General features: G+C 36.8%; 48 protein-coding genes and 1 tRNA gene (2 of these 49 only partly in view). 25 read left to right on the forward strand and 24 right to left on the reverse strand.

Annotation, left to right across the window (positions count from 1 at the left end; genetic code table 11):
- Positions 1-21 (reverse strand) — tRNA-Lys (locus tag RTX21_RS02865); it reaches 152 nt to the left of the window's first position.
- Positions 22-128: 107 nt separating this feature from the next.
- On the opposite strand from RTX21_RS02865, the gene RTX21_RS02870 reads away from it, so the two are divergent.
- Positions 129-644, forward strand: coding sequence for a shikimate kinase (locus tag RTX21_RS02870; RefSeq protein ID WP_312765196.1), 516 nt, complete (start codon positions 129-131; stop codon positions 642-644).
- On the opposite strand, the gene RTX21_RS02875 is transcribed toward RTX21_RS02870, so the two are convergent.
- Positions 641-1072 carry an RNA-binding S4 domain-containing protein gene (locus tag RTX21_RS02875; RefSeq protein ID WP_312765197.1) on the reverse strand — a complete coding sequence of 144 codons (432 nt, stop codon included), beginning with the start codon at positions 1070-1072 and terminating at the stop codon, positions 641-643. The genes RTX21_RS02870 and RTX21_RS02875 overlap by 4 nt on opposite strands.
- A 57-nt stretch (positions 1073-1129) precedes the next feature.
- Between RTX21_RS02875 and RTX21_RS02880 the strand changes: the two genes are divergently transcribed.
- A complete protein-coding gene (locus RTX21_RS02880) occupies positions 1130-1870 on the forward strand; it encodes a hypothetical protein (protein ID WP_312765198.1) in 741 nt (246 codons plus the stop codon).
- A gap of 83 nt (positions 1871-1953) precedes the next feature.
- Here RTX21_RS02880 and mtaB read toward each other — a convergent pair whose 3' ends face one another.
- The 4 genes from mtaB to RTX21_RS02900 all read right to left on the reverse strand — a co-directional run bounded on the left by mtaB (position 1954) and on the right by RTX21_RS02900 (position 4464).
- Complete coding sequence (gene mtaB, locus RTX21_RS02885; RefSeq protein WP_312765199.1) at positions 1954-3312, reverse strand: tRNA (N(6)-L-threonylcarbamoyladenosine(37)-C(2))-methylthiotransferase MtaB; 1359 nt, start codon at positions 3310-3312, stop codon at positions 1954-1956.
- Positions 3313-3416: 104 nt separating this feature from the next.
- A complete protein-coding gene (locus RTX21_RS02890) occupies positions 3417-3605 on the reverse strand; it encodes a DUF6496 domain-containing protein (protein ID WP_312765200.1) in 189 nt (62 codons plus the stop codon).
- 2 nt (positions 3606-3607) lie between these two features.
- Entirely contained in the window at positions 3608-4087 is a 480-nt protein-coding gene (locus tag RTX21_RS02895; RefSeq protein ID WP_312765201.1) for a hypothetical protein, read from the reverse strand.
- 53 nt (positions 4088-4140) lie between these two features.
- Positions 4141-4464, reverse strand: a complete 324-nt coding sequence (locus RTX21_RS02900; protein WP_312765202.1) for a hypothetical protein — start codon at positions 4462-4464, stop codon at positions 4141-4143.
- A 376-nt stretch (positions 4465-4840) separates the two neighbouring features.
- Here RTX21_RS02900 and RTX21_RS02905 point away from each other — a divergent pair, with 376 nt between their 5' ends.
- On the forward strand, positions 4841-6364 hold the full coding sequence (locus RTX21_RS02905) for a trypsin-like peptidase domain-containing protein (RefSeq protein ID WP_312765203.1): 1524 nt from the start codon (positions 4841-4843) through the stop codon (positions 6362-6364).
- Between the two features lie 92 nt (positions 6365-6456).
- Complete coding sequence (locus RTX21_RS02910) at positions 6457-7161, forward strand: LytTR family DNA-binding domain-containing protein (RefSeq protein ID WP_312765204.1); 705 nt, start codon at positions 6457-6459, stop codon at positions 7159-7161.
- On the opposite strand, the gene RTX21_RS02915 is transcribed toward RTX21_RS02910, so the two are convergent.
- Entirely contained in the window at positions 7141-9246 is a 2106-nt protein-coding gene (locus RTX21_RS02915) for an ATP-binding protein (RefSeq protein WP_312765205.1), read from the reverse strand. The genes RTX21_RS02910 and RTX21_RS02915 overlap by 21 nt on opposite strands.
- Before the next feature lie 119 nt (positions 9247-9365).
- Here RTX21_RS02915 and RTX21_RS02920 point away from each other — a divergent pair, with 119 nt between their 5' ends.
- From RTX21_RS02920 to RTX21_RS02970, 11 genes are all read left to right on the forward strand, one after another.
- On the forward strand, positions 9366-9845 hold the full coding sequence (locus tag RTX21_RS02920) for a T9SS type A sorting domain-containing protein (protein WP_312765206.1): 480 nt from the start codon (positions 9366-9368) through the stop codon (positions 9843-9845).
- Positions 9846-9850: 5 nt separating this feature from the next.
- Positions 9851-12400 carry a collagen-like protein gene (locus RTX21_RS02925; protein ID WP_312765207.1) on the forward strand — a complete coding sequence of 850 codons (2550 nt, stop codon included), beginning with the start codon at positions 9851-9853 and terminating at the stop codon, positions 12398-12400.
- Between the two features lie 17 nt (positions 12401-12417).
- Positions 12418-12807 (forward strand): hypothetical protein, encoded by a 390-nt coding sequence (locus tag RTX21_RS02930; protein ID WP_312765208.1) that lies wholly within the window; start codon positions 12418-12420, stop codon positions 12805-12807.
- Between the two features lie 170 nt (positions 12808-12977).
- Positions 12978-14135 (forward strand): MFS transporter, encoded by a 1158-nt coding sequence (locus RTX21_RS02935; protein WP_312765449.1) that lies wholly within the window; start codon positions 12978-12980, stop codon positions 14133-14135.
- A 327-nt stretch (positions 14136-14462) separates the two neighbouring features.
- Positions 14463-16043, forward strand: coding sequence for a sodium:solute symporter (locus RTX21_RS02940; RefSeq protein WP_312765209.1), 1581 nt, complete (start codon positions 14463-14465; stop codon positions 16041-16043).
- A gap of 517 nt (positions 16044-16560) precedes the next feature.
- Positions 16561-17007 carry a DUF6157 family protein gene (locus tag RTX21_RS02945; RefSeq protein ID WP_312765210.1) on the forward strand — a complete coding sequence of 149 codons (447 nt, stop codon included), beginning with the start codon at positions 16561-16563 and terminating at the stop codon, positions 17005-17007.
- Positions 17008-17319: 312 nt separating this feature from the next.
- Positions 17320-18372, forward strand: a complete 1053-nt coding sequence (locus RTX21_RS02950) for an aldo/keto reductase (protein WP_312765211.1) — start codon at positions 17320-17322, stop codon at positions 18370-18372.
- A 112-nt stretch (positions 18373-18484) separates the two neighbouring features.
- Positions 18485-18871 (forward strand): DoxX family membrane protein, encoded by a 387-nt coding sequence (locus tag RTX21_RS02955; protein ID WP_312765212.1) that lies wholly within the window; start codon positions 18485-18487, stop codon positions 18869-18871.
- A gap of 16 nt (positions 18872-18887) precedes the next feature.
- Positions 18888-19880: an alpha/beta hydrolase gene (locus RTX21_RS02960; protein WP_312765213.1), complete on the forward strand. Its 993-nt coding sequence runs from the start codon at positions 18888-18890 to the stop codon at positions 19878-19880.
- Positions 19880-21073, forward strand: a complete 1194-nt coding sequence (locus RTX21_RS02965) for an MFS transporter (RefSeq protein WP_312765214.1) — start codon at positions 19880-19882, stop codon at positions 21071-21073. The genes RTX21_RS02960 and RTX21_RS02965 overlap by 1 nt, the downstream gene beginning before the upstream one ends.
- Positions 21074-21087: 14 nt before the next feature.
- Positions 21088-21831 (forward strand): dienelactone hydrolase family protein, encoded by a 744-nt coding sequence (locus RTX21_RS02970; RefSeq protein WP_312765215.1) that lies wholly within the window; start codon positions 21088-21090, stop codon positions 21829-21831.
- Positions 21832-21873: 42 nt separating this feature from the next.
- Here RTX21_RS02970 and RTX21_RS02975 read toward each other — a convergent pair whose 3' ends face one another.
- The gene (locus RTX21_RS02975; RefSeq protein ID WP_312765216.1) at positions 21874-23124 is read right to left on the reverse strand and encodes a CinA family nicotinamide mononucleotide deamidase-related protein; all 1251 of its coding nucleotides are present in this window, start codon (positions 23122-23124) and stop codon (positions 21874-21876) included.
- Positions 23125-23313: 189 nt separating this feature from the next.
- Here RTX21_RS02975 and RTX21_RS02980 point away from each other — a divergent pair, with 189 nt between their 5' ends.
- On the forward strand, positions 23314-24528 hold the full coding sequence (locus RTX21_RS02980; RefSeq protein WP_312765217.1) for a dicarboxylate/amino acid:cation symporter: 1215 nt from the start codon (positions 23314-23316) through the stop codon (positions 24526-24528).
- Between the two features lie 226 nt (positions 24529-24754).
- On the opposite strand, the gene RTX21_RS02985 is transcribed toward RTX21_RS02980, so the two are convergent.
- From RTX21_RS02985 to RTX21_RS02995, 3 genes are all read right to left on the reverse strand, one after another.
- Complete coding sequence (locus RTX21_RS02985; protein WP_027381943.1) at positions 24755-25144, reverse strand: DUF779 domain-containing protein; 390 nt, start codon at positions 25142-25144, stop codon at positions 24755-24757.
- Between the two features lie 270 nt (positions 25145-25414).
- On the reverse strand, positions 25415-26449 hold the full coding sequence (adhP, locus tag RTX21_RS02990) for an alcohol dehydrogenase AdhP (protein WP_312765218.1): 1035 nt from the start codon (positions 26447-26449) through the stop codon (positions 25415-25417).
- 228 nt (positions 26450-26677) lie between these two features.
- Positions 26678-28204, reverse strand: a complete 1527-nt coding sequence (locus RTX21_RS02995) for an aldehyde dehydrogenase family protein (protein WP_312765219.1) — start codon at positions 28202-28204, stop codon at positions 26678-26680.
- Positions 28205-28415: 211 nt separating this feature from the next.
- Here RTX21_RS02995 and RTX21_RS03000 point away from each other — a divergent pair, with 211 nt between their 5' ends.
- Positions 28416-29333, forward strand: coding sequence for a helix-turn-helix domain-containing protein (locus tag RTX21_RS03000; protein WP_312765220.1), 918 nt, complete (start codon positions 28416-28418; stop codon positions 29331-29333).
- Positions 29334-29423: 90 nt separating this feature from the next.
- Here the strand turns inward: RTX21_RS03000 and RTX21_RS03005 are convergent, their stop codons facing one another.
- A complete protein-coding gene (locus RTX21_RS03005; RefSeq protein ID WP_312765221.1) occupies positions 29424-30755 on the reverse strand; it encodes a hydroxymethylglutaryl-CoA synthase in 1332 nt (443 codons plus the stop codon).
- A 170-nt stretch (positions 30756-30925) separates the two neighbouring features.
- Positions 30926-32269 carry an ammonium transporter gene (locus RTX21_RS03010; protein WP_312765222.1) on the reverse strand — a complete coding sequence of 448 codons (1344 nt, stop codon included), beginning with the start codon at positions 32267-32269 and terminating at the stop codon, positions 30926-30928.
- 258 nt (positions 32270-32527) lie between these two features.
- On the opposite strand from RTX21_RS03010, the gene RTX21_RS03015 reads away from it, so the two are divergent.
- The gene (locus RTX21_RS03015) at positions 32528-32716 is read left to right on the forward strand and encodes a hypothetical protein (protein WP_312765223.1); all 189 of its coding nucleotides are present in this window, start codon (positions 32528-32530) and stop codon (positions 32714-32716) included.
- Positions 32717-32750: 34 nt separating this feature from the next.
- Here the strand turns inward: RTX21_RS03015 and lipA are convergent, their stop codons facing one another.
- Both lipA and RTX21_RS03025 read right to left on the reverse strand, forming a co-directional pair.
- Positions 32751-33605, reverse strand: coding sequence for a lipoyl synthase (gene lipA / locus RTX21_RS03020; protein ID WP_312765224.1), 855 nt, complete (start codon positions 33603-33605; stop codon positions 32751-32753).
- Between the two features lie 39 nt (positions 33606-33644).
- Positions 33645-34202 (reverse strand): sigma-70 family RNA polymerase sigma factor, encoded by a 558-nt coding sequence (locus tag RTX21_RS03025; RefSeq protein ID WP_312765225.1) that lies wholly within the window; start codon positions 34200-34202, stop codon positions 33645-33647.
- Positions 34203-34415: 213 nt separating this feature from the next.
- On the opposite strand from RTX21_RS03025, the gene dapF reads away from it, so the two are divergent.
- From dapF to RTX21_RS03040, 3 genes are all read left to right on the forward strand, one after another.
- Complete coding sequence (gene dapF / locus RTX21_RS03030; RefSeq protein WP_312765226.1) at positions 34416-35180, forward strand: diaminopimelate epimerase; 765 nt, start codon at positions 34416-34418, stop codon at positions 35178-35180.
- Positions 35181-35253: 73 nt separating this feature from the next.
- Positions 35254-36279, forward strand: coding sequence for an endolytic transglycosylase MltG (mltG, locus tag RTX21_RS03035; RefSeq protein WP_312765227.1), 1026 nt, complete (start codon positions 35254-35256; stop codon positions 36277-36279).
- Between the two features lie 28 nt (positions 36280-36307).
- Positions 36308-38854 (forward strand): TonB-dependent receptor domain-containing protein, encoded by a 2547-nt coding sequence (locus RTX21_RS03040; RefSeq protein WP_312765228.1) that lies wholly within the window; start codon positions 36308-36310, stop codon positions 38852-38854.
- Positions 38855-39164: 310 nt separating this feature from the next.
- On the opposite strand, the gene RTX21_RS03045 is transcribed toward RTX21_RS03040, so the two are convergent.
- The 4 genes from RTX21_RS03045 to RTX21_RS03060 all read right to left on the reverse strand — a co-directional run bounded on the left by RTX21_RS03045 (position 39165) and on the right by RTX21_RS03060 (position 43788).
- On the reverse strand, positions 39165-40361 hold the full coding sequence (locus tag RTX21_RS03045) for an efflux RND transporter periplasmic adaptor subunit (RefSeq protein ID WP_312765229.1): 1197 nt from the start codon (positions 40359-40361) through the stop codon (positions 39165-39167).
- 52 nt (positions 40362-40413) lie between these two features.
- Positions 40414-41682 (reverse strand): ABC transporter permease, encoded by a 1269-nt coding sequence (locus RTX21_RS03050; RefSeq protein WP_312765230.1) that lies wholly within the window; start codon positions 41680-41682, stop codon positions 40414-40416.
- 95 nt (positions 41683-41777) lie between these two features.
- A complete protein-coding gene (locus RTX21_RS03055; protein WP_312765231.1) occupies positions 41778-43007 on the reverse strand; it encodes an ABC transporter permease in 1230 nt (409 codons plus the stop codon).
- Between the two features lie 91 nt (positions 43008-43098).
- Positions 43099-43788, reverse strand: a complete 690-nt coding sequence (locus RTX21_RS03060; RefSeq protein ID WP_312765450.1) for an ABC transporter ATP-binding protein — start codon at positions 43786-43788, stop codon at positions 43099-43101.
- Positions 43789-44141: 353 nt separating this feature from the next.
- Between RTX21_RS03060 and RTX21_RS03065 the strand changes: the two genes are divergently transcribed.
- The 3 genes from RTX21_RS03065 (at position 44142) to RTX21_RS03075 (ending at position 47137) form a co-directional block, all read left to right on the forward strand.
- Positions 44142-45494 (forward strand): TolC family protein, encoded by a 1353-nt coding sequence (locus tag RTX21_RS03065; RefSeq protein WP_312765232.1) that lies wholly within the window; start codon positions 44142-44144, stop codon positions 45492-45494.
- Positions 45495-45611: 117 nt separating this feature from the next.
- Entirely contained in the window at positions 45612-46241 is a 630-nt protein-coding gene (locus tag RTX21_RS03070) for a CoA pyrophosphatase (RefSeq protein ID WP_312765233.1), read from the forward strand.
- Between the two features lie 95 nt (positions 46242-46336).
- On the forward strand, positions 46337-47137 hold the full coding sequence (locus tag RTX21_RS03075; RefSeq protein WP_312765234.1) for a lysophospholipid acyltransferase family protein: 801 nt from the start codon (positions 46337-46339) through the stop codon (positions 47135-47137).
- 53 nt (positions 47138-47190) lie between these two features.
- Here RTX21_RS03075 and fabV read toward each other — a convergent pair whose 3' ends face one another.
- Positions 47191-48393: an enoyl-ACP reductase FabV gene (fabV, locus tag RTX21_RS03080; protein ID WP_312765235.1), complete on the reverse strand. Its 1203-nt coding sequence runs from the start codon at positions 48391-48393 to the stop codon at positions 47191-47193.
- A gap of 441 nt (positions 48394-48834) precedes the next feature.
- On the opposite strand from fabV, the gene RTX21_RS03085 reads away from it, so the two are divergent.
- Positions 48835-50322, forward strand: a complete 1488-nt coding sequence (locus tag RTX21_RS03085) for a glycoside hydrolase family 28 protein (RefSeq protein WP_312765236.1) — start codon at positions 48835-48837, stop codon at positions 50320-50322.
- A gap of 111 nt (positions 50323-50433) precedes the next feature.
- Here RTX21_RS03085 and RTX21_RS03090 read toward each other — a convergent pair whose 3' ends face one another.
- From RTX21_RS03090 to RTX21_RS03105, 4 genes are all read right to left on the reverse strand, one after another.
- Positions 50434-52533: a DNA topoisomerase 3 gene (locus RTX21_RS03090; protein ID WP_312765237.1), complete on the reverse strand. Its 2100-nt coding sequence runs from the start codon at positions 52531-52533 to the stop codon at positions 50434-50436.
- Between the two features lie 518 nt (positions 52534-53051).
- Positions 53052-54341: a TolC family protein gene (locus tag RTX21_RS03095; protein WP_312765238.1), complete on the reverse strand. Its 1290-nt coding sequence runs from the start codon at positions 54339-54341 to the stop codon at positions 53052-53054.
- A 77-nt stretch (positions 54342-54418) separates the two neighbouring features.
- On the reverse strand, positions 54419-56836 hold the full coding sequence (locus RTX21_RS03100; protein WP_312765239.1) for an FtsX-like permease family protein: 2418 nt from the start codon (positions 56834-56836) through the stop codon (positions 54419-54421).
- Between the two features lie 87 nt (positions 56837-56923).
- Positions 56924-57671, reverse strand: partial view of an ABC transporter permease gene (locus tag RTX21_RS03105; RefSeq protein WP_312765240.1) — the 3' portion only. It continues 1667 nt past the right edge of the window; only the last 748 of its 2415 coding nucleotides appear in the window; the start codon falls outside the window, past its right edge; it ends in the stop codon at positions 56924-56926.

Genomic DNA, 57671 nt, shown 5'->3' on the forward strand with positions numbered 1-57671 from the left:
TACCAGCTGAGCTACCAGGTCGGCCACATTTAGAACTTCAATATTACTATTTCGTTTTAAAGTGGTGCAAAGATAAGGCTTTTTTTAAAATCTCAAAATTTTTTAAGAACTTTGTTTAAAATAAAAATATGATAATTTCTCTGTTGGGATACATGGGTAGTGGTAAATCTCACATTTCCAAAAACTTGAACAAAAAAATAAATTTTCAATTAATTGACCTCGACCAAAAAATTTCCGAAGAACATCAGCAGACCATTCCTGAGATCTTCAAAAACAAAGGAGAAATCTTCTTTCGCAAAGAGGAAAAAAGGATTTTAGAGAATATTCTGAACTCAAAAGAAAACATCATATTAAGTCTTGGCGGAGGAACTCCTGTATATTATGACAATATGGACCTCATCAATAGAAAATCAAAAAGTATTTTCCTCAGAGCCTCTGTGAGAACGCTCACAGAACGTGTACTTTTACAAAAACATAGCAGACCTTTGATTTCAAAATTAGAAGATTCTGATATTCCTGAGTTCATTGCAAAGCATCTTTTTGAAAGAAATCCTTTTTATTCTCAAGCTCATTTTACGATAGACACCGATTCTAAAGAGCCTAATCAAATTTCTGATGAGATCATAGAAGCTTTAAAAATCTAATCTTCATTTTCATCGTCTTTGAAAAAAACATCCCAGTCATCATTATCCATATTTGCTGAAGAATCATCGGAAGAGTATTCATCCATATCTCTTCGGTCTTTTTTGGTTGGTCGCCCTATACCTTTTTGCCTGTAATAATCCTGGGAAGACTTTCTCATCTTAAGGATTTCATATTGTTCTTTCTCGGTCATGTCGACTACATATAATGCAACAAGCTTGGCTCCTACTCTGCTTTTGGGAATATCGATGACTTTGATCTTATAATCGATCTGGTTCTTTCTGATTTTTATAATATCGCCAGCTTTCACTTCTTTAGAAGATTTCACAGCATTCTCTCCAATGCTTACTCTATTTTTTTTGATCTCTTCTGCGGCAATGGTTCTTGTCTTATAAAATCTTACACTCCACAAAAATTTATCTATTCTCATAATTTTTTATACTTTTGTCACGTTAAAATTAATTGCAATTTAACATTAAATAAAAAAATGAAGAAAATACTTTTAGGAATTGCTATTTCTGTGGTTGCACTACAAAGCTGCAAAAAGGATCGAGATGAGGAAGAAGTTGTTGTTATTCCTATAGCTGATCAAAATGCTTATGATGATGCTGCAGCAATAAAGTTTATGGAATCCAATTATTTCAATGAGAAAGGTGTTATCACAGCATTTGATGATACTATAACCACTGATGATAATTACCCTAAATTGTCTTCTTATCCTCATGAGACATTACCGTCTGGTGTTATTTACATAAAGAGAGCAGAATCTTTCCAACCAAATCCAGGAAAGGAAATCGCAGCATCGGATGTCATTAGTATAATGCAGGTGACGAAAACATACATAGCAACAAAAACCGATGACAAGATAGCATATGCCAGCGAGTCGACTTTCATCAATAATGTTACAACATCTGGTGTTCCTAGTACAGACCCTGCGTATTTCTATGTTAGACAATCTGTTTTGGATGCATATAACAAAGCTAATAACACTACTGTAGGAAGAGATTTTTATGAACTTGAGGGGCTTCAGGAAGGTCTGAAATATTTCAAATCATTCGACAATCTAGACCCATCAACAGATTATAATATGCAAGGAGTAATTATTGTTCCATCCAGAGCTGCTTATGCTAGAGACAATACCATTTATGGAACAATCTATTCTAACAGGAGTTTTGTTTTCAACTTCCAGCTATACAATACAAGAACCAGATTGGACAGTGAAAAATAATTCAGTTTTTTCATCTGAACAAAATAAAAAGGGAGAAATTTCACGATTGAAATTTCTCCCTTTTTATTTGCTACAATTTCGCTTTAAATCTTAGCTAAAAAATCTTCAAACTGCATTTCCTTAATAGAAACATTACCTTCCTCAGTTATCTTATCTAAAACGATTGTTTCAATTTGATTAATTGATTTTACATCAAAGGACTTTGAAACTCTTACATAATTTTCTGTAAACCCGTACATCACGCCGTTTTTGTTCTCGTGTTCCCAAAGAACTGGCAATGTTTTTCCGAGTTGACTTCTATAAAATTCCATTTTCTTTTTTTCGGAAAGGATTCTCAACATTTTGTTTCGTCGTTTTCTTTCGGGAATCGGAACCGCACCTTGCATTTCTGCAGCCTCGGTATTTTCTCTTTCAGAATAAGTGAAAACGTGAAGATAACTGATTGGTAAATCATTCAGAAAATTATAGGTTTCCATAAACAATTCTTCTGTTTCTCCAGGAAATCCCACAATCACATCTACGCCAATCGCTGCGTCCGGCATTACTTCCCTGATTTTACTAACTCGGTTGAAATATAATTTTGTTAAATAACGACGCTTCATCTTCTTCAGCAATTCATCACTTCCGGATTGAAGCGGAATATGAAAATGCGGCACAAAACTTCTGCTTCTAGAAACCAAATCGATGCTTTCGTCTTTCAAAAGATTGGGTTCGATGGAAGAAATTCTGATCCTTTCGATGCCTTCTACTTTATCTAATTCACAAATCAAATCCAGAAAAGTATGTTCGTGTTTTTTATTCCCGAATTCTCCCTTTCCGTAATCACCGATATTAACTCCCGTAAGAACAATTTCTTTAATATCTCTCGCCGCAATTTCTTTCGCATTCGCAACTACATTATCAATGGTATCAGAACGTGAAATTCCTCTGGCCAAAGGAATCGTACAATATGTACATTTGTAATCACAACCATCCTGAACTTTCAAAAAAGCTCTGGTTCTGTCACCAATAGAATAAGAACCAACGAAAAAATCTGCTTCATCTATTTCGCAAGAATGAATCTGAGCATAACTTTCAGACTTTTCCAAATCATCCAGATAACTCAGAATATTGAATTTTTCCTTAGCACCTAAAACCAAATCTACGCCGGTAATAGACGAAATTTCTTCCGGTTTTAACTGTGCATAACAACCAATAATTGCGACCAAACCATCCGGATTAGCTTTCGCAGCACGCTTGACGTGAAGTTTACATTCCTTATCTGCATTTTCCGTTACAGAACAAGTATTGATAATATAAACTTTTGCAGGTTCATCAAAATTAACCTTCTGATAGCCAGCATCCGTCAATTGCCTTGCAATAGTAGAGGTTTCTGCAAAGTTCAGTTTGCAGCCAAGTGTGTGAAAAGCAACGGTTTTCGGTTGTGAATTAACATTTGACATAAGTCTGCAAAGTTATTAATAAAATCCAAATCATTCCAAATGAAGGATTTTTCTAAAACTTAACTCTCAAACATCAAAAAATCCGACCTGAGCCGGATTTATATTTATTTAGATTTTTTCTGTTTCGGGACTTTCAATCCCTCTTCTTTTGCTTCGGATATTCCGATTGCAATGGCTTGTTTTCTGCTTGTGACTTTGTCACCTGAACCGGACTTTAGTTTTCCTTCTTTGAATTCCTTCATTACTTTTCCAACTTTGTCCTGAGCTTTGTCTGAATATTTTTTATTTGCCATAATTATTCTGGTGTTTTTGGAACTTCAACTGCCAACTCATAAACTTTGGTATGCATCAGATATTTGGAACGTTCACGAGAAGTTACTTCCTGAAATTCATCCTTAAAAAGAACAATTACTGCATCCTCTTCAATCTGCCAATCTGCATCCGAAAAATATTTCTCGTCCGGACTTTTCTCCTTCAACTCGTTTTTTCGTTCTTTCAAACGCTCTGCAACTTCCTGGAAACCTTCATCGGAAGAATGTAGAATTCTATAATCTGGCCCTGCAAAAGCTTTGTAGTATTTATTTTGAGCCAAAAGATTTTGAGAAGAATCTTCCACCGGATTGTCATTTCCATCCAAAAATCCAACCTCAACTAATCTTCCATTTCTTTCTTCAGCAAATTTTTTGGCTTCTACAACAGATTTAAAGCCCGTGTAAAGATTACTGTTATCAAACCCATATTTGGTAAGCCTTTCTACTATATTTTCTGATTCCATAATTTATTTTTTTGATTAAATACTATTTTAAACTTTCTGACAAATTAGAAAAATCAATGATGTCTTACGCCTTTTTGATGATAATTGGTATTTCTCGGAATAGATTGATTATTTCTCGAAAAATTATCATTTCCATAATTGGAATTTAAAGATCGATTAGCTTCCGCAAGAAGTTCGGGGGTTTCAAAATGCAATTGTTTTCCGTTTTGGAAAATTTCTCCGTGAGCATTTCTATACATTTGATTTTCTTTGTAAGAATTACCATCAGGTGCGGTAAAAACTTTCTTTTTCTTCTTTTTTGATTTCAGTAATTGAGTTGCTAAAACCAAACTTCCGCCTGCGATAATTCCTAAAGCTATTTTTACATTGTTGTTCATATTCTTTCATTTTCGATATAGAAAACAAAAGTTTTGCCAAAGAGTTTTATTCAAATTTTAAGAAATGATTTCGAAAGAGATTAAATTGGAAATAGTGACAAGCTGAATGTGACAAAAAGTCATTATGAATTTTGACAGGAAGTTTAATCAAAGAAAAACTTAAAATAAATTGATTATCAACACAATAAAACAAATACTTTGTAATAATTATCAGTAATTTAACCTATTTGACTACATTGATCGAATCAAGGATTTTATTAATAATTTTTTAAATATGGTTAAACTTCGTTAAAAGTGTAACACTAAGTTTTTAGTTCATACTAATTTAGCACTAAATTTGTCTAACAATAATCTCAAAAAAGAAATGAATATTAAGATGAAGAATACATTAAAAAAACTAATGCCTTTTGCATTGACCGGAGTTATATCTGGTGCAACGGTTTTCGGAGCTAGTCAATATTTCAGCCACGAAAATAATGGAGAAGATTTCTCATATTTCACTACAGCTTCCAAAAAATCATCTTTTGCAGGACTTAATTCAGCAGTAGGCGATGATTTTGTAAAAGCTTCTAAAACTACGGTTCCTGCAGTTGTAACGATTAAAAACTATCAGGATAGAGCCACTCAAAGAATGCCTGATAATGATATGTTCGACTTCTTTTTCGGACCTGGTAACAGTCCTTTTGGAGGTGGTCAGCAAAGACAACAACAGCAGACACCTAAAAATATGCCTTCCGGATTAGGTTCTGGAGTTATTATTTCTCCAGATGGTTATATTATTTCCAACAATCATGTTGTTGCTGGCGCTAATAAACTTGAAGTTGTATTGAGCAACAAAAAATCTTATATCGCGACTCTGATTGGAACAGACCCGAATACAGATATTTCCCTTCTTAAAATTGAAGAAAAAGGTTTGCCTTACCTCAACTTTGCAAACTCTGATATGGTAGAAGTTGGGCAATGGGTTTTAGCAGTTGGTAATCCACTTGGACTTAATTCTACGGTAACTGCAGGTATTGTTTCTGCAAAAGGACGAAGTATCGATATCTTGAGTCAGCAATCCAGAACACCAATCGAAAGCTTTATCCAAACGGATGCGGCAATCAACCCTGGAAACAGTGGTGGTGCGTTGGTGAATGTGAACGGAGATCTGATTGGAATCAACACAGCAATCCAATCAAAAACTGGTTATTATGAAGGTTATGGATTTGCTGTTCCTTCTAACCTGGCAAGAAAAATCGTTGAAGATATCAAGAAATTCGGATTGGTACAAAGAGGTTTCCTTGGAATCGGAAGTCTTGATCTATCCAATGATATGCAGGTTGCAGCCTACAACCAGAAAAACAAAGCCAACCTGAAAGTTGGAGATGGTGTCTATGTAACTGAAGTGACCGACAAAAGTGGTGCTGAAGATGCAGGAATAAGATCGGGTGATATCGTAACAAAAATCGATAATACCGATATTGGTAGCTTTGCCGACCTTTCTTTTGCCATCGGAAGCAGAAGACCTGGTGATAAAGTATCTGTAACTTACACTAGAAATGGCAAGCCAAATACAGTAACCGTCACCTTGAAAGACCAAAAAGGCGGAACATCTTCCAGAAGTAAAGATGATCTGACAGTGACAGAAAAGATCGGTTCAGAATTCGAGCCGCTTAGCGAAAGAGTAAAAACCGACTACGGTCTGGAAAGCGGTGTAATTGCAAAAAATGTGGTCGAAGGAAGCGAGATGGACAAAATAGGTGTGGTTGACAATTACATCGTAATGGAGATCAATGGAAAACCTGTCAATTCCCAAAAAGATGTTGAAAAGATTCTAAACAATTATAAAGGAAATGTCCAGGTGAAATATGTAGATGCTTACGGAAGAATCACGACCAGAGGATTTAAAATGCAATAAATTATTTTCAAAATATTAAATATCAAACCCAACCATCAACCGGTTGGGTTTTTTATGGATTATTTTCTAACTTTGGTTTAACATCAGATTGTATGAAAAAAATCAAATGTATCGTAATAGAAGATCAGGAAGTTGACAGGTTGATGCTCCAACATCTGATCAAACAACAGAATATTCTGGAGCTTGTTGCTACGGTTGATTCTGCTGAAAATGCAAAGCATTTTATTGATGATTCGATAGACCTTCTCTTTCTTGATATCGATCTGCCTGAAATGTCCGGAATAGACATTCGAAAGACCTATCAAAAAATCCCTGCCTGCATTTTCGTAAGCTCACATCCGGAATATGCCATTGAAACATTTGAACTAGATACTTTTGATTTCATTTCAAAACCTATCAAAAAAGAACGTTTCGAATATTCTGTTCATAAGCTGATCGATTTTTTCAGTATGAAAGAAAAATCTGAGTACTTTGATATGCTAAGTGGATCTCAGTTTTTAAAAATAAAAGAAGGTCATAATGTTGTTCAGATAAAAATTTCTGATATCATCTATCTTGAGGCACTGAAAGATTATACAAGATTGGTCACTGCACAAAAAAAACATTGTGTCTTATCTTCAATTGGGCAGATCCTGAAGGAACAACACTTTTCAAATTTTATCAGAATCCATAAAAGTTATGCCGTTCCAAAACATCTCATCACCATCAAAAAGAGTTATGAAGTGGTTATTAATAATAATATAAATTTACCAATTGGCAGAGCTTACAAAGAAAACTTAAGCTTTTTTGATTCTTAAAATGATCTGGGTCTCACCAATCATCTGGTTGCTTTTAACCTCGATATTACAATGGATGGATTTGCAAAGGTCGCGGATCACGTGCAATCCCAATCCTTTTTTGATTCCGATGCTCGTCTGGTCATCGTACAAAGCTTTGAATTTTTCAATATCAGTTCCTCCACCGTTATCAGAAACTTCTATACAACTATCATTGTTTTCTTCCCAGGCTTTGCAAATAATGTGAGCGTCTGATTTTCCCTGCAATACTTTTATACTGTTGTTGATGAGATTTCTAAGAATCGTTTTCATATATTCTTTATCAGTGAAAACCAACATATTTTCTGAATAATTGAAAGAAATTTGAATATCATGGACCCAAACAAACTCTTTTTTAACGTCCAAAAATATTTCTTCGATTTTATAATTTTTGAAAGACGGAACAAAATTCTCCATTTGTCCCTTGCTCCAAAGCAGAAGGTCTTCCATCTGTTCCAATAGTTGTTCCGTTGCCTTTGTTGTTTGAGACTCGAGACGATTTTTGGTTTCCTCATCCATCATTTCCGGTGCTTCTTTGTTAAGATGAAGGAAATTGATCAACGAAACGACCGGACTTTTGAAGTCATGATTCAGAATACCAAAAAACTGCATTTTGGTTTTGTTGGCTTTATCTAATTCTGAATTAAGTATCATTAATTTTTGATTGATTCTTTTTCGATTTCGACTCTGATTATAGATCAAACCACCAATAATAGCTATGGCAAACAAACCGGAAATAAGATAAATCCGTTGTTTTTTGGAATTTTTAATAGTTAGCTCGTGGATTGTATTTTCATTAATTAGCGATTTGATTTCCTGTTGTTTACTTTTATTCTGAAATTTCGCTTCTGCATTTGCAAGACTCTGTTTTCCTGATTCTACCGAAAGCGAATCATTGGTCTGGCTGTAAGCTTTATAATATTGATAAGCCTTGTCCCATTGTTTTTGGGCAGCATAACTTTCGGACAGTTTTTTATTGATTTCTGCAAAAAAACGTTTGTCGTAGATGTAAGCAAAATTCAGAGCTTTTTTAAGGATCTTAATGGCTTCAGAATATTTCCTTTGACCAACCAATACTTTCCCTTTTATAGTATTAGCCTCCATCAGAATTTCTTCATCGTTCGATTTTTCTGCGAAAAGTAAAGCTTTATCAGCATAATCATCTGCCAGTTCCAGTCTGTTTTTTTCCAGATAAAACTCGGACATATTTCGGTTGGCATAACTGACGTTCAGAAAGAGCATTTGGTTATTTCTTCCAATTTCGTACAGCTCCAGATAATATTTTTTCGCCAAATCAATATTTCCCAAATTGGTATAAGCCTCTATATAGGTATTATACAAAAAAGCGATTCCGTCTGACCTTTTGAGATATGGAACAGCATAGTTGGTATATTCCACAGCTTTTTCAAATTGTTTCATATCGTTATAAGCATCTGCAATCTGAAGATATGATATGCCAATATTATTTCTGGTTTCCTTTTTACTTTTATCCAATAGCAAATAATCGATAGCTTTTAGTTTATAATTAATAAAATTTTCAAACTCAGACCTATCCAAATAATATTCGCCAATGCTTCCTAATAATGTCGCTTTAAGATTTTTGATTTTAACTGTATCAACAATTTTTTTGACATAATTGATCAGTTCTTCTCCTTTCTTATATTCCTTTATGGAGTAATACATATAATTGAGTCTCATCAATGCCAAAACTTCTTGCTCTTGATATTTACCCTTAGCAAGTTGTAATGATTTTTCAAAATAAACTGTTGCATTTTCATATTGATTATTGGTGTATTCGTAACCATAACCTTTATGGAAATAGAATTTTGACAGGTATTTGTTATTATTCTTTGCGAGCGCAATTCCAATATCAGATTCTTTGATTAATAGAGGAAAATTTTCAGATTCAGATAATCTATCACAATACAAGTCCCAAGCTTTGATCTTTTCATCAGTTGTTTTGTATTGTAAAAGGTCTGGCCGTTTCTGGGAAAATAGAAACAATACAGAATGAAGCATTATGAAAACCCATATTTTACTCATTACCAAAGCCTTATAGAATACCATACTAAAGCTACAATATTTTTTTCATAAATGTCATTGGTCTATTAAAAATGTCGTTTATCTATTTCAGCTTTTCATGAGCAAGACCTAATTCTACCTTTGGAGTAGAAAAAATTCAACCTATGAAAAGTAAATTATTAATTCGCTTTCTAATTATATCCATTGCTCCGATGGGATTATTAAAAGCACAAAAAGCAATCGCATCGACGGGAACCACAGCAAACGGAAGTGGAGGCAGTTCAACTTACACTGTCGGGCAGATAGATTATCAGCAAAAAGGAGCCAATTCTCAGGTAATGGAAGGTGTACAGCATTCTTATGAGATTCTGACTCTTGCTGTAGAAGATTTGGATAACAAAGAACGCAATATACTCTTGTATCCCAATCCTGTAAAAGATTTCTTATTTGTTGATTTCAATAAGGAAAGTTATCAGAATTCCAATTACGCTCTTTTTGATGCGCAGGGAAAGCTGATCAAAAAAGGTAACCTGACACAGCAGAAAAGCGAACTTGATTTTTCTCTTTTACCATCATCGGTTTATATCATCCAGATTTTCCAGAAGAATCAAATCATCAAAACATTTAAAATCATTAAAAAATAATTATTATGAAAAAAATTGTATTAATTGCAGCCTTTGCATTAGGAACTTATATGGTTTCTGCTCAGGCTCCGGAAAAAATGAGCTACCAAGCTATCGTCAGAAATGGTTCCGGACAACTTTTAACCAATCAGAACGTAGCCGTGAGAGTTAGTGTTTTGCAAGGTTCAGCAGCAGGAACTTCCGTTTACTCAGAAAGAATCACAGGAACAACAAATGTGAATGGATTAGTAAGCTTGGAAATAGGGTCTGGAACAGTCTTAAGCGGAACATTCAATACCATTAATTGGGGAGGAAATTCTTATTATCTAAAAACCGAAACAGACCCAGCTGGAGGAACTAATTACACGATTACCGGCACAAGTCAATTGTTAAGCGTACCTTATGCTTTATATGCAAAATCTTCCGGAGGCGGTGGAGGCGGAAGTCTTACACTACCTTATACCACCGTGGAAAATAATGCTGCAACACTTTTCTCTATTACAAATGACGGAGACGGAACTTCCGTTGAAGGTATTAATAATACAACAACAAGCAGTATTGCACCAGTCCGAGGGATTGTTAATAGCACTGCTCCGGGTGGATTTTCTTCAGCTGTTCGTGGTATTAATAATGGAACAGGCGGTTTAGGAATTGGAGTTTGGGGTTCACAGGCTGGTTCTGGCTGGGGAGTTTATGGTACTACACCAAACGGACTGGGAGTTTATGGTAATTCATCAGCTAATGGAACTGGAGTTTATGCCAATAGCAATTCTGGTACAGGTCTTACTGCGACAAGTAATAGTGGTGTTGCCGCAAATATTTCAATTTCTAATAATGCCAACAACAACGTTGTTTTAAACGCCAATTCTGTTGGAAATGGAACCGTTGTGAATGTCAGCACGACAGGAAATGGTACCGGAGTTTTAAGCTCTGCAGGAGCAGGTTTTGGTGTCCACGGGATTACAAGTCAGCAAACCTCAGCAGGTATTGTAGGTGATAACAATGGTGCAGGCGAGGCTATTGTTGGTAGAACAACGAGTGACATTGCAGGAGCTGTTGTCGGACGTAATGATGGCGGAGGTTACGGGGTTCGTGGCTTTGTTGCCACTAACACATCCGGTACAGGAATTGGGGTTTTTGGTCAAGTCGGAATCAATGGAAGTGAAGGTCGCGCAGGAAGATTTGAAAATCTAAATGCAGACAATGACAGAAATACTTTTGAAGTAGAAACTAATGGTAATGGAAATATTCCCAATAATACTTTAGGAAATGCATCTTCTTTTTTAGTTAATAATACCAACAGTGTTGCCGCCGGAGTAAGAGGTGAAGTGAAAACGATTTTTGGAAACTTCGGTGCAGCAGGTATCTTCGGTGTTTCTTCGGGAACTGGAGGTTTTGCAGGTCTTTTTCACTCATCAAATACTGCCGGAAACGGAAATGCGCTAGTTGCTATTACAGATGGAAACGGAAATGCTATCACTGCTAATGCTGGTAAAAATGGTAATGCAGTAGAAGCTAACATAGATGGAGCCGGAACTGCTGTCTATGGCTGGGTACCAACATTCGCAACAGGAAAAGCCGCTAGATTTGAAAATTTCAACGAAGATAATGACAATAATGTGATGTCTGTAAAAACCGTTGGTAATGGTACTGCTGCCAGTTTTATGGTCGATAGAACTACCGGAACTTCTGCAGCTGTAAAAGGAGAAGTAAATTCTCAATTTGCCAATTTCGGAACTGCAGGTATTTATGGGATTTCCTCAGGAACAGGAGGTTATGCAGGTTTATTTCATGCAAGCAATACTTCCGGAAACGGTCCTGCAGTAATTGCCATTGCTGATGGAAACGGGAATGCCATTACAGCGAACGCCACAAATACGGGAGATGGTGTAGAAGCTACAGTTGACGGAAGCGGAAGTGCAATCTACGGCTGGATACCTAATTTTGGGACCGGTAGGGCTGGAAGATTTGCAAATTTGAATTCTGCCAATGGACAAAATACAGTACAGATCAACTCCAATGGAACAGGAAATACTTTATTAATCAATCATACCGGCGCTTCCGGAAACCTAATGACTCTTCAAAGTGGCAGTTTTAACGTTACAAGGATTAATAAGGCAGGAAAAGGCTTCTTCAATGGTGGGACTCAAAGTAGTGGAGCCGACGTTGCAGAAGCATTTGATGTAGAAGGGCATATTTCACAATACGAAACCGGAGACATCCTGGTGATTTCAACAGATTCTGACAGAACTGTCGAAAAATCTTCAGAGCCTTATTCTAATCTCGTAGCTGGAGTTTATGCCACAAAACCCGGAGTTCTTTTGACTGAAGAACATATTGAGACTGATATTTCTGATAAAGTTCCAATGGGTGTTATTGGTGTCATCCCAACCAAGGTTTGTTTGGAAGGCGGCGAAATTAAACGCGGTGATCTATTAGTTACTTCTTCACTTTCTGGTGTAGCTATGAAAGCAGATATCAATAAAGTGAAAGTTGGACAAGTTCTAGGAAAAGCACTTCAGGCCTATAATGAAAAAGAAATTGGAAAAATCAATGTTTTAGTAAGTATCAAATAACTTTAAAATTAATTAAAATGAAAAAATTATATATCTGCCTTTTATTAATTTCAGGAACTGGATCAATATTCGCACAAGAAACCTCAACCGAAGAAAAGCAGGAGCTTCCAAAAGAAGCTGTAGCCGCAAATGCAAAACTCTACGAAAACAAAACTGCTGAAAAACAGGAAAAAAGAACAACGATCGTGTCTGAGGAAGGCTTGAATTCCAAAGCAACAGCCAAGAAATCTGCAACAGCACCATCAGGAAATACAATTCCAGGAAATTCTGACATCTACGCCATCAAAGCATCGATACCAGGAAGACAAACTATAGCTCAAAAACAGCCGGCTCAGAAGAAGCCAATCAATGGTTTACCCAACACTGCAACTTTGGCCGAGATCAAGAAAACAATACCTAAGGATTAATCACTATTAAATTATGAAGAAAGGCTTGTCAATTGATGAGCCTTTTTTATTTAATCTGAAATTCATTCCGAATGTAGAAAACAAATCAATAATTTTGCAGTTTAAAAATTCCTGTGAAACTTTTCAATTCTTACATCAACACTTTCAAAGGACTATCCAGAGAAGCCTGGATGTTGTCCATTGTAATGCTCATCAATCGTTCCGGCTCGATGGTTTTGCCTTTTTTGGGTGTTTATATGACAGACCATTTGAAGTTTTCTTTGGAAAATGCCGGAATTGTTCTAAGCTTTTATGGCATTGGTTCTGTTGTCGGTTCCTGGCTTGGCGGTTATTTGACGGATAAGTTCGGGGAATATTATATCCAAAGCTGGAGTTTGTTTCTAAGTGCGCCAATATTCTTAATCATTCCATTTTTTCCGAGCGTAGAAATGATGGCTGTTCTGATATTTCTTCAAAGCACAATCAGTGATACATTCCGACCAGCGAATTCTGTTGCCATTACCAAATATGCAAGACCTGAGAATCTGACCAAAGCTTTTTCTCTGAATCGAATGGCCATCAATCTTGGTTTTTCCATTGGGCCAGCTTTGGGTGGAATCTTATCGGGAATTTCTTATAATTTTCTTTTCGTTGTAAATTTCTGCGGAGCTATGATTGCAGGAATTATCTATGTCATCTTTTTCCGAAAAAGAAATAAAATCTTCCGTGAGAGAAAGAAAGCAGAAACGGCTGAAGTTGTGAAGAAAGCAGGAAAATCGCCTTACAAAGATTATCCGTTTTTGCTTTACAGCTTTCTATGTACCGTGTTCGCCATTTGTTTTTTCCAGTTTTTCAATACGATCCCGTTGTTTTACAAAGACGTTGCAAAATTGAGCCAGAGTACGATTGGTTTTATTCTGGGTTACAGTGGATTTATCATCGTACTATTGGAAATGCCTTTGGTAAGTATAGCCGAAAGGACTTTGAAGATTCCTCAGATTTTATTTGGTGGTGTTTTATTGGCCGGATTATCATACTTGATGCTGATATTTGGAAGTAATATTCCTTGGTTGATTTTATCAATGACGATTCTTTGTATTGCCGAGATTTGGGCTCTTCCATTTATGTCAACGGTGACAGCATTACGTTCAGAAAACGGAAACAAAGGCGCTTATATGGGCGTGAATGGAATTGCATTTTCCTTCTCATTTATCATCACACCGTTTTTGGGAACTTATGTTGTGAGTCACTTTGGTTTTGATTGTCTTTGGGTTGGTTCGTTTGCCATTCTGGCGTTGTCAGCGATTTTTATTTATGTGGTTGTTAAAAGAATGATTTCAAATCGTTGATTATTGATTAAGAAGTCTTCGACTCCGCTCAGACTGACATTACTTAAAGCCACTTAATATTCGAGATGTCACACTGAGCGGAGTCGAAGTGTTTGCGATTCTTACAATTTCCAGAATTATTAACCATCGAATTGGACGCAACCCAACTTGAACGGAAATCCTTTTTTGCTTGTACAAAAGTTCTATTTAATCTGAAATGGTCTGCAAAAAAGATTGGGAGCCCTTCGACAAACTCAGGATAAACTACAGGTGGAAATAGCTGCCTAAATAATTAATTCCCCCACAAATCAATAAAAAAACTATTTTTGTCCAACTCAAATTTGAACAATGAACTCGGGAACTGTTTTACTTTTATTTGTTTTTGCCTATTTCATCGGGCTTTTGGTCATCTCATATTTTACAAGTCGTAACTCGGACAACCAGTCTTTTTTCATCGGAAACAAAAAAAGTAAGTGGTGGCTGGTGGCGTTTGGAATGATTGGGACGTCGCTTTCAGGTGTGACTTTTATCTCCGTTCCAGGAACAGTTGGGAAATTATTAGATGGCGAAAATCCATTTGGTGGCTTCGAATATTATATGATGGTGATCGGGTTTTTCATCGGTTACTTCATTGTTGCCGGGATTCTGCTCCCACTCTATTACCGGATGAATCTGACCTCGATCTATACTTATCTGGGGAAACGTTTCAATGTGGAGGCGCATAAAATTGGGTCTGTATTTTTCATTATTTCGAGAGCGATTGGAGCGACGGCGCGATTGTATCTGGTTGTGAATATTCTTCAGATTTTCTTGTTGGAAGCGCTGGGTGTTCCTTTTTGGGTGACGGCTTTTGTGTTGCTGATGATGATTTTGCTTTATACGTTTGAAGGTGGTGTGAAGACAATTGTGATTACCGATACGCTGCAAACGTCATTTATGATTATCAGTCTGATTGCGTGCATTGTTTATATTTTATCGAACCTCAATCTGTCTTTTGGGGAAGCTTTCACGATTCTGGAGCAGAAGCAGTACACGCATTTTATCAATACGGATGTGAATTCTAAAACATTTTTCCTGAAAACCATTTTGGGCGGGATGTTCATCACGATTGCGATGACGGGTCTTGACCAGGAAATGATGCAGAAAAATATCTCTGTGGACAACCTGAAAAACTCGAAAAAGAATATGCTGACATTTGCAGGAACTTTACTTTTTGTGAATCTGGCGTTCTTATTTTTAGGAGGCTTGCTTTATCTTTTTGCGATACAGCACGGCGCAGATTACGGACAAGTGTCGACGATGGTGGATGGAAAAGAAGTGATTACGAATACTTTTGGATTCAAGGATTCTGCGGGTCAAATCAAAAATATAATGGGCGACGACCTGTTCCCTGCTCTATCGCTGCAAGGACATTTCCCGATGGCGCTTTCTGTGATTTTCATCATCGGTTTGATTTCGGCTCTGTTTCCTTCTGCTGATGGTGCTTTGACTGCGGTGACAAGTTCTTATTGTGTGGATTTGTTAAATCTAAACGAAGATCGGCAAAAAACCGAGAAACAAAAGAAACATCTGAGAATGAAAGTTCACTTGGCTTTCACTGTGATTTTCTTTGCCTTGATAATGGTTTTCAAAGCCATCAATGACAAGTCGATTGTTTATCTGATAATGGAAATCGCAGGTTATACTTATGGGCCGTTGTTGGGATTATTTGCTTTCGGGATTTTGACGAAATATCAAATCACGAAGAAATATTCCATCTTGGCAGTGACGATTTTGGCACCTGTTGTGACTTATTTGATTAATTATCTTGTAACTAATAATACAGATTACAGAATTGGTGTAGAACTGATTATTCTGAATGGGTTTTTGACTTTTGTTGGGTTGTGGTTGGTGAAGGCGAAGAAAGGTTTGCAATTAGATGATTTATAAAAGCAATAAACTTTACAACGCAGTTCTACCATTATTCTTCTTTGAATGATGGTACATTATTTTAGCTTTAATATTCGTTGTCGCTATTGAAACTTTTGTAATAAGCAAATGTTTAAAAATAGATTACAAACTAGCGTGGAAAACAATTTTAAATGCAAATATAATTTCGACTATTGGAGGATTTCTTTTACAAGGAATTATTAGAGTTGCAATTGGTATGTCTTTATTTTATAATTATGACGATTATTCAAAATTTCCAATTTTAGATATTATATTTTCAAATATATCTTATCCAAATAATGCTGTTATAACTACTGAAATTATTTTGGATTTATCTATCAGTATATTTATCGCTTTAATTATTTCAATTATAATGGAATACAAATCTTTTAAATTATTATTCGTTGATAATAAAATAAGTCAAAAATCTATTTTAAGGAGTATAGTTTTAGCTAACATAATATCATATTCTTTGTTATCAGTTTGGATTTTATTTCGAATTAAATATTTGTAATCAATGAAAACCCACACCACCAACTACACCAACACTTTGATAGAAATCGCAGAAGATTCTCCGGTTTCTGCATCGGTGATTCCGGTTGTGAAAAATGATAAAAAGACGATTGCCAATTATCAATACGAGAAACTTACTAAACATCCTCTGAAATATACTTCCGACGAATTGCTGTTCGAAATCTTTGCGGAACGAAATGATATTTCGCCTTCGGAATTGGAGGAAGAGAAGCAGAATTATTTTTCTAAAGGTCAAGCTTGCCTGCGGACTTCGCCTTTGGCAAAGAAATATGGGTTCGGGATTTTTCATAATCAGGATTCGAAAGCCAAATTAATTCCTGCGGAGTCCGAGGAATATGAGAAATTATTGAAAGATGATGCTGTGAAGAAGGTTAAGGCGATGAAATCTAAAAAATTATTGATGGGCTTCCCTTCGTCAAGCTCAAGATAAACTTCGCCTCAGCCTGACATTGCGTATTTTATTAGTTATTCATGACAGGCTCGACCTTATATTGTATAAAGTCTTCGACTCCGCTCAGACTGACATCGATTAACTTTTAGTATTAGAAATGTCACACTGAGCGGAGTCGAAGTGTTTGGAATTTATAAAGTGTTCGCTAGTTGTGCATCCAAGCTTTGAGTTAGATTCCATCAACAAAAACTTATTTTTATAATCGTCATCATAGTCTAAATCTTGATTTCTGTTGCCCGTAAAATCAATGTAAAGCGATAACTTGCAGTAACAAAAAAATAAGAACGTAAAATGGAATATAGATTTTTAGGAAAATCGGGACTCAAAGTTCCTGTTTTAAGTTTTGGAACAGCCACTTTTGGTGGTGAAGGCGATTTCTTCAAAGCTTGGGGAAACACACAGGTAGACGACGCCAAGAAATTGATTAACATCTGTATTGATGCTGGTGTTAATTTATTTGATACAGCCGATATTTATTCTGATGGAAAATCGGAAGAAATTTTAGGAAAAGCGATTGAAGGAATTTCGCGCGATAAATTAATCTTATCCACAAAATCCACATTTATTTTTGGCGAAGGAACCAATAACCAAGGCTCTTCCCGACTTCACATTTTAAAACAGATTGAAGGCAGTCTGAAACGCCTTAACACAGATTATATTGACATCTACCATATGCACGGCTTCGACGGTAACACGCCTGTTGATGAGACTTTGAAGGTTTTGGACGAGTTGGTGACCAGCGGAAAAGTGCGTTACCTCGCCTGCTCCAATTTCTCTGGCTGGCATCTGATGAAGTCGCTCGGTATTTCTGAAAAATACGGCTGGAGCAAATATGTCGCGCATCAGGTTTATTATTCCTTAGCCAACCGCGATTACGAATGGGAACTGATGCCACTCGGATTGGACCAAAATGTCGGTTCGATTATCTGGTCGCCATTGGCTTCAGGAAGATTGAGCGGAAAACACGGCAGAAACAAACCAATTCCGCAAGACGGCAGAATTGCGCAAGGCGGAAGTCCGGTTCCGGAAGCGGTGGTTCAGGAAGAGGTTTTTTACAACACGATTGACGCTTTGGAAGAAGTGGCCGGCGAAGTTGGAAAAACGGTTGCTCAGGTTGCATTGAACTGGCTTTTGCAACGTCCAACTGTTTCCAGCATTATTATTGGTGCAAGAAATGAGGAACAATTAAAGCAAAATCTAGAAGCTGTCGGCTGGAATCTCACCCGTGAACAAGTTGAAAAACTCGACAAAGCAAGCGAAGTTCCGCCAACCTACCCTTATTGGCATCAATGGAAAAACAAGAGTTTGAATCCGACGCCGGATTTTTATAGTCATTTGAAATAAATGTGAATTAATCACGCAGATTTTGCAGATGGCGCAGATTTTACACTAAAAAAAATCTGCAAAATGCTGAATCTGCGGGAAACTATTTTTAATCCCAATAAAAATAAAATCTATGAAAGAATTCAAAACGAATTATTTCTTCTTAAGATTGCCCATTGCGATTTCATTATTAGGACACGGTTTGGTGAGACTTCCGAAGTTGGGAACATTCAGTAACTGGATGGTTACGACAATGGAGAAATCCGCCATTCCGAGTTTTCTTATTGTTCCTTTCGCTTATGTCTTGCCGATTGCAGAATTTTTGATTGGATTGATTTTGTTAATTGGTTTCAAAAGTCGATACACCATTTATTCAGGTTTAATTTTGATGAGCTTTTTGATTTTGGGAAGTGCTTCCATCGAAAACTGGAGTGCGATAGAAGCACAATTGTTGCATTCTGTTTATTTGTGTGGACTGCTTTGGTTTTATGAAAAGTACAAACCGCTTCCGAACAATTAATTTCTAAAATCAGACTATGAAATTTTTAAAAATATTAGCATTTTTAATATTATCAATTCAATATTTGTCGGCTCAAAACCGTCCTGTTTTGGATATTATGCTGACGAATTATGATTATCCTTATGACGTTCATTTTCTGAATTTCAAAAATCAGAATCAGGATTTGAAAATGGCGTATATGGACATCCAACCAGAAAAACCGAACGGAAAAACAGTCGTTCTGCTCCATGGCAAAAATTTCAATGGTGCTTATTGGAAAACGACGATTGAGGCTTTGACGAAAGAAGGATTTCGGGTCCTTGTTCCTGACCAGATTGGATTTGGAAAATCATCAAAACCGACGGAATATCAATTTACTTTTCAACAATTGGCGCAGAATACAAAAGCTGTTTTGGATGAATTGAAGTTGGATAAAATATATCTACTTGGACATTCGATGGGCGGAATGCTGGCGACAAGATTTTCATTGATGTATCCTGAAATGGTTGAGAAATTAATCTTAGAAAATCCTATTGGACTGGAAGACTGGAAGCTGGTTGCTCCTTACACTTCTATTGATAAAAATTACGAAACCGAACTGAAAGCAGATTATGAATCCACCAAAAAATATCAAAATAATTTCTATTACGACAACCAATGGAAACCTGAATATGACGAATGGGTTTATCTCTTAACAGGCTGGACAAAAGCTCCGGATTATTCGAAAGTCGCTCTCGTGAATGCTAAAACCTCAGATATGATTTTTACGCAACCTGTGGTTTATGAATTTCAAAACCTGAATGTTCCCACGCTTTTAATCATCGGGACAAGAGACAGAACAGCAATTGGAAAAGCCAATGTGAAAGATAAAAAAGTGGCTGAATCAATGGGACGTTACGACTTGCTCGGCAAAGCCACGCAACAAAAAATAATAGGCTCAAAATTGGTAGAAATCAACAATGTAGGACACTTGCCTCACATCGAAGTTTTTGAGCAATTCATCAAACCTGTCAAAGAATTTTTAAAATAATGAGCGACATTTCTTTAAGCCTAGAATCTCAACTTTCCAAATCTCAGGTTCTCGGAATGGCTGTCGTAGCAGGGATCTGTGTTTCCAATATCTACTACGCACAACCGATTTTGCATCAGATTGCAGAAACTTTCAAAGTCACAGAAAGTAAAATGGGAATTATGGTCGGTTTGGGACAAGTCGGTTACGGTGCAGGATTATTGACTTTAGTTCCACTCGGCGACAAGGTCAATCGTAAAAAACTGATTCTGATTTTACTGGCTATATTATTATGTATTCTTGCAGGAATCGGGCTTGTTTCCAATTACTATTTCATCTTTTTATTCAGCTTATTGCTTGGTTTGACTGCCGTTGCAGCGCAGGTGATTTTACCAATGGCAGCTGAATTATCTGGCAACGAAAAAGGAAAAAATGTTGGAATCATCTTTACCGGAATTCTAGTTGGAATTCTGATGGCAAGAGTTTTCAGCGGTTATATTTCCGAATGGAGCAACTGGAAAATGGTGTATTACATTTCGGCCGGATTTACGATTTTCTCCTTGGCTTTTGTTTATCTTAAGTTGCCGAGCGTCAAACCAACCTTCAGTGATTCTTATCTTAAATTGATTTCGTCATCATTTTATCAGTTAAAAAGATTTCCACAACTCAGATTATACGCTTTGATGGGCGGAATTGCATTCTCGATTTTTTGTTCATTTTGGACAACACTCACATTTCTGCTTGTAGAAAAACCTTACAATTACAGTTCCGACACAATCGGACTTTTCGGATTGCTGGGAATTGCGGGTGCTTTAGTAGCACCAATGATTGGAAAAGCGTCTGACAAAGGCGGTTCTGGCAAAACACAGTTGATTGCAAGTGTCATTTTGTTAGCTGGCTCGGTTATTATCTTTCTGTTTCCAAGCTATTTATTATCAATTATTTTAGCGGTTATTTTTATCGATGTTGGTGTTCAATCCATTCAGGTGACAAACGTTGCTCTGATTTACAGATTAGACCAAAAAGCGAACAGCAGAATCAACACCATTTATATGACTTCCTATTTTGCCGGCGGAGCCATCGGAACTTTTATCGGATTGAAATGTTGGGAATCTGGCGGTTGGCATTATGTCGGTTTACAGCTTGTTGTTTTCAGTATTTTTGTATTTTTGATGAACTTATTCAAAACTTTAAAATCCAATACAAATCAATAATAGAAACATCCTTTATGAAAATTTCAATCACGTTATTAAGTCTCTTTTTGGGAATTCAGATAGCATTTTCTCAAAAATTAAAGACTGTCTCTTACAAAGATGGCGAGCAAAAACTGTTAGGAATGGTAACTTCCAATGCAGGAAAAAAACTTCCAGGAGTTTTAATTTTACCGGCTTGGAAAGGCATCGATGAAGAAGCAAAAAATGCAGCTTTTGAATTAGAGAAACAAGGTTACATTGCTTTTATCGCTGATATTTATGGAGAAGGCAATCTTCCGGCAGGCAACGAAAATGCGGCTAGACTTGCAAATACTTACAAAAAAGATTTCAATCTTTACCAAAAGAGAATTTCTCTGGCTTTGGAAGAACTGAAAAAAGCTGGTGCCAACGTGGACAAAATCGCAGTAATCGGTTACTGTTTTGGTGGAACGGGTGCTTTGGAAGCGGCAAGAGGAAATCTTCCGGTTGTTGGCGTAATTTCGATTCATGGTGGTCTGTATAAGGATCCTGAAAGACCAAATAATCCCATCACGACCAAGGTTTTGGTAGAACATCCTGCTAATGACAGAAGTGTCCCTCAAGTACATTATGATGCTTTTGTAAAAGAATTAAATGAGAGCAAAGCAGATTGGCAAATTATTACCTATGCTAATACGACGCATACATTTACCAATCCGGATGCGCCAGATTATAACGAAGTAATGGCAAAACGTGCGTGGAATCACACATTATTATTCCTGAAAGAAATTCTAAAATAAAAATTAGATATTAGACTAAAGACAGCCTTTTGAGCCGTCTTTTTATTTTTTGATGAGTAATGAAACAATATCCTGCAGAACTTTTTGCGAAACGAAATGCATAAAATCGATTCTTTCCAAGTGCGGAAGAAATAATTTGGAGGTCACTTCTTCATTACCAATTCTGATGGTATAAAAAACCGTTCCTACATCTTTTCCGTCTTCGCCTTTTGATGGGCCAGCAACACCAGTTGTAGAAACTGCAATATCAGTCTTGAATAAATTCTGACAACCAGTCGCCATTTCCGAAGCGACTTGTTCGCTAACGACTGTGAATTCTTCAACAGTTTTTGCATTGACTTTCAAAAGGTCGACTTTCTTTTGTGTGGCATAAGTTACAACGCTTCCCAAGAAATAACCGGAACTTCCGGAAACTGACGTTATCAAATGAGCCAATTCTCCGCCTGTGCAACTTTCCGCAACTGAGATTGTCAGCTTTTTGTCCGTTAATAATTCGCCAAGAATTTTCTCGATTTTATCTTCCTGGGTCGCGATGATATTTTCTCCAATCAACGGAAATAACTTTGTGATTTCGTTTTCCAGTTCTGCATTCAGCAATTCCTGAGAAGTTCCGGAAGCTATTAATCTCAATTTCACTCTTGTTCCAACTGGCAGGTAAGATAAACTGATGTGTTTTGGTAAAGCCAATTCCCATTCTTCAATCGTTTCTGACAAAATACTTTCTGGAATATCAACCACAGAAACAATTCTGGTTACGATATGGTCGAGTAATAATTTTTCCTTCAAGAAAGGAATAATCTGATCTTTGACCAAAGGTTTCACTTCGTACGGAACACCCGGCAAACTGAAACAATAAGTTCCTTTTTTCTCTAAAATCATACAAGGCGCAGTTCCAAAATAATTGAGAAAAATTTTTGCCTTGGACAAAACCATCGCCTGGTCTTTGTTATGTTCCAGAATCCAAAGTCGGTTTCTTTTCTCGAGGTAAGTTCTGAGATGTTCATAGATTTCGTCGGAGAAAATCATTTCATCTTCGAAGAAGTCAGCATAAGCCTTTTTGGTAATATCATCTTTTGTCGGTCCCAATCCGCCAGTTGTGAAAACCACATCTGCCATATCGAAAGCTTTTCCTAAAGTGGAAACAATTGCTTGTTCCTCATCTGGAATTGTAAAAATAGAAAGCACTTTTATCCCAATGTCTTTGAGCTGGGTTGCAATAAAATTGGAATTGGTATCTATGGTATTGCCCGAGAGAATCTCATCGCCGATGGTGATTAAAACAGCTGTTTTCATAGAGACAAATCTCGGAAATTAAATTCAACATTAAGGAGTTAAGAACTGAATTTTCTTAATAAAATTGCCTCGTCAATTCTTAAACTTCAATATAAAATCAGATTCTTCAATTCTTAATTGTTTGTTTGATTAAGGAATAAACAAGTTTATTTGCATTAAGAATTAATTATCTTTGATTAAAACTTGGGAATGAAATCGTCTTTCTGGAAAAACTACAGCAACATCATCCTGCTTCTCATCGGGATTTTCATCGGAAGTCTTGTTGGGATTTTCGCACCGGATTTTGTGACTTATCTGAAACCAATTGGTGATATTTTCCTGAATCTGTTGTTTGTAACAGTTATTCCATTGGTATTTTTCGCAATTGTTTCCGCCATTTCGGGCATCGAACAACAGAATCAATTGGGCAAGATCATCGGAACAATGGCATTGACTTTCTTAAGTTTCATATTGATTTCGGCTACGTTTTGTATCATAATGGTTTATTTTTTTCCAACCGAAACTCCGAACAACGTCAGCGAAACCATATCAGAAAATCTTCAGAATAATTCTAGCATTAATGACCAAATCGTAGGATTCTTCACTGTCAGCGAGTTTTACCATTTGTTCTCAAGACAAAATATGCTGGCATTATTAGTCTTTTCCTTTTTAGTTGGGATTTCAATTAGAAAATCAGGAGAAAAAGGGAGGCCATTTCAAAACTTCATCCTGTCCGGAAACGAAGTGATGAAACAGCTTTTGTTATTGATAATGAAAGTCGCTCCAATTGGATTGGGCGCTTATTTCGCTTACCAAGTCGGAACCATCGGGCCTCAACTTTTCGGATTTTATGCCAAACCTTTGGGATTATATTACATCACAGGAACTATTTATTTCATCGTGTTTTTCAGTCTTTATGCTTTCATTTGGAAAGGAGGAAATGGCGTAAAAGCATTTTGGAAAGAAAGTCTTCTACCAACTGCAACAGCGATTAGTACTTGCAGTAGTTTGGCGACGATGCCTGTTGCAATTGAATCTGCCAAAAGAATGGGCATACCCGCTTCTATAGCCAATGTTGTCATCCCGATTGGAACAACTATTCACAAAAACGGTTCTTCCATTTCATCGATTATCAAGATTTATGTCGCTTTTCAATTACTTGGCTGGAATTTCTTCGAACCAATGAATCTCATTATGGCTCTCGGAATCACCATTTTCGTAAGCGCAGTCGCTGGCGGAATCCCGAATGGAGGTTACATTGGGGAAATGTTGATGATCTCGGTTTACAAAATCCCACCTGATGTAGTTCCGGCGGTTATCATTATCGGGACTTTGGTTGACCCTTTGGCTACGGTTCTCAATTCCGTTGGGAATATCCTCGCCAGTATGATTGTTTCGAAGTTTGTGAAAACCGAAACTGCATAATTTTTCAGGAGCTATTTCCCGCTGTCCACTATATCTTTTTTGTTTTCAGAACATTTGTCAATCGATAGAAATGAGAATCAGAAAACAAAAAAGGATGCCGTTTCCATCGGGGCTAGTTGGCAATTCGTTGGGATAATTCAGATGTCGGTGCTTCGCACCTTTTGATAGCAGACATATATTTCTACCGACATTTCGCCACTTCGTGGCTTCCTAAATCTTAAACAAACTATTCACTGCGCTTCACAGGTTCCAGATTTTCCAGTTCTTCCGGTGTGAACAATCTGTAATGAACTTTGAAGGTTTTGCCTAAAGGCGTTTCCAGAGAAAATCCACCAGGTCCCCAGCCGTCCAGAACATCCAGAGTGAAATGAGAATATTGCCAATATTCGAACAGGTCGCGGTCTATCCAGAACTCGTGACCGTTGATAGTTCCAATCATTGCGTCATTCATTCTTGGGAAATAACCACCTTTTTCGAAACATTGTGGCTGCGTTCCTTCACAGCAACCGCCTGCTTGATAGAACATCAATTCGCCGTGTTTCTTTTCCAGTTCCCAAATGACTTCCAAAGCTTTTTCCGTTACGGAAAGTCTTGAGATTTTATCTTTGGTTTCCATATTTTTCTTTTAAAATTAATGATTAATTTTCACAAATATCTTTTTGAACACAAAGGTCACAAAGTATTTTATTCACAATTATTGTGTATATTTTAAGTTCACAAAGGCGTAAAACTTAAATAAGAACACAAATCTTATCTAAACGAAGTGGCTTTGTGAACTTGATAAATTTAAAACTTTGTGGACTTAGTGTTCAAAGCAAATATCCTTAATTTAACAAAAACCCGACAAACAAAATCTGCCGGGCTTAAAAACTCAAATAACAATAAATTAATTTTGTCCAGCGATGTCCAGAACAATACGTCCATCGATTTGTCCGGCTTTCATTTTGTCAAATACCTCATTGATATCTTCCAGTTTTGCAGAAGTGACTGTTGCTTTCACCAAACCTTCGTTCGCAAAATCAAGCGCTTCCTGCAAGTCTTTTCTGGTTCCAACAATAGAACCTCTCACCGTAATTCGTTTAAGAACAGTCTCGAAAATCGGTAATGGAAAAGAACCTGGCGGCAGACCGTTGAGTGCAATAGTCCCTTTTCTTCTGAGAACATCTATCCCTTGTTTGAAAGCAATTGGAGAAACAGCGGTAATCAAAGCACCGTGCATTCCTCCAACTTCTTTGTGAAGATATTCTCCCGGGTCGGTTTCTTTTGCATTAACGACTAAATCTGCACCTAGTTTTTTAGCCAATTCCAATTTATCATCTGCAACATCTATCGCCGCAACGTGCATTCCCATTGCTTTTGCATATTGTACAGCAACGTGTCCTAATCCGCCGATTCCGGAAATAGCTACCCATTCGCCGGGTTTTGTTTCGGTTTCTTTCAGACCTTTGTAAACTGTTACACCGGCACAAAGAATCGGAGCGATTTCCAGAAAGTTCACATTATCTTTCAAATGTCCTACATATCTGGAATCTGCAATCACATATTCTGCAAATCCGCCATCTACGCTGTAGCCTCCGTTTTGCTGAGCTTCACATAATGTTTCCCATCCTGTGATACAATAATCGCAGCATCCACAAGCCGAATACAACCAAGGAACACCTACTGCATCGCCTTCTTTCACCATCGCTTCCGGACCGCAAGCCACTACAATTCCTACACCTTCGTGTCCCGGAATCAGAGGCATTTTGGGTTTTGCAGGCCAGTCACCGTCTACAGCGTGCAAATCTGTATGGCAAACGCCACAGGCAATTACTTTTACTAATACTTCATAGCGTCCGGGTTCTCTTACCGGAACTTCCATAATTTTCAATGGCTGTCCGTAACCTTGCACGACTGCCGCTTTCATTGTTTTTGGAATCATAATTTACTTTTTAATATGGTTAATTATTGTTGTTTTTATTGTTATTTGATGTTCCAATGTCTGTCTAATGTGCCATTTGCGTGAGGGATTGTAAGGCTTGCGAGGAACGAGCAAGTGCGAAATGAAATGCAGCACTGGATCCACCAAAGGCGGAGCAACCCTGAAAAGCCCGACCGTAGCCCTGGAATTTGCCAAGGCGACGGACACGCCATATATAGAAAAAGTGTTTTAAAAGAAACCTAGCTTATTCTTATTGTAAGATATCAGCATATTTTTGGTTTGACGGTAGTGGTCGAGCATCATTTTGTGATTTTCTCTACCAACTCCGGACTGCTTGTAACCTCCGAAAGGCGCTCCAGCAGGATATGCGTGGTACTGATTGACCCAAACTCTACCCGCCTGAACGTGACGTGGAATCTGATACAACTGATGCGCATCTCTTGTCCAAACGCCAGCTCCAAGACCATAAATCGTATCGTTGGCAATCTCTAAAGCTTCCGCTTCATCTTTGAAAGTCGTGAATGCTACCACCGGACCAAAAATCTCTTCCTGGAAGATTCTCATTCTGTTATTTCCTTTGAAAATGGTTGGCTTGATGTAGTAACCACCTTCCAGACCTTCGATGTGATTGGCTTCTCCACCTGTCAGAACTTCTGCGCCTTCTTCTTTACCGAGTTTCAGGTAGCCTTCGATTTTGTCTTTTTGGATCTTAGAAGCCTGTGCACCCATCATTACCGTTTTGTCCAGTGGATTTCCAACTTTAATGGCTTCGGTTCTTTCAATCACTTTTGCGATGAAAGCATCAGCGATATCTTCCTGAACCAATAATCTTGACGGACAAGTACAGATCTCACCTTGATTCAATGCAAAAAGAACGGCGCCTTCGATGGCTTTATCCAGGAATTCGTCGTCAGCATCCATCACTGAATTGAAGAAAATGTTAGGCGATTTTCCTCCCAATTCCAACGTCACAGGAATGATATTCTCAGTCGCATACTGCATTACCAAACGACCTGTAGCTGTAGAGCCTGTGAATGCTGCTTTGTTCACTTTTGGATTGGTTACCAAAGCTCTTCCTAATTCTGCCCCGAAACCATTCACGATGTTTACAACACCTGCCGGAAGCAAATCTCCAATCAATTCCATCAAAACCATAATAGAAATTGGCGTGCTTTCTGCTGGCTTCAGAACCACGCAATTTCCTGCTGCCAAGGCTGGAGCTAGTTTCCAAACAGCCATTAGGATTGGGAAATTCCAAGGGATGATTTGTGCGATTACTCCAAGCGGTTCGTGAACGATTAATGAAACGGTGTCTTTATCCAACTCGTTATGCGAACCTTCCTCAGCTCTGATAACTGAAGCAAAATATCTGAAATGGTCAATTGCCAAAGGAATGTCCGCAGCCAAAGTTTCTCTTACCGCTTTTCCATTGTCTATGGTTTCCACAGTTGCGATGTATTCTAAATTTTCTTCGATTCTGTCTGCGATTTTGTTCAGAATAATGCTACGTTCTGTTGGAGAAGTATCTTTCCAAGTTTTGAAAGCTTCTGAAGCTGCATTAACCGCTGCTTCCAAATCTTCTTTGTTGGAATGCGCAGCCTGAGTAAATACTTTTCCATCAATCGGAGAAACCACATCAAAATATTGTCCACCAGCCGATGGTACAAATTTTCCACCGATGTAATTATCATATTTAGCTTTGAATTCTGGCCAAGCTAAAGTGGTCGAGTTTTGTTTTTCTACTGTTGTGCTCATAATAATATTTGTTTTGAATTAATAATCAGTTAACATTTGATTAAGGCTAAGTTAACCAGACATTAAATAAACAGAATAGCACAATTCTCCAAAAAAATAGTAAAATCCTACTTTTAAGATTCTTTATAATTATGTTAAGAAAAAATTATGTTTGGTCGTAATTTTAAATTTGTTATATTTGAGAAACAAGATGTTATAAAAATCTTGAGTAATGAATCCAAATCATTTTCAACTTAACAAACCTAATCTGACACAGGAAAATAAACTGAACACATTGGTGGAAAATCAAACCAAGTTCAGTTTAAATAATTGTGAATTCAGTATCTATGAGACGCATCAGAGTGCATATGATGTGAAATTGCATTTTGAGCATCTGGCTTTTACGGGAATGTTGAGAGGAAAGAAATGGATGAAACTCCAGGATAAAAGCAATTACTTCGAATATCTGCCTGGAGAAAGTGTTCTGGTTGCGCCCGGAGAGACAATGGTTATTGATTTTCCTGATGCTGATAAAGATGCTTCGCAATGTATTTCGTTGACTTTGAATCCGGAATTTGTACAGGAATCGCTCGACCTTTTGAACTTCAATGCAAAAAAAGTGGACGATTCTTCGCAATGGAACATTTCTTTGGAGGAATTTTATCTCCTTAATAGTAAAGCTTTGGCTTCCGCAACCAATAATATTATGAGAATTGCAATGGACGATAATTCTTATAAAGATGTGATTGCTGATTTTGCTTTGAAGGAGCTTTTGATAAGACTGATGCAAACGCAGGCAAGAAATCTGGTCGAGAAAAACACTTTGAAAAACAAATCAAGAATTGGTTTTGTTGCAGATTATATCAAGAAAAATCTACATCAAAAACTATCCATTGATGCAATTGCAAAAATGGCTTATGTCAGCAAATCTAATTTCTTCAAAATGTTCAAAGAAGAATTGGGAATTTCACCAAATGAGTTTATCATTCAAGAGAGAATTAAGAGAGCGAAAGAAATGCTGATTCATAATAATTCGGTAAGTGAAGTGGCTTTCAGTACAGGATTTTCGGATACAAATTATTTCATCCGGGTTTTCAAACAAATGGAAGGTGTGACGCCAAAAATCTTTCAGAACAAAAAATTAATTTGAGTTAAATAGTTAGTTATAGATATTTTCAAAAAGAAGACGAGCAAATGATTATTTGCTCGTCTTCGATTTTTATATTCTGTTTATAGAATTTTATTTTTGGTAAGAATAATATCTTGCGCCTTTGAGAACCGGACTTTCTTTCTCAACTCTTGTCAATCCAAATCCTTTATAACTCGGGTTCACAGAAAAATCCAATTGTTTACGGTGTAGTTTTTCATAAGTTTCGAAATCAATTGCTAATCTGTTTTTCAAGCTTTCGAAAACGTTCCATTTTTCCACGACAGATTTCCATTCAGGAGAGATTTTTCCCACAAAAACTTTTGATTTTGAACCACTTCCGTAAGCTAAGAAACCAATTTCTTTCTCTGTTAAATCTTCATTTTCGTTAAACGAAGTTTGTAGTGCAGACAACAACGCCATAAAAATAGATGCCGTATACATATTTCCGATTTCGGAAGAAGCTCTTTGAGATTTCTCAATTTTTTCATTAATGAAATTGATATAATCTTCAGATTTTGCAATTGCTTTTTGTTTCTCAGCATCAGAAAAATCAAGATTATTTTCTATACTATAAATCTCGGTAAAAACTCTTTTTCCGTGGAATGCATAAGGCAAGTGGAAAATCAAATATCTCCAATCCTCGTAAGGTCTAACGGTAAAAGTCTGTTCTTTATAATGCTGATAAGCTTCACGAATTCTGTCCTGATAACAAACATTAGAATATTGTCCATCAAATACAGGCTCGTCTGTAAAAACTTCGATTTTGTCTGGATAATTTTCTGGTGCGGAATTAAATTCAGATTTAGAATGATGACGTCTCGGTTTAAAGAAATCGAAAACACTTTCTGTGGCAACGCCCCAATTGTTATCAATCTCAATCAATCTTGGATTGGCAGAAACCAAAAGCGCAACCGCTCCACCGCCTTGCGTATATTCTCCGGAAGAAGCCAACTCATATTTTGCATAATCGCTGGCGATGACAATTGCTTTTTTAGTAGGATTTGCTCTAACAAAATCTAGTGAATTATGTAGTGCATCAACAGCGCCAACGCAGGCAAAAGTCATATCAACAACGTCACAGTTTTTGAAACTTCTTTCCCCAAATTCCCCGCTTAGCAATTCTTCCACCATTTGAACTGCGTAAGTTGCAGTTGGTTTAGCAGCATCCAAAGCACTCTCTGTACCAAGGTAAACTCTTGATATTTCTTTCGGATTGATGTTATAATCTTGAATTAATTTTAGCAAAGCTTCCGCTGCAAAAGTCGCTGCATCCTCGTGAATATCAGGCAAAGCCATTTTATGCAAGCCTAAACCGTTTTCCAATTTTGCTGGTTCTATTCCTCTTTTCTCTGCAAGGTCTTTGATTTCTAAATATAAAGAAGGCACATAAAAACTGGCCGCATCAACTCCGAATTTCGTCATTTCAAAAATTTTAAGACACGAATTTAGGGCTTTTTTGGCGGATTTAAGTTCTATTTATGGCATAAAATTCAAGAATTATATCATGAGTTTATCATTAATAAAATAGAAAAACCCCGCTGTAAAAAAACAAACGAGGTTCTCTTCATATCAAAACAAAATCAAATTTCTAATTAAATACAGCTTTCATCGTGCTGCGACAAATCAAGACCAATATTTTCCGAGTCTTCGGCAACTCTAAGCGGGATTATCATATCCGTCAGTTTATAAAGAACAATACTTCCCAAAAATGTAAAAGCTGAAACCAGCACCAAAGCCATCATATGATGAGCAAATACTTCAAACCCACCGTGAAGAAGACTTGCATTTTCTCCTTGAGCCAAGATTGCCGTCAAAATCATTCCCATGATCCCACCAACGCCGTGACAAGCAAAAACATCCAAAGTATCGTCAATTTTTTTCAGTCTTTTCCAATTACACATTAGATTCGAGACAATCGCAGAAATGAATCCGATGAAAATAGCGTGAGGAATCGTTACAAAACCAGCAGCCGGTGTAATCGCAACCAATCCGACAACAGCACCAATACAAGCACCTAAAGCAGAAACTTTGCGTCCATTGACTCTATCAAAGAAAATCCAAGATAACATTGCGGTTGCAGAAGCTACGGTTGTTGTTCCAAATGCCATTGCAGCAGTTGCATTAGCAGACAAAGCTGAACCAGCATTGAAACCAAACCAGCCAAACCAAAGCATTCCTGTCCCTAATATCACAAATGGAATATTCGATGGTTCATGATGTGGATTTTTTCTTTTTCCAATCATCATTGCCCCAGCCAAAGCAGCAAATCCTGCGCTCATATGAACGACTGTTCCTCCCGCAAAATCCTTAACTCCAAAATATTTATTCAATAAACCGTCCGGGTGCCAAACCATATGACAAAGCGGTGTGTAAATTATCAAACTGAACAAAACCATAAACAGCAAATAAGAAATAAATCTTACTCTTTCTGCAAATGAACCTGTTATCAAAGCCGGTGTAATCACTGCAAATTTCATTTGAAATAATGCAAACAAAACAAATGGAATCGTAGAAGCCATCTGACTATGAGGCAAAACCCCAACATTGTTAAAAAATAAATATGACGTCGGATTTCCTATCAAACCGTAATGTTCACCATTAATTGTAATCCCAATCGAATCTCCAAACGACAAACTAAATCCTACAACAACCCAAACAATACTAATCACGCCAAGTGCAATGAAACTTTGCAACATTGTTGAAATCATATTCTTTTTCCCGACCATTCCGCCATAAAAAAAGGATAGTCCCGGTGTCATCAGCAAAACCAAACCAGATGAAGCAAGAATCCAAGCAACATCCGAACCTACGATACTATCTTCTCCTAAAAAAGTTCCAGGTTTTGGCAAAGAAGTTTGCTCCGGCCAGAAAAGTGCAGCAATTGAAATGATACTAATAATCACGAATGATATAATCCAGCGTTTTTCAATTTTCATATGTAGGTATTTATTTTTTTAATGGTCATATTGGAATCGTTTATTTTATTTGGTCACTTTTACAAACTAAAAAATAAAACGATTTCATATTTTAATTAACCCTGCAAATATAAAGGGTTAATTTGAATTAATTATAAAAATTGAAATACAAACCCCTAATTTTTTATTATTAAAAATAAATTTAATCGAAATACATAGTTGGTAAAATTCAAAAATAATCAGGCATCAGTTTTGATATATTAACAATAAAAATAAATTATGAGACCAGATATTCCAAAACGAGACAGCGAGACCAACAAAGGTCCAATGATGGCAATTATAATTATTGTTGTTTTATTTCTTTTAGGGTATTTTGCTTACATGATGTTCATTCCGCAGCAAGTGGAACAAATGAATCAAACTGATAAGGTACAGCCCGTAGAACCAAAAGTAAAAGACTCCATATAGGAGTCTTTGTTATTTATAAATCGAAAATTAATTTTTAATGAATATGTTTCTCAGCGTGATAAGAACTTCTTACCAAAGGCGAACTTTCCACGTGACGGAAGCCTAAACTTCTTGCAAAATCTCCGAATTCATCAAATTCCTCTGGCGTTATGAAACTTTTCACAGGAAGATGTTTTTTCGTTGGCTGAAGATATTGACCTAACGTAATTACATCAACATTGGCATTTCTGATATCTTCAATCGTCTGGAAAACTTCATCTTTAGTTTCTCCTAAACCAAGCATTACTCCAGTTTTTGTGCGATTTTGCCCTGCCTCTTTCAGATATCTAAGAACCTCTAAACTACGTTCGTATTTCGCTTGGATTCTTACTTCTCTTGTCAAACGTTTTACGGTTTCCATATTATGAGAAATCACTTCCGGCGCTACTTCAACTAATCTGTCCAAATGTTTTGTCAAACCTTGGAAATCCGGAATCAAAGTTTCCATCGTAGTTCCGGGGGAAATTCTGCGAACTGCATTTACCGTTTCAGCCCAAAGAATCGAGCCCATATCTTTCAAATCATCTCTATCAACCGAAGTCAAAACAGCGTGTTTAATTTTCATTAATTTGATAGAACGGGCTACTTTTTCAGGTTCGTCCCAGTTCACGTCCATTGGTTTCCCGGTTTTAACACCACAAAAACCACAGCTTCTTGTGCAGATATTTCCAAGAATCATAAACGTCGCCGTTCCTTCGCCCCAACATTCGCCCATATTTGGACAGCTTCCACTTTGGCAAATTGTGTTCAGTTTATATTTATCAACCAAATTTCTCAGTTCTCTGTAATTCTTACCTGTTGGCAGTTTTACACGAATCCATTTGGGTTTTTGAGTAACTGTTTCTTCCATTATTCAATTAAAGATTTAGAGATTCAGGAATTTAGAAATTCAAAAATCTTCATTATCATTTTTTAACAATTCGGCCAGAATTTTTTTGGCGCGCATTATTCTCACTTTTGTGTTGGCTACGGAAAGATTGAGTTCTTCCGCTATTTCTTTGATGCTTCTTTCCTCAAAAAATCTCAATCTGATGATATCTTGATTTTTAGCATCCATTGTTTCTATGATTTTAATGATCTTTTGCTGGTCTTCTTCAGAAATCAGTAATTCCTCGGGCGACCTTGCAAACTCGTTCTTTACATTTTCCAATCCGTCGCTTGCATCTTCGTTTTCCCGGCTTTTTCTTCTCCAGAAATCGATGATGGTATTTTGAGCAATTGTCAGAATCCAAGTCTTGAATTGAAAATTAGGGTCGAATAGATCCAGCTTGTTAAGGACTTTTGAAAATACCGAAACCGTGATCTCATCTGCATCATTTTCATCCTTCACTCTGTTCATCACAAAAGAAAAGACATCAACCCAAAATAGATTAATCAATTGTGTCTGAGCCTTTTGGTTCTTATCTCTAGCCTTTATGATGAGAGCGAGTAACTGGTCTTCTTTCATTTTTCAATAAACAAAGATAGCTATATATTATTAAAAAATATTAATATGGAGAGATTGAGAATTTCTATTATTTTGAATGGAATTTTTTTGAGATTTAGAGTGAATTTAAATAACAAATATCAAGGCTGAATTATTTTAAAAGAAGTATTTTTACTGGCTTGATTTTGGAATAGAAAAATCACAATAAACAATTAAATATCAGACAAATAAATAATGAAATTTTATAAATATCAAGGAACAGGAAATGATTTTGTAATGATAGACAACCGTTTAGGAGAATGGGATGATCTTTCTATCGAAAACATACAAAAGCTTTGTGACCGCAGATTTGGAATTGGCGCGGATGGATTGATTAAAATTAATTCCGCAAAGGATGTTGATTTTGAAGTGGATTATTACAATTCTGACGGCTCCAAAAGTTTTTGTGGCAATGGCGCTCGTTGTTCGGTCGCATTTGCTCATTTTTTGGATATTATTGAGGATAAAACAATTTTTACTGCCATTGACGGAATCCATGAAGCTGAAATCAAAAACGGAATCATCAGGTTGAAAATGGGTGATGTAAAAACTATTGACACAGACGGAAATGATTTTGTTTTGAATACAGGTTCTCCGCATTATGTCAAATACGTTGAAATGTTAAATAATTATAATGTTTACAAAAACGGTAACGAAATCCGAAATTCCGAAACTTATAAACAGGAAGGAATCAATGTCAACTTCGTTGAAAAAATCTCTGACAAGGAGATTTTTGTGAGAACTTATGAACGTGGGGTGGAAGATGAAACTTACAGTTGCGGAACCGGAGTTACTGCTGCGGCTTTAACTTTTATGAAAAATAATAATCAAACGTTTGTTGGAATCAAAGTAATGGGTGGAAGCTTAAAAGTCTATGCTGAAAAAAATGAAGACGGTTTTCAAAATATTTGGCTTGAAGGTCCGGCTGTCCAGGTATTTAAAGGAGAGATTTGGGTTTGAGAGTTTTAGTGTTTGAGAGATTTGGAAATTTAATCCTACTAAAAATAGCTATTACTCAATTTTAAATTAAACTATGAAAAAAACAATTCTTATCATATTTGTTATAATCATCGCGATCCTGGGATTTTTCGGGATTCGTTTTTATAATAAATATCTTGGAAATAATATTGAAAAAGAAGGTTTTGTCTTGATTCCGCATAATGCTAAACCTCAGCAAATTTTGGATTCGATCTCGCCTTTTATCAAAAACAAAGATTACTTCACAAGTATTGCTGAAGATAAAAATCTTGGTAAAAACTATAAACCAGGACGTTATGAGCTGAAACCAGGAATGAACAACCGGGAAATCGTGAATATGATCCTGGCAGGAAATCAAACCCCGAATTCGTTCAGAATCAAAGATTTTGATGATGTCTATCAAATGGTTGGACGAGTTTCAAAAAAAACAGAAACCGATTCTGCTAAATTCGTTAAAAAGCTTGACGAAATCGCCATCAATAAAGGTTACAAAAACGCAGAAGATCTTAAGAAATATTTCTTCAACAACACTTATGATTTTTTCTGGACAGTGACACCAAAAGAATTCTTTGACAAATTTGAAAATGATTATAAGGATTTTTGGACCGCAGAAAGAATTGAAAAAGAAAAACAATCCGGTTTGACAAGAGATCAGATCTACGCATTAGCCTCAATCGTTTACAAAGAATCTGGCGGAAAACCCGATGAGCAAAGAACGATTGCGGGACTTTATATCAATCGATATAAGAAAGGAATGAAATTGCAAAGTGACCCAACGGTGATTTATGCCGTGAACAAAGCAAGCAATTTTACACAGCAAATCAAAAGAGTTTATTACAAATACTTGAAAGAGCCTTCACCATATAATACTTATGCGAACAAGGGAATTCCGCCAGGGCCAATTTGTATTGTTGATAAAAACTCTCTGGATGCTGTTTTGGAAGCCGAAAACAATAATTATATTTTTATGTGCGCCGATCCAGCGAGATTTGGTTATCATAAATTCACAGACAATGATGCTGAACATGCTAAAAATGCAAAAGCTTATCAAGACTGGCTTAACAGCAAACAAATAAAATAAAGAGCAAAAAGCGAAAAATAAACTAAGAATGGAACGAACGGAAATTGTACGAAGTGTACTTCAGAAAAAAATCTTTGGTCTGGCATTAACCATTGGAGCAGCAAGCTTCATAATGGCTCAGCAAAAAGTGAATATTTCTGGAAACGTAAAAGATACAAATGGTGGAGTTGGATACGCATCCATCACTTTTAAAAATCAGCAAAACTCACAATTGAGTGATGCCGCCTTAGCGGATGCAGATGGAAATTATAAATTGGAATTGGCGCCTGGCAGTTATGATGTAAGTATAGAAGCTGTCGATTATAAAAAATTCACCCAAACAATCTGGGTGGAAAAAGCTGGAATTCTTGCACCTTTCGTGATCGTTTCCAATGGAAAAGCCAATCTAACCAACACAACAGACATCCAGGGGGTAGTGATCACTGCAACTTCTACAAAACCCTATAAAGTAGAACTTGACAAGAAAACTTATGACCCTTCGCAGGATATAGTGAGCAAAGGGGGTAGTTTACAAGATGTCTTAACAAATGTTCCGTCCGTAGAAGTCGGAACAGATGGTTCTGTTTCTATGAGAGGGAGTAGCAATGTCAAATTTCTGATCAACGGGAAACCTTCTGCTCTATTAGGAATCGATGATGGCGCCAATGCTTTGCAAAGTATTCCTGCAGATCAGATTGAAAAAATCGAAGTTATCACCAATCCTTCTTCAAAATTCGAGGCAAGCGGAACAGCAGGTATTCTTAATATAATCCTTAAGAAAAGTAAGAAAGCGGGATTTAATGGAAGTGTTACCGGGACTCTCGGATATCTTCCTCAGACCAACCTTAATACCAATCTAAGCTGGAGAAAAGGGGATCTAACTGTGTTTGTGAATGGTGGTGGTGGATACCGAGAATCTAAAAACACGAATAGAAATGACATCAATTATTTTACTGGCAATACTGATGATCTTTCCACTAGAAACACAGATGCTATTACAAAAAGCAAAGGGGAAAACTATAATGCTACGACAGGATTAATTTACGATATCAACGAGAAGACATCCGTCAACGCTTCCGGTACTGTAAGAACTTTTAATAATGACAGTAATGGATATACAGATACTAATGAAAGATACTTTGGAGGAACATCTATCTTTACTCAAAGGCTGAATACGGGAAGAAACTCTAATTTAGCTTTTCAAGGGGATTTTGGACTAGATCACAAATTCGATGACAAAGGTCAAAATATTTCATTGGCATTAAGCCTTCAAAGAAACAGGTCAAATAATTTTACCGGAATCGATGAAACCAAAAACAATGCTTTCAACCTGTTGAATATTGTTAATCAGAAGACCATCAACAAAACGTTGGTTGGTAAAGCGGATTACGAATTACCAATTGGTGAAAACTCTAGTTTGAGCGCTGGTTATAGGCTGGATATTAACCAGAATGACTATAACAATATGGTTCAGGAAAGTACTTCCAGCAATACTGCACTTAATTATTTGGGACTATATTCCTATACTGCAGATTACAAAGAAATGTTCAATGCATTTTATCTACAGTTCAAAAGCAAAATAGGCAGACTTGGCTATCAAGTGGGTCTAAGGGATGAAATTTCAAATGTAACTATCAATTACCAGAATTTACTTGATCCCAGTGATGAAAATTACTCACCTCCAATCAGCAATAAAAAGAAAAATTACAATAATCTGTTCCCAAGTATTTTCTTGAGTTATGAAATTTCTAAGGACAATCAATTCCTGGCAAATTACTCTAGAAGAATAGACAGACCGCGTTCTTTCTTTATGATCCCAAATCCGAATTACAATAACAACCTTAACATCTTTGATGGAAATATAGACCTTAACCCATCTTATGTAGATGCATACGAATTGGGCTACAGTATTTCCAAAAAAAGCTTTATTATTAATCCCACTATCTATTACAGGCATCAAACTGATGATGTAAAAATCATTTCATATAGTAAGCCCGAGACTATTAACGGTGCCATACAAAATGTTATACATACAAAACCAGTCAACGTGGGTACTGACGACAGGATCGGTTTGGAAGTTAACTTCAGTTGGGATGCCACAAAATGGTTAAAATTCTTAGGAAACGTGGATGGATTCCGATACAGTACAACAGGAGATTATTTCGACCCAATTCTAATGAAGGAATCTCTACCATTTGATGGAAAAGGAGTGTCAATGAGGTCTAGATTGACTTCGACTTTCAAATTAGATAAGACATTAAGCTTCCAGGTACAAGGTTTTTATGGAGGTCCGAGAAAAACCGCCAGCTTAGACAGAAAATCTATGTATGCTGTTAACTTTGGCGCTTCTAAAACAGTCTTAGGCGGTAACGGAACTATTTCTTTCAACATCCAGGATGTCTTCAATACAAGAGCCATGCGAAATGTAAATTATAATGGGGACTTCACTTCGGAAAATTATATGCAATGGCAACCAAGACAATTTGCGCTTTCTTTCACTTACAAATTCAGACAAGGTGAAAAAGTGGAACAACCTAAAAAGAAGAAAGACATCAATGCTAATGACAGCGGCGGTGATGAACAAGGTCCAATGTAATTATTCTGCCGATATACACTTTTAAATCCTGCAACTTCTGCAGGATTTTTCATTGATTTAAAAATACCACATACTGTTCAAATCGTTTATGAGTCAAGAAGTAAACAAATATTCTTACGAATTCATAGATGATGCAAACCCAATCTGTAAAAGAATATAAAGAAAAAGTACGATATTCTTTCAAGAAAACAGATGGGACAGAAGTTCAATACTACTTTGATATCAGTTTTTTCAACGGCAAATTATAAATAAAAAAATCCGTCTCACTATAAAAACGAGACGGATTCTTTTAACAATTATAATTAAAGGTCTATTTCTTTTTGTCTTTCAACTCTTCTTTGTCTTTGTCAGAAGGATTCCAGACTTTCACTTCTGCATTTTTATCGATACCTGAAAGAATCTGAACGTTGATTCCATCGCTTGAACCTAGCTTAACATACACTTTTTTGAAACCACCATTCGGCTGTTTCACTTCTACAAAGGATTTGTTGTTTCCCTTTTCATATTGGATCAATGATTCATCCAAAAGTAATGCATTTTTCTTAGAACTCAATAAAATTTCTCCGTTGGCACTGAATCCGGCTCTGATATATTCTCCAGTTTTATTGAAAACGTCACCTTCTACAGCGAATTTTATCGTTCCGCTTTCCTCAGTTCCTTTTGGAGCAATCAAGGTTAATTTTCCGGGAAAAGATTTGTTTTGCAAAGCACCAATTACGACACTCATATCCATCCCTTGTTTCAATTTTCCAGCCTGAGCTTCGTCAATATTTCCTTTAAAAATCAATGAATTAAGGTCCGCAATAGAACAGATTGTTGTACCAGCGTTGAAAGAGTTAGCCTCAATGACCTGACTTCCCACTTTTACAGGAATGGTCAGCACCGTTCCTGCCGCTTTTGCCCGAACCTGAGTGGTCGCCATACTTTGCAATTCCGGAGTTGCTCCTGTTCTTACAATTTGTAGCTGCTTTTGAGCCGCATTCAGTTGTTGAACAGCTATTTTTTTTTGTTGAATAGTCGTTTGTAATTGTTGCTCGGCCGTAATATATTCTTGCTTAGAAATTACACCCTGTTTGTATAATTTCGCTTGCATTTCATATTGTTTTTGTTGGTTGTCAACATTTACTTTTGCATTTGCTAATTGAATCTGAGTATTATTAACTTGCATTGTTGCGTTGTTAACTTCGGTGATATTAGGAACAATTCTAATGGTTGCAATCAGTTGTCCAGCTTGTACTTTGTCTCCTTCATCTACGTTGATGCTTTGGATGATTCCGGCAATATTGGGTTTGATCTCGATTTCTTCGCGAGGTTCGATCTTTCCTGTTGCCATCACTTTGTCATCCAGATTTTTGATGCTTGGTTTCCTGGTCAGGAAAACTTCGTTCTCAGCAGAATTGGATTTGATAAGATAACCGATTCCACCGACCAAAGCGACCACGAAAAGTAATCCCAAAAATATCGAAATCGCTTTCTTGAATGTAAATTTCTTTTTTTCCTTTTCCATTATGTAGAAATATAGTTTTTAATTATAAATGATTAATTGTTAATTATTAATTTTATTCAGTTCTTAAGGCTTCAATTGGTTTGATTTTCACCGCTCTTTGTGCCGGGATCAATCCGATAATCAATCCGAGGAAAATCATAATTCCCATTGCTGAAAATACGTTTCCGTAATCCACAGTTGGGTTACTGAAAGGAAATGCATCATTGTTCATCGTCGCAATATTCAGAATAATGAGCAGGAAAATCCCCGATAAAAACCCTAATACTCCGGACGATAAAGTGATCACCACACTTTCCAGCAAGATCTGATTTCTAACCTCAGCCGGTTTTGCTCCCAAAGCTCTTCTGATTCCTATTTCCTTAGTTCTTTCCTTTACTGTAATCAATAAAATATTTGAGATGGCAATGACTCCCGCCAAAATCGTTAAAGTTCCAACAACGATTGTCAGCAATTGCATTCCGGTCAAAAAGCCTGTTACTTTTTTGAATTCTTTAGCGAGGTTGAAACTTCCGAATGCATTAGTATCTTCCGGCGAAACGTGATTAATCGCTTTCAATTCATCTTTCACTTTGGTTTCCACAACTGCTGCTTCTGCATTAGGTTTTCCAACAATAGCAAAGAAACCTACTTTATCACCTTCGTTATACATCCCAGAATACGTAGAAAACGGAATATAAGCCGACTGGTCATTCTCCATCCCGCCACCTCTCGGAACTCTGAAAACACCGATAACATTGAAAAATATACCTTTCAGATTAACTGATTTTCCAATCGGGTCTTCATTTTTCTTGGCATTGAAAAGATTTTTATAAATCTCCTCTCCTATTACAATCACATTCTTTTTAGCCTGAATATCTGCATCATTAATATATCTGCCGAACAATAATTTTTTCTTGGAAATCTGATTACCAACCGGAAAATCGCCCGTAATCATATACGTATTTTTCTTTCCGTTTCTAGAAATCTGCTCTCCAGCTGTTCCAAAATTTCCTCTCACACTTTGTGGTGAAATATAATCTACTTCCGGAATTTTCTTCGTGATGTATTCTATATCTTTTAGATGAAGGTCCATTTTTCTGCCTTTCGCAAAGCCTTCGTAAGGAATATTGGTACTTTGTGGCCAAAGGAAAATCGAGTTGGTTGCAAATCCGGAAAACAATTTATTAAATCCATTTTCCATTCCTTTCGCTGCACCTAACAGACTCACATACAAAAACATACCCCAACCCACGCCTATCATCGTAAGAAACGTTCTGAGCTTATTATTCCGAAGGGAATAATAAATCTCCTGCCAGGTATCTCTTTTGAAAAGTATATTCACGTTTTTGTTTATAAATGATTAATGATGATTGATAAATGATTTTAATATTATATTTTCAAGTTCTCTCAAATTCTTGTACTCTTAAACTCTATGACTTAATCTGTTCTCAGCGCTTCAATTGGTTTGATTTTCGAAGCCTTATAAGCCGGTACAAATCCTGCAATTGCGCCTGAAAGCACCAAACAGAAAAATGCTGCAGCAATCAATCCCCAACCTACAGAAGGTTCTGTGATGAAGAAATCCTCGAGATTATTTCCAATTAATTTCAAAGCTAATACGCCTAACCCTACTCCAACGAATCCAGAAATCACTGTAATCACAATACTTTCCTGTAAAATCAAAGCAACAATTCCCGATGGTTTTGCACCTATGGCTTTCCTAACACCGATTTCTTTGGTTCTTTCCTTGATAATGTAGACCATTATATTACTGATTCCAATAATTCCTGCCAGCAAAGTTCCAAGTCCGATAAATCCTACAACGGCTGTAATTACAAACAAGAATGCAAAAGAATCCTGTGTATTTTTAGCATTATTATTAACTCGAATTCCCTGTTGGTCTTCTGGAGAAATTTGGTGTCTCGCTCGGATACTTTTCTCGAGTTGATCGCCATATTTCACACCTTCATCCGGTGTCATTTTCGGGTCATAAGCTAACATCACAGTACTGATGGTGTCCGAACTTTTCTTCATCTGCTGAAGGGTGGAAAGCGGAACAGAAATATGCCGCTCATCCCAATCGCCGCCTGGGTCAGAGAAAACACCAACGACTTTGAACATCGTTCCATTGATTTCCAAATCTTTCCCAATCGGGTTCCCATCCCGAATCAAATCACGCCACGCCATTCTTCCGATAGATGCCACGTTTTGTTTCAGTTCATTGTCCCGTTCGTTGATGTAACGACCGTCAATCATCGTTCTGTTTTCAAGAAACTTCTCGTCTCCCAAAACCCCATTGATTTGATAACTTCCACTTTCTTTACCGTATTTCACAGTAAGATTGGTTTGATATCTCGGCGAAGCATATTCTAATTTTCCTTTGCTTTCTTTTACAATCGCATCGAAATCATCATTATTAAAAGTAATCGCTCTGTCTGATTGTAATCCTGCATACGGAAGGGTTGTTTTTCCGCCCCATACCATGATCAGATTAGTTGCATCTCTGGTAAAAGCTTTCGCAAATGAATTATTAAGACCATTTCCAATTCCAAATAAAACAATGAAAATAAACAGACCGAGTGCCACAGTAAACCCAGAAAGTACCGTCCGCAATACATTACTGCGAATGGAACTAAATATCTCTTGCCAGCGGTCTAAGTCAAACATATTTTGGTTGTTGGTTTATAGTTATTATTTTTGTCAGGTTGAGTTCTATCTCGATTTGTCAGGCTGAGGCTCTCGAAGCCTTTTCATTTATTTACAATACGATTTGATTGATATATTCGTCGCTTTCTATTCTGCCGTCTCGCAGGACGACATTTCTTTTCGTTTGTGCTGCAACATCGTTCTCGTGTGTTACGACTACGATAGTTTTTCCTTCATTATTGATTTCCTGAAGCAGCTTCATAATATCATGAGTCGTTTTGGAATCCAAAGCTCCGGTCGGCTCATCGGCAAGGATCAACTTCGGTTCCGAGATCAATGCTCTTGCGATAGCAACTCTTTGTTTTTGTCCTCCGGAAAGTTCACTCGGCAGATGTTCCGCCCATTCTTTCAGTCCTACTTTTTCCAGATATTCCAACGCTTTTTTTGTCCTCTCTTTTCTGGAAACATTTTGATAATATAACGGCAACGCTACATTTTCCAGCGCCGTTTTATAATTGATCAAATTAAATGACTGAAAAATAAATCCGATGAAACGGCTTCTGTATTCCGCAGCTTTTACTTCTGTGAGATGTTTAATTGGAAATCCGTCCAACTCATAGATTCCATTATCAGCTTCATCCAAAATCCCGATGATATTCAGCAAAGTCGATTTTCCGGAACCGGAACTTCCCATAATAGAAACAAACTCGCCTTGATTGATATTGAGATTAATACCTTTCAGCACATGAAGTTTGCTCTTGCCAGTGTCGTAAGATTTGTTGACATCTTCTATTTTCAGAATCGGATGGGACATTGTCTGGATTTTACATTATAAGTAATCGCGAGTCGATAAATGTTACAAGTATCCTTGGAAATTTTATTTTAAGAATTTAAATGCAAAGGATTTTTAATAAAGAATAATTTTTATTTTAAAAAATTCAACTAAAAAACATTCGAAATTTCAAATCAAATAGGTAACGGAGATGTAACGGGAAGGTAACGGAAATGATATATTTAAGTTTCATATTATTTCATCATTTTTGAAATGAAATCTCTAAGATTTTGCTTGAATCGAAAGCATTCGAAAAAATAAATTTAAACCATATCGTAACATTTCAACAATTCCGAAGTCTTATTGGGTATAATTTTTCTTTTATGCTTAAAAAAGTTTTTTGTATTTCACTTTTGTCACTAGGAGTTTTGGGATTTTCTCAGAAGAAATGGACAATTCAGGAATGTGTGGATTATGCAATTAAAAACAACTTGCAAATCCAGGCGCAGGCTTACAACAAAGATGTGCAAACAAAAAATCTGGAAATGGCTAAAAGAGAATATCTACCTTCGGTTTCCGGAACATTTTCCAACTCGGCAAGTTTTGGAAATTCACAGTTTGTAAATACGAGTGTTAGAAATGACAACTTCAACAACAATGCGAATATTGGTGCTAATATTTTGGTTTACAATAATGGAAGACTGGAAAAAACGATTAAGAAAACAGGCTTTGATGTCGATGCAAGTCTTCAGGATATCGAAACCATTAAAAATAATATTTCACTCCAAATTGCTCAGCAATACCTTAACGTGATGTTGAACAGAGAAATCAAAAAAATCTCTGAAAGTGCGATGGAAAATGCACAAAAACTCTACGACCGTGCGAAAATCACAACCGCTGTTGGAACGACTGCTCAAACGGTTTTAGCGGAAGCAACAGCGTCTTTGGCGAGAGAAAAACAAAATGTAAAAACGGCTCAAATCAATGTGGATAAAGCTTTGTTTGCAATGGCTCAGCTTCTTCAATTGCCAGATTACAGAACTTTTGATGTCGTTGATATTCCAGTTCCAGACGAATTAATACCACAAACCGAATCTGTAGAAGAAGTTTTGAATATTGCTTACACTTCTCAACCAATCGTAAAAGCAGCGGAAATCAGAATCAAAGCTGCTGAAGCACAAACTGAAGTTGTAAAAACTAATTTTTGGCCAACCATTACCGCAAATGCGGGAATTGGGTCACTTTACAATAATCAATTATACACCAACAACCTCAATTTTGGGAATCCTGCAGGTCCTTATGTAAAAGAGCACGGTTTCTTTGAGCAGTACAAAGATAATTTTGGTCAGCAAGTCGGCCTATCTGCAAATATTCCGATTTTCAATAAAGGCATTACAAAACTTCAGGTTGAGCAAACTAAAATCAATGAAGTGATTGCGAAGAATAATCTGGAGCAACAGAAATTCCAATTGAAGCAGGATATTCAGCAGGCGCAGTTCAATGCAGATTCTAATTATGAAATTTACATAGCCGCCATCGAAGCTGAGAAAAGCACGAGATTAGCTTTGGATTTTGCTACCAAAAGTTTTGAAGCCGGACGTTCTACAATTTATGACGTGACGATGGCCAGAAACAATTATGCGAATGCGCAAGGTTCTGTGGCACAAGCAAAATATAATTATCTGTTCAGTATTAAAGTTTTAGATTTCTATGCAGGAAGAGGGATAAATCTCTAATTTTTTCTTATTAAACATTCATAAATTATAATATTCTAAAGTCGTAAAGTTTGTCTTTACGATTTTTTTATGCTGAACGACGCTAAAAAATTCTTTAACTTTCCTTATCTTTGAGATATGCAGATTTTTGGAAAAGATTTACTCAGAGATATCAAAGCAGCGGAATTGTTGGGAGAAAATGCACACAAAATTTATTCTCCGCCTTATCGTCCTGTTTTCAGTTACGAAGATATTTTAACTAAAAATCCGAAGTTTGCAGCGGTTAATATTCTACTCTATCTCAAAAATAATGAATGGCATTTTCCTCTGATTGTAAGAAGTGTGAATGAAAACGACCGACACAGCGGACAAATCTCATTGCCGGGTGGAAAAAAAGAAAAAGAAGACCCAGATTTTGCTTACACAGCCAAACGTGAAACTTCCGAAGAATTAGGAATTGATGAACATTATGTGCGAATCATTCGTGAAATGTCACCAATTTATATTCCGCCAAGTAATTTTTATGTTCATTCGTTTGTTTCTTATACCAAGAAGAATCCAGAATTCTTTTTACAGGAAACCGAAGCTGTTGAATTGATAGAATTCCCGATCTCATCTCTATTAAATCTTCCAGACCAGCCAAAAATAATGGCTTTGCCTTCTACAAAAGGCTATGAAGTTCCCGTAATTGATTTCAATGGTTACATCATTTGGGGAGCTACATCAATGATTTTGAGCGAGTTTAGTAACTTGTTAAAAAATGTTTAATTTTGCAAATATTTCTGAAGTTTGGGAATGAAAATTGGTTAATCAATTTATTAAATTAATAAAGATTTTTAGTTTTAAAATCTAATTAAAAAACAATGGCAAAAAAAAATATTTTTACCGATTCTTTTGGAAATATTTATATTCTGAAAAGGATAATTATTTTCATTTTGGGAATTGTTTCCTATAGAAGATTCAATGGTTTTAATAAATTGAAAATCACCGGAACAGAAAATCTTTCTGATTTGCCAGACAGCAATGTGCTTTTCGTTTCCAATCATCAGACTTATTTTGCAGATGTTGCAGCAATGTATCACGCCTTTTGTGCCGTGAATAACGGTTATCACAACACCATTAAAAATCCTGTTTATCTTCTCAACCCAAAAGTAGATTTTTATTACGTTGCGGCAGAAGAAACGATGAATAAAGGAATTCTTGCAAGAATTTTTAAAATTGCCGGCGCAGTAACGGTAAAGAGAACCTGGAGGGCAGAAGGCAAAAATGTTAACCGAATGGTTGACATGAGTGAAATAGAAAATATCATGAAGGCTTTGGACAATGGTTGGGTAATCACATTTCCCCAAGGAACAACCTCGGCTTTTGCACAAGGCAGAAAAGGAACTGCCAAGTTGATTAAAAATCAAAGACCCATTGTAATTCCAATTAAGATCAATGGATTCCGTAGAGCTTTTGATAAGAAAGGATTAAAAATCAAAGTGACTGGCGTAAAACCAACAATGGAGTTCCAACCCGCTTTGGAAATTGATTATGATAACGAATCAGCAACAGAAATTCTGGACAAAATAATGCACGCCATCGGACAAACTCCAGAACACAATCTACTTCACGAATACGACGTAAAACAGAAAGAGATAAAATCTCAATCTCAACAACAATAAAAAAAGGTTACTTTTCAGTAACCTTTTTTGTTTTTATTTTTTATATCTAAAGATTAAGCTTCGATACTTGGAACTTGTACGTTCTCGTTAGCATCTTTTTCATAATCAATTCCCTCGATTTCAAAACCGAAAAGGTTGAAGAACTCTTTTCTGTAACCTTCGATATCACTGATTTCAGAAAGGTTTTCAGTAGAAATTTGATTCCACAACTTTCCAACTTCTGCCTGAACGTCATCTGCCATTTCCCAGTCATCCACTCGAATCCTTCCTGCTTCGTCCAAAGCTACTTCTCCATTCTCAGTATATAATCTGTCTGCGAAAAGTCTCTGCATCTGTTCGATTGTTCCTTCGTGAGTTCCTTTTGCCTTCATCACTTTATAAAGTAAAGAAATATACAATGGAACAACAGGAATCGCTGAACTAGACTGTGTTACCAAAGCTTTGTTTACAGAAACATAAGATTTACCGTTAAGGTCCTTCAATAAGTCATTCAAAACAGTAACAGTTGCTTCAAGGTCATTTTTCGCCTGACCGATTGTTCCATTTCTATATATTGGGAAAGTCAATTCCGGGCCAATGTAAGAATAAGCAACCGTTTTAACACCTTCTGCCAAAACGCCAGCCGCTTTCAAATCTTCTATCCAGAATTTCCAGTCTTCACCACCCATTACGGCAATAGTATTCGGAATATCTACGTCGTTTTCAACCGGAGCAATAGTTACATCAGAAACTACACCTGTATGGAAATCTACAGTTTTGTTGGTATAAGGCTGACCAATCGGTTTTAGAACAGATGAATGAGCAACACCAGTTTTTGGGTGCGTTCTCCTTGGGGAGGCCAAACTATAAACTACCAAATCAACCTGACCAAGGTCTTTTTTAATCAACTCGATTGTTTCTTTTTTAACTTCGTCAGAAAATGCGTCGCCATTGATACTTTTTGCATAAAGTCCGGCTTCGTGCGCTTCTTTTTCAAAAGCAGCAGAATTGTACCAGCCAGCTGTTCCCATTTTTCCTTCAGATGCTGGTTTTTCGAAAAAAACTCCGATTGTAGCGGCATCTGAACCGAAAGCTGCAGTAATTCTGGAAGATAAACCAAAACCTGTAGAAGCACCAATCACTAATACTTTTTTAGGTCCATTTTTGATTTTGCCTTTCGACTTTACATATTCTATTTGATTTTTAACTGCCTGAAGCGCTCCATCCGGATGAGCTGTCAAACAAATAAATCCTCTTGTTCTAGGTTGAATAATCATTGTTGAAATTATTTTTAGCATTGCAAATTAAAGAAATTTGAATCATATATTAAGAATTATCTGGAAAAAAGCATATCACTGTTTTCTGTTTTTCGAGTGTTAATAATGCTTTTAGAGAGTCCTAGTTTTTATTTTGCGCAATCGATTGCGCAAGTCAATATTTTAATTAATTTTACCTGCACTCACAATTATATAAGGTTGACAGTAAAAAGTATTAAGTATAATTTGAGAGTTGAATTACACGCAGCCCGACTTGAGCGGAAATCCTTTTACGCAACATAGTGGAGTGAAAAGATTGACTACGTCGAACCACTTCGTTAGGTTTGGGAGCGGAAGGCGGAAACAGCTGCCCAAATAATTATAAATGATGAATTGTTAATGTAAATGATTTTCATAAAAGTTTTTATCATCAATTTTTAAATATAAATTTCAATATAAACAATGAAAAAACTATTAATAGGTCTTGCGTTTTATTTTGCAGCAATGATTTCTGCGCAGAAAAATGATATTAATTATTATATCGAAAAAGCTCCATTTAAATTTGGGGAAATGGTTTTGCCGACGATTCCACAAAAGGATTATAACTTCAAGGATTTTGGTGGTGTTGCCGATGGAAAAACGTTGAATACAAAAGCTTTTGAAAAAGCAATTTCTACGATTGCCCAAAATGGTGGTGGAAGATTGATTGTCCCAGCCGGAACTTGGTTAACTGGCCCAATCGAACTAAAAAGTAAAATCGATTTCCACGTTGAAGAAGGTGCGATTGTGCAGTTCAGTAATGACATCAAGCAATTTCCAATGAGAGAAACTTCGTCAGGGAAATTTGAAGTGACACCGCCGATTTGGGGAAATAATATAAAGGACGTTTCGTTTACAGGAAAAGGAATTTTTGACGGTGCCGGAGATGCGTGGCGACCTGTGAAGAAATTCAAAACGACTGCAGGACAATGGCAGGAATTGGTTGCGAAATCTGGAAGTGTTTTGAGTGACGACGGAAAAATCTGGTATCCAAGCGAAGCCGCAAAACGTGGTGAAGAACTGGCAAAAGTAATTACCAAAATGCCGAATGCAACAAGAGATATGTATGAGCAGTTGCATCACTATCTAAGACCAATGATGTTCACTTTATCAAAAGTGACAAATCTTTTGATTGACGGACCAACGTTCAGAAACTCGCCGAAGTTTGTTATTAATCCGAAACAAATCACGAATCTTGTGATTAGAAACACTACGGTTTATAATCCGAAATGGGCTCAGAATGGTGACGGAATTGATATCAGCGCCTCAAAAAACGTGATTATCTACAACACAAAAGTGAATGCAGGCGATGACGGAATCTGTATGAAATCCAGCGGAACTCCGAAAAATGGAGAAGCGCTTTTGCAAAACGTTATCATCGCAGAATGTACTGTGAATGAGGGTCACGGCGGTTTCGTAATCGGAAGCAACACTGATGGCGGAATGAAAAACATCTACGTTACGAACTGTACTTTCGACGGAACAGACATTGGAATCCGTGTGAAAAGTAACTCGGGAAGAGGTGGCGATGTGAGCCAAATTTTCATCGATAATATCGAGATGAAAAACATTATCAAAGAAGCGGTTCTGTTTGATACGTTCTATGCAGATGCTCCTGTTGGAAGTACAAAAGAAAGCGAAGCTGCACAACATACAGGTGAAAAAGTGCCTTACTTCCACGATTTTTATGTGAGTAATGTGAATTGTGCTTCGTCTGAAACAGCTTTCAGTTTTGCAGGATTACCTGATAAATTGATTGAAAATCTTTATTTCAAAAATGTGAATATCACGAGTAAAAAAGGAATTGTTGGCAAGAACGCACAGAATATCTTTTTTGAAAATGTGAAAATTAATAATTCTACAGATTATAAAATCGATAGTGGTTTGAAGAAGGCGATTGTTGTGAAATAGATTATTTCTCGCTGATTTGGCAAATTATGCAGATTCATCAGCCTAATCTGTAAAATCTGCGAGATAAAAATATTATAAACCCTTTTGGATATTAAAAATCTGGAAGGGTTTCTATTTTATGCTAATTGAAAAATCGTCATTTAAGATTAGAATTCCTTCTTCCTGTTCGCCTGTGAAGCCTTTCAGTTTGGAAGTTTTGTTTTTCAGAATCAAATCCTGCAATTGTTTTTCTGATAATTTTTTTCCAAATATCTCGAATGGAACTTTGAAACCACAACCTTTATAATCGGAACAGCCAACGGCGGTTTTGCCTTTCATCAGATTATTAGATTTACATTTTGGACATTGAGTCTCTTCCCATACAATTTCGGTCTTTGCTCTTGGTTTCTTTTCTTTTGGGACTTCTTTTTTCTCCTCGTGGAAAGCGATAACTTTGGATTTTCCGTTAACCACTTTATTCGTCAAATCCGTTACCATTTCTATCAATTCTTCTTTAAACTGATTGGCTTCGTACTCTCCTTTTTCGATTTTTCTCAGTTTCGATTCCCATTCTCCCGTTAGTTCCGGACTTTTGAGAAGCTCATCTTCGATTGTATCAATCAGTTCGATTCCGGTTTGTGTGGCGATGAGGTTTTTTCTTTTCTTCTCAATGTATTTTCTTTTGAAAAGTGTTTCGATGATATTGGCTCGCGTTGACGGTCTTCCGATGCCGTTATTCTTCAACATTTCGCGTAATTCTTCATCTTCCACTTGTTTTCCCGCCGTTTCCATTGCTCTCAATAAAGTTGCTTCCGTATAAGGTTTTGGTGGTGAAGTTTTTCCCTGATGAATCAAAGGTTCGTGGTCTCCTTTTTCTCCAGCAACGAATTCCGGAATGCTTTGTTCCTCGTCTTTATCTTTTTCCTCCTTCTCTTCTTTTTTGTCTTTGGCGTAAATGATTCTCCAACCTAGCTCAAGAATTTGTTTTCCGGAAGCTTTGAAAGGAATTGTTCCAACCTGACCTTCCACCAAAGTATTTGAAATTTTACATTCAGGATAAAAAACAGCGATGAATCGTCTTGCTACCAAATCATAAACCAACTTCTCTTCTCTGCTAAGATTGGATGAAGGCGGAATTTCTGTCGGAATAATCGCGTGGTGGTCAGTTACCTTAGTATCATCAAAAACTGCTTTTGTTTTCGGAATCGGCTGAGTCAGCAACGGGGCTGTAAACTCAGAATAAATACTCATACTTCTTAAGATTCCTGCAATTTTCGGATAAAGATTTTCAGATAAATAAGTCGTATCAACTCTTGGATAAGTCGTGTATTTTTTCTCGTAAAGACTTTGGATATAACTCAAAGTTTTCTCGGCAGAATAACCATATTTTTTATTCGCTTCCACCTGAAGCCCTGTTAAATCGAACAATCTCGGATTTTTTTCTTTTCCTTCTTTGATTTCGAAAGAGACAATCTCAAACTGATTTTGCTTGAGATATTCCAAACCTCGTTCTGCTTTCTCCAACGATTTCAATCGGTCAATTGATGCACTGAAAAGCACGTCACGATATTTGGTTTTGAGTTCCCAATAGTCTTCCTGCGTAAAAGCATCAATCTCTTTCTGACGTTGAACGAGCATTGCCAAAGTTGGTGTCTGAACACGTCCAATCGATAAAACGCCTTTATTCCCGCCAAACCTTTTCGTGAATAATCTCGTGGCATTGATTCCCAAAAGCCAATCTCCGATTGCTCTTGCATTGCCTGCTAAATAAAGATTTTTGTAATCATCAGCAGGTTTCAAATTTTCAAAGCCCTCTTTTATAGCATCTTCTGTTAGAGATGAAATCCACAAGCGCTTCATCGGTTTGTCGCATTTCGCTTTCTGCAAAACCCAACGTTGAATAAGCTCTCCTTCTTGCCCGGCATCACCACAATTAATAACCTCATCGCATTCCTGAACCAGTTTTTCTATGGTTTGAAATTGTTTCTCGACGCCATTATTATCAATCAATTTGATTCCGAAGTTTTTGGGAATAATCGGAAGAAAAATTAAATCCCAAGATTTGTAATGTGATGCATAATCGTGTGGTTCTTTCAAAGTGCAAAGATGACCGAAAGTCCAAGTCACGCAATAGCCATTTCCCTCCATATAACCGCTTTTGGGAGTTGTAGCGCCCAAAACTTTGGCTATATCACGGGCAACGCTTGGTTTTTCGGCAATACAAAGTTTCATCTTAATTTTTATTGTTTTTAAAGTCAGATGGAACATCAAGACGTTTCATTGATTTATACTTGAGAAGGTTTGCAAAAATGCGATTTTTAAATTTAAAAAGCGAGGGATTTTGAACACAAAGTTCACAAAGATTTTATTTATTGATTGAAAACATATTAGGGTCACAAAGGCGCTTCGCTTATAAAAGATTGATTATAAATTTATTTTTTTAACGCAAAGTGCGCAAAGATTTTTTCATCATTATTGAAAATATTTTAAGGTTCGCAAAAACGCTTCGCTCATCAAAGTTTATGTGACAAATACTAAATTTTAGAACCATTGTTGTTTTATGCTGAATTTGCGCCCCGACTTGAGCGGACTCTTGGAGAACCTCAGAGTGACAATTGAGAGTCGAAGGCGGATAAAGGCGCCCAAACCTAACGAATTGGTTCCACAAAGTCAAATAATTTTCAATAAAAAATCCCTCCGAATTGTGAGCCTTCGGAAGGATTCATAAGAAAATAATAATAAGAAATTTTTTATAAGCCAGTTTCAAAAACTTTGAGCAGTTCTGTCTGCTGGACAACGTCGTTTTTGCTGTTGATCAGATTATAATTGGCCTGCAACCAGTTGTTCCTAACCACGAAAAATGTGTAAGCATCCATCAAACCTTCTTTGTATTTTTCTTCTGATTTTTGAAACGATAATCTTTGGTTTTCAAAATTGGCTTCCAAAAGGTTGTATTTTTCCTGAGCATTCAGAAATTGTGCTTTTATAGAATTGATGCTTTGCGTCAGATTATTAATCACAATGTCTTTATCATAATTGGAATTGATGACATTGAGTTTGGCAATCTCAACATTATTTTTCACTTGCAATTTGTTGAAAATCGGAATGTTTAGTCCAAAACTTAATTGCTGGTTTTTGTTAGTCTTGATTTGGTCTGAGAAATTGGACGACGCTGGTTGTCCCAAGACTTTGTTATAAAAACTTGACCAAGTGTAAGAGCCGTTCAAGGTTGGCAAATAGCCAGATTTTGCAACTTCTACGCTTTTTTGCTGTGCTTTGATTTCTGCCAAAGTCGTTTGATAAGCCGGATTTTTCTCCAGAAGATTTTGGATAAAGTTAGCATCGTTGAAATTGGTATCGGTCAGATTTTCCTCGGTCATTGTGAAATCCAAAGTGTCTTTTGTAATCGCCAAAGCATTCAGCAGATTGATTTTGGAAAGATCACGTTGATTTTTTGCTGAAACCCATTGCTCTTGCATTGTTCCAAGATTGGCTTTGATATCGTAAATATCACTTTTTGGACGGTTTCCAATTTCCACTTCTTTTTCGGTACGTTTGATTTGGTCTTCGATTCCGGAAAGCTGTGTTTCCAAAACCTCCAGCCAGCTTTTGCTGTTCTGATAAGTGAAAAACATCTGGACGACATTCATTTTAACCTCGTTCTGAGCCTGCATCATTTTGAAAGTTGAACTTTCCTTATTGATTTTCGACAAAGAAATATTGAGGTAATTCCGCCAGTTAATCAGCTCCCAATTGGCTTGTGCGTAGAGATTGTCTGTTTGGGTATTAATCGATTGTCTTTGATTATTATCAGTATTGATTCCGTTTCCAAAACTGTAATTGTGATTAACTCCAGCTTCTACGGATGGCAACAACATCCCTTTCGCAGCGGAAATCTGTCTTTCGTTTTTCTGGATATTGATTGCCGATTGCTTTACCAAAGGATGATTGGCAGATGCGTAATCCAGACATTGTCTGAGTGTCCAGCTTTGCTGAGCTGAAAGTAGATTGATCAGTAATATGAAGAATAGTTTTTTCATAAGTGGTTGATTGTTGATAGTTGTAGGTTGTCGGCATTAATTTCTATCAACTAATAACCGACAACAATCAACTAACTTTATTCGTATTTAAGATATTTGACAAGATTGATTTTGGTAGCGCGGTAAGCTTTGAAACTCACAACTATAAATGTCAGAATCAATAATAAAAATAAGCTCAAAACGTAAGGCCAAACCGGCATATCGATCCTGTAAGAAAAGTCTTTCAGCCACTCATTCATCGCATAATACCCAAAAGGCATACTGATTAAAACTGCAATCACACAAATCAATAAAAATCTTTTGGTCAAATCCCAAACAATGGTTCTTTCGTCTGCGCCTAAAGTTTTTTTGATGGCTACATCTTTCAGTTTTTGTTCGATTAATAATGATGACAGAGCAAATAATCCTAATAATGCAATCACCAAAACCACAATATTCAACGTTGTAAATAAGGTCTGTTGTTTTTGGAATTTCTCATACGTTTTGGCGAATTGCTTATCCACAAATTCAAAATCATAAGGATAGCCAGGCTCTGCTTTGGTGGTCCAGAATTCTTTGATGCGTTCCAACGTTCCGCGGATATCGTTTTGAGAAACTTTGATCTGGAGGTTGCTCATATTATTCTTGACCCAGTTTCTATTGTAATTGAAGTAAACAATCGGTTCCACAGGCTGGTTCACGCCGCTGTAATTGACATCTTTTACCACGCCCAGGATTTTATATTTTTTCTTGCCGTCCCAGCCGGTAAAAAATTCTTTGCCCAAAGCTGTACTCGGATTGTAGCCCAATTTACCTGCAAAAGTTTCGTTTACCACAGCACCATTGATCGTGTCGGAAGCTTTCCTCCAATCCAAATTTCTTCCAGAAATAAATTTAACTTTGTAGAACTTGAGAAAATTCTCATCAATCCCGCCCAACATCGTCTGAATTGTTTTAGTGGTATCGGTTGACAATTTCACAATCGAGGCATTGGCTGTTCCATTTCCTATCGAATTAACAGAACCTGTGATGTCCGTCACGCCTGGGATCCTTGCCATTTCTGCTTTCAGCCTTTTGTATTTATTGACATTGAAATTATTTTCCCAATTGGTTTTCTTGAAATAAATCTGAATCGCCTGGTCGCCTTTGAAACCTAAATCTTTATTCATCATATAGCTGACCTGCGTATGGATGATCAATGAGCAGATGATGAAAAATGATGAGATGATCAACTGCAAGGTCAGGATAGAATTTCTCAGCCAGACACCACTTTTGCTTCTTGCGAAATTTCCTTTCAGGGTATTAATAGGCTTGAAATTCGACAGGTATAGTGCCGGAATCAAACCGGCAAACAATGAAAAAACGATTAACAGCAATCCTGTATAGATGAAAAGATTCGGATCGTTCAGACTGATTTTTTTATCGAGAAACTTATTGTAGGACGGCAAAAATAATTCTACCATTGCGAAAGCGAACACATAAGCTATCAGGCAAATCATAAAAGTCTCCAGCAAAAACTGTAAAATCAATTTCGACTTTGAGCTTCCCACCACTTTTCTCACGCCAACTTCTTTCGCTCTTTGAGATGCCTGTGCAGTTTTGAGATTGATCAGATTGATTCCCGACAAAGCCAAAATCAGAACCGATAAACCCAGCAAAATCATAATCGATTTTTTGTCGCCTTTGCTGATCCCGTCGCTTTTGGCATCCAGTTTCATCTTGCTGATTGGTGTCAAATAAACCATTGCCGGATTTTTTTTATCTACGGTATAGCCCCATTTTTTGGCAGAAATCTCATCTTGCTCCTGCATCTGTTTCGACAGTTTATATTCAAGTTCTTTGATATCCGTACCTGGTCTAAGCCTAAAAAAACCATTGTAACTATAGTTAGTCCACTTGTCTTTAGACTCCTCCAAGTAAGGGTTTTTATAAAGAAAATCGGGCTTGAAAACAGTATTGCCCTCAGGGACCTTATAAATCGCAGTGACTACATAATTCTTTTCATTCGAATCATTTTTCAGCGTTTTTCCAATGGCATTGAGGTAGTCATCACCAAAAAGCAGGCGCGCCGTTTCCAGTGACAGAGCTACTTTTCCATTATCCGACAAAGCATTTTGAAAATTTCCTGCGACCTTTTCGAAAGGCAACAGCCTGAAAAAAGAATCTACCGAAGTCGTTCCCGAAACATAAGCCGAATTCCCGCCAAAGCTGAGTTTCTGCTTTCCCCAATCATTGAGAATCGTAGCATCTTCGATTTCCGAAAATTTTTCCTTTGACACAAAGATCTCAGGATAGCTGGAGCTGGACATGATTCCGAAAGAGGCGTTACCGTTCTCTACGAAATAGATATTATCCTTATTCGGAATCCATTGTTCATAAGACTTTTCGTCCTGCCAATGGATAAATATCAACAGAAAAACGCACAGACCAACACTCAATCCCAAGATATTGATAATCGTGGAAAGCCAGTTTTTTCTATAGTTGATGAATGCTATTTTGAGCCAATTCTTTAACATAGTTGTCAGTTGTTAGTTGTTAGTTGTCAGTTTTTGGATATCGGAAGAGTTTCTATCAACTATCAACCGACAACCATCAACAAATTTTTATTCATACTTCAGATATTTCACAAGATTCACTTTTGTAGCCTGGTAAGCTTTGATGCTCACTACTGCAAAAGTCAAAATCAATAAAGAAATCAAACTGAGAATGAATGGGAAAACCGGCATATCAATTCGGTAATCGAAATCCTTCAGCCATTCGTTCATCAGGTAATAACTGATGGGCATACTGATGAGAACCGCCGTTAAAGTGATCCAAAGGAATTGCTTCGTCAATCCGAAAATCAAAGTTCCGTCTGATGCGCCCAAAGTTTTTCTAATCGCCACATCTTTCAGCTTCTGCTCGATCATTAATGATGACAAAGCGAACAATCCTAACAAAGCTACCATCAAAACCATTGCATTCAAGATGGTAAAAAGCGTTTGCTGTTTCTGATATTTAACAAAACTTTCAGCAAATTTTTTATCAATAAAATAAGAATCAAAAGGATAACCCGGCTCTACATTCTTTTGCCAATAAGCTTTTAGTCTTTTCACCGTCCCATCGATATCGTCCGGTTTTATTTTCAACTGGATGTTATAGACATTATATCGTTTCCATTCGGTTTCTCTGTAATGGAAAAATATGATTGGATCAACCGCTCTACGTGGGTTCAGGATGTTGAAATCCTTTACAATCCCTACAATATGGTAAGGTTTATTATCGAATCCCGGACGAACCTCATTCTTAAATGCCTGATCATCTGTCCAACCGAATTTGTTCACAAATGCTTCATTAACCAAGACATTGGCG

This window comes from Epilithonimonas sp. (genome assembly GCF_032054305.1).
Classification (GTDB): domain Bacteria; phylum Bacteroidota; class Bacteroidia; order Flavobacteriales; family Weeksellaceae; genus Epilithonimonas.

What these genes read in the sequence shown, in the direction of transcription:
- RTX21_RS02870 (WP_312765196.1), top strand. Translation starts at nt 129, where the DNA reads ATGATAATTTCTCTGTTGGGATACATGGGTAGTGGTAAATCTCACATT.
- RTX21_RS02875 (WP_312765197.1), bottom strand. Translation starts at nt 1,072, where the DNA reads ATGAGAATAGATAAATTTTTGTGGAGTGTAAGATTTTATAAGACAAGA.
- RTX21_RS02880 (WP_312765198.1), top strand. Translation starts at nt 1,130, where the DNA reads ATGAAGAAAATACTTTTAGGAATTGCTATTTCTGTGGTTGCACTACAA.
- mtaB (WP_312765199.1), bottom strand. Translation starts at nt 3,312, where the DNA reads ATGTCAAATGTTAATTCACAACCGAAAACCGTTGCTTTTCACACACTT.
- RTX21_RS02890 (WP_312765200.1), bottom strand. Translation starts at nt 3,605, where the DNA reads ATGGCAAATAAAAAATATTCAGACAAAGCTCAGGACAAAGTTGGAAAA.
- RTX21_RS02895 (WP_312765201.1), bottom strand. Translation starts at nt 4,087, where the DNA reads ATGGAATCAGAAAATATAGTAGAAAGGCTTACCAAATATGGGTTTGAT.
- RTX21_RS02900 (WP_312765202.1), bottom strand. Translation starts at nt 4,464, where the DNA reads ATGAACAACAATGTAAAAATAGCTTTAGGAATTATCGCAGGCGGAAGT.
- RTX21_RS02905 (WP_312765203.1), top strand. Translation starts at nt 4,841, where the DNA reads ATGAAGAATACATTAAAAAAACTAATGCCTTTTGCATTGACCGGAGTT.
- RTX21_RS02910 (WP_312765204.1), top strand. Translation starts at nt 6,457, where the DNA reads ATGAAAAAAATCAAATGTATCGTAATAGAAGATCAGGAAGTTGACAGG.
- RTX21_RS02915 (WP_312765205.1), bottom strand. Translation starts at nt 9,246, where the DNA reads ATGGTATTCTATAAGGCTTTGGTAATGAGTAAAATATGGGTTTTCATA.
- RTX21_RS02920 (WP_312765206.1), top strand. Translation starts at nt 9,366, where the DNA reads ATGAAAAGTAAATTATTAATTCGCTTTCTAATTATATCCATTGCTCCG.
- RTX21_RS02925 (WP_312765207.1), top strand. Translation starts at nt 9,851, where the DNA reads ATGAAAAAAATTGTATTAATTGCAGCCTTTGCATTAGGAACTTATATG.
- RTX21_RS02930 (WP_312765208.1), top strand. Translation starts at nt 12,418, where the DNA reads ATGAAAAAATTATATATCTGCCTTTTATTAATTTCAGGAACTGGATCA.
- RTX21_RS02935 (WP_312765449.1), top strand. Translation starts at nt 12,978, where the DNA reads ATGTTGTCCATTGTAATGCTCATCAATCGTTCCGGCTCGATGGTTTTG.
- RTX21_RS02940 (WP_312765209.1), top strand. Translation starts at nt 14,463, where the DNA reads ATGAACTCGGGAACTGTTTTACTTTTATTTGTTTTTGCCTATTTCATC.
- RTX21_RS02945 (WP_312765210.1), top strand. Translation starts at nt 16,561, where the DNA reads ATGAAAACCCACACCACCAACTACACCAACACTTTGATAGAAATCGCA.
- RTX21_RS02950 (WP_312765211.1), top strand. Translation starts at nt 17,320, where the DNA reads ATGGAATATAGATTTTTAGGAAAATCGGGACTCAAAGTTCCTGTTTTA.
- RTX21_RS02955 (WP_312765212.1), top strand. Translation starts at nt 18,485, where the DNA reads ATGAAAGAATTCAAAACGAATTATTTCTTCTTAAGATTGCCCATTGCG.
- RTX21_RS02960 (WP_312765213.1), top strand. Translation starts at nt 18,888, where the DNA reads ATGAAATTTTTAAAAATATTAGCATTTTTAATATTATCAATTCAATAT.
- RTX21_RS02965 (WP_312765214.1), top strand. Translation starts at nt 19,880, where the DNA reads ATGAGCGACATTTCTTTAAGCCTAGAATCTCAACTTTCCAAATCTCAG.
- RTX21_RS02970 (WP_312765215.1), top strand. Translation starts at nt 21,088, where the DNA reads ATGAAAATTTCAATCACGTTATTAAGTCTCTTTTTGGGAATTCAGATA.
- RTX21_RS02975 (WP_312765216.1), bottom strand. Translation starts at nt 23,124, where the DNA reads ATGAAAACAGCTGTTTTAATCACCATCGGCGATGAGATTCTCTCGGGC.
- RTX21_RS02980 (WP_312765217.1), top strand. Translation starts at nt 23,314, where the DNA reads ATGAAATCGTCTTTCTGGAAAAACTACAGCAACATCATCCTGCTTCTC.
- RTX21_RS02985 (WP_027381943.1), bottom strand. Translation starts at nt 25,144, where the DNA reads ATGGAAACCAAAGATAAAATCTCAAGACTTTCCGTAACGGAAAAAGCT.
- adhP (WP_312765218.1), bottom strand. Translation starts at nt 26,449, where the DNA reads ATGATTCCAAAAACAATGAAAGCGGCAGTCGTGCAAGGTTACGGACAG.
- RTX21_RS02995 (WP_312765219.1), bottom strand. Translation starts at nt 28,204, where the DNA reads ATGAGCACAACAGTAGAAAAACAAAACTCGACCACTTTAGCTTGGCCA.
- RTX21_RS03000 (WP_312765220.1), top strand. Translation starts at nt 28,416, where the DNA reads ATGAATCCAAATCATTTTCAACTTAACAAACCTAATCTGACACAGGAA.
- RTX21_RS03005 (WP_312765221.1), bottom strand. Translation starts at nt 30,755, where the DNA reads ATGACGAAATTCGGAGTTGATGCGGCCAGTTTTTATGTGCCTTCTTTA.
- RTX21_RS03010 (WP_312765222.1), bottom strand. Translation starts at nt 32,269, where the DNA reads ATGAAAATTGAAAAACGCTGGATTATATCATTCGTGATTATTAGTATC.
- RTX21_RS03015 (WP_312765223.1), top strand. Translation starts at nt 32,528, where the DNA reads ATGAGACCAGATATTCCAAAACGAGACAGCGAGACCAACAAAGGTCCA.
- lipA (WP_312765224.1), bottom strand. Translation starts at nt 33,605, where the DNA reads ATGGAAGAAACAGTTACTCAAAAACCCAAATGGATTCGTGTAAAACTG.
- RTX21_RS03025 (WP_312765225.1), bottom strand. Translation starts at nt 34,202, where the DNA reads ATGAAAGAAGACCAGTTACTCGCTCTCATCATAAAGGCTAGAGATAAG.
- dapF (WP_312765226.1), top strand. Translation starts at nt 34,416, where the DNA reads ATGAAATTTTATAAATATCAAGGAACAGGAAATGATTTTGTAATGATA.
- mltG (WP_312765227.1), top strand. Translation starts at nt 35,254, where the DNA reads ATGAAAAAAACAATTCTTATCATATTTGTTATAATCATCGCGATCCTG.
- RTX21_RS03040 (WP_312765228.1), top strand. Translation starts at nt 36,308, where the DNA reads ATGGAACGAACGGAAATTGTACGAAGTGTACTTCAGAAAAAAATCTTT.
- RTX21_RS03045 (WP_312765229.1), bottom strand. Translation starts at nt 40,361, where the DNA reads ATGGAAAAGGAAAAAAAGAAATTTACATTCAAGAAAGCGATTTCGATA.
- RTX21_RS03055 (WP_312765231.1), bottom strand. Translation starts at nt 43,007, where the DNA reads ATGTTTGACTTAGACCGCTGGCAAGAGATATTTAGTTCCATTCGCAGT.
- RTX21_RS03065 (WP_312765232.1), top strand. Translation starts at nt 44,142, where the DNA reads ATGCTTAAAAAAGTTTTTTGTATTTCACTTTTGTCACTAGGAGTTTTG.
- RTX21_RS03070 (WP_312765233.1), top strand. Translation starts at nt 45,612, where the DNA reads ATGCAGATTTTTGGAAAAGATTTACTCAGAGATATCAAAGCAGCGGAA.
- RTX21_RS03075 (WP_312765234.1), top strand. Translation starts at nt 46,337, where the DNA reads ATGGCAAAAAAAAATATTTTTACCGATTCTTTTGGAAATATTTATATT.
- fabV (WP_312765235.1), bottom strand. Translation starts at nt 48,393, where the DNA reads ATGATTATTCAACCTAGAACAAGAGGATTTATTTGTTTGACAGCTCAT.
- RTX21_RS03085 (WP_312765236.1), top strand. Translation starts at nt 48,835, where the DNA reads ATGAAAAAACTATTAATAGGTCTTGCGTTTTATTTTGCAGCAATGATT.
- RTX21_RS03090 (WP_312765237.1), bottom strand. Translation starts at nt 52,533, where the DNA reads ATGAAACTTTGTATTGCCGAAAAACCAAGCGTTGCCCGTGATATAGCC.
- RTX21_RS03095 (WP_312765238.1), bottom strand. Translation starts at nt 54,341, where the DNA reads ATGAAAAAACTATTCTTCATATTACTGATCAATCTACTTTCAGCTCAG.
- RTX21_RS03100 (WP_312765239.1), bottom strand. Translation starts at nt 56,836, where the DNA reads ATGTTAAAGAATTGGCTCAAAATAGCATTCATCAACTATAGAAAAAAC.